Source organism: Ferruginivarius sediminum (assembly GCF_003344765.1).
GTDB classification, from domain to species: Bacteria; Pseudomonadota; Alphaproteobacteria; order Kiloniellales; family Rhodovibrionaceae; genus Ferruginivarius; species Ferruginivarius sediminum.
On sequence record NZ_QPMH01000003.1, the window covers coordinates 284,934 to 340,549 of the forward strand.

The window sequence follows — 55,616 nt, forward strand, 5'->3', positions numbered from 1 at the left end:
CTCCAGCAGCGCCTTCTTCCGCTTCACCCCCCAGCGATAGCCGCCGAAGCCGCCATCCCCGCGCAGCGCGCGGTGGCAGGGCACCAGAAGCGACACCGGATTGCGCGCGCAGGCGCTGCCGACCGCGCGCTGGCCCTTCGGGATACCCAGCGATTCGGCAAGCTGCTTGTAGGTGCGCGTCTCGCCGTAGGGAATGGCGAGCAGACCCTGCCAGACACGGCGCTGAAAGGCCGTCGCGCGCACGTCGAGCGGCAGGTCCATGTGCGGCGTGCGGCCGGTGAGGTAGTCGAGCAACACCTCCAGCGCTGGGCGGATGGCCTCGTCGTCGCGCCGGATCTCGTCGGCCTTGGGAAACTCCTGGCGCAGTTCGTGTTCCAGATATTCGTCCGAGTCACCCAAGGCGACGAAGCACACGCCCTTGTCGGTCGCCGCCACGATCAGCAGGCCCAGCGGCGAATCGATGGTGCCGAAAGCGATGCGCGCCCCGGCCCCGCCCTTGGCATAGCTGGCGGGTGTCATGCCAAGCCGCCGGGCCGCGTCCTCGTAGACCCTGCTGGACGAGCCATAGCCGGCGCCATAGGTGGCCGAGGTGACCGACTCGCCGCTTCGCAGTTCGGCGCGGAACCGGGCATCGCGTCTGGCATCCGCGTAGTCGCGCGGGCTGACGCCTACGATGCGGCGGAACAGCCGCTGCAAGTGCCAGGGGCTGACGTCAAGCCGCGCGGCAAGCTCGGCCAGCGTCAGGCGCTCGCCGTCGGCTTCTTCGAGAATCGCGCACGCGCGGCGGACGAGCGCCAACTGGCGATCCGCCGCGGATGGCTGGGTTGTGATGGTTCTCTCGCTCATGCACCGAAGGATAGGCGTGTCGCAGCAGAGGTGCTATCCGAAGCTTGCGCGCCACCGATACACCGTAAAGACATGCAGGAACGACCCGCGTCTGCACGGCCGGTCGAAAGACGCTACACAGTGATGTCGACGAAGCTGCCGCGAGGGTGGCGGGCGCCCGTTTCGGCAGCGCGGGCGGCGCTTTCGGTCGGGTCAGCGGGGCGGCTGGCCTGCTGCACTTCGCTGCGAGCCTTCAGCGTCGCCTCATCCGTGTCGGTGGCGCGTGCGGTCGAGGTCTGCTGCGCGGTCTGCGCCGGCTGCTGCGGACGCTCCGTCAGCCCCTGAAGGGCGCGGAAAAAGCTGAGACCCGGATTGACCTGACCGCCTGGAATCTGCATTGCAAACGTATTCTCCCCGCCTTGACGTTGCCACGGAACCCATTAAGGATCGGTAAATTCGAGGCCGATGACAACGCCCGCGCGTCAGCGATCCAGAGACCCGGTTTCGTTTCGAACCGCACCGTGGCATAACGCTGCACGCGGCAACAACGACAATCCGCAGGGACGCGAGGGATAGGCCAGTGACGACATCGCAGGGCCGGCCGCGCGCCGGCGAAACGCTGTTGAGCGTGCAGGATCTCGTCAAGAACTTCGGTGGCCTGCGCGCCATCGACCACTGCACGTTCGACGTTCAGCGCGGCACTATCACCGGCCTGATCGGGCCGAACGGTGCGGGCAAGACGACGCTGTTCAACATCATCACCGGCTTCATCAGCCCGGATGCGGGACGCGTGCGCTTCAAGGGCGACGACATCACCAACCTGCCCGCCCATCGCATCTTCGATAAGAAGCTCTGCCGCACCTTCCAGATCCCGCGCGAGCACCCCAGCATGACTGTGATCGAGAACCTGATGCTGGTGGCTTCCGAACAGAGCGGGGAGCGTATCTGGAATGCCTGGCTGCGGCCGGGTCACGTGCGCCGCCAGGAGGACGAGACCCGCAAGCGCGCCATCGAGGTGCTGGATTTCATCGAGCTGGACCACCTGCGCGACGAATACGCCGGCAAGCTCTCCGGCGGCCAGAAGAAGCTGCTGGAACTTGGCCGCACGCTGATGGCGGAGCCGGAAATGGTGCTGCTGGACGAGCCGGGGGCGGGCGTCAACCGCACACTGATGAAGCGTCTCGTCGGCAACATCGAGTATCTCTGCCGGGAACGCGGCATCATCTTCCTGTTGATCGAGCACGACATGGACCTGGTGATGAGGCTGTGCGACCCGGTGATCGTGATGAGCGAAGGCCGCAAGCTGATGCAGGGCACGCCCGACGAGGTGCGCAGCGACAAGCGCGTGCTCGATGCCTACCTGGGAGGCCAGTATGCCGCTGCTGAAGGTTGAGAACATCACCTGCGGCTACGGCGACATGGAGGTGTTGCGCGAGCTCTCCGTGGAGGTGGCCGAGGGCGAGATCGTCTCCATCATTGGGCCGAACGGCGCGGGCAAGTCGACGCTGATGAAGGCGGTCTTCGGCCTGCTGCACCCCTGGCAGGGGGCGATCCACTTCGAGGGCCGGGACATCTCGCGGCTGGAGCCCTATCAGATCGTCGAGACGGGCATGTGCTACGTGCCGCAGGTCGCGAACGTCTTCACCCAGCTTACGGTGGAGGAGAACCTGGAGATGGGCGCCTTCGTCCTGAAGGACGGCGATATCGGGGCGCGAAAGGAAAAGATCTTCGAGCTGTTCCCCCGCCTGAAGGAGCGCCGGCGCCAGGCCGCGGGCAAGATGTCGGGCGGCGAGCGCCAGATGGTGGCGATGGGCAGCGCGCTGATGCTGGACCCGAAGCTGATCCTGCTTGACGAACCTTCGGCCGGTCTCGCGCCCAAGATGGTGGACCACATCTTCGAGCGTATCGTCCGGATCAACGAAACCGGGCTTGCCATCATGATGGTGGAGCAGAACGCCACGCAGTCGCTGCGCATGGCGCATCGTGGCTACGTCCTGGCCAACGGCGAGAACCGCTTCGAGGGGACCGGGCAGGCGCTGCTGAACGATCCCGACGTGGGCCGGCTCTACCTGGGAGGCTGAAGCGCATGAACGCAACGCAAGATCCGACGGCCCAGGCGCCGGAGTTGACGCCTCGCCTGGACGAGCGCATCCGCGCGGCGCTGCAGACGCGCACGGCGATGGCCGTCATCCTGGCGGGCTTGCTGGCGCTGATCGTGGTACTGGCGATCGTGCAGGACGTCTCGGCCGGGCGCATCCTGTCGCTGACGGTCTGGGGCATCATGCTGGGGGGCGTGATCGGCCTGGGCAGCATCGGGCTCACGCTGTGCTACGGCGTGCTGAAGTTCCCCAACTTCTCACATGGCGCGATGGTGACGCTGGGCGCTTATGTCACCTTCGCGGTGATGCAGGCACTCCCGCAGGGAGAAGTGCTGCGCCCGTTCTCGTTCGGGTGGGAGTTCCTGGTGGCGCTGATCGTCTCGATGCCGGTCGTGGGCGTAGTCGCCATCGGTATCGACCGGGTGATGTACCGCCGCCTGCGTCAGCGCAACGCCTCGCTGGTGCTGTTCGCGATGGCCTCGTTGGCGATGGCGTTCTTCCTGCGCTCCATCATCTACCTGGTGTGGGGCTCCGATTTCAGGTTCTACTACGAAGGCCGTGCCAACCCCGCGCTGGACCTGCCGTTCGGCCTCCGCGTGCAGGCGGATCAGTTCTTCATTCTTGGCCTCGCCATCGTGCTGGTGATCGCGGTCTATCTGCTGCTTGAGCGCACGAAGATGGGCAAGGCGATGCGGGCGACCGCCAACAATCCCGAGCTGGCGCAGGTGCGCGGCATCAACACCGAGCGGGTGGTGGCCTGGACATGGCTCATGGGCGGCGCCCTGGCGGCGGCCGGCGGGGCCATGTATGGCCTGGCCTCGCAGCTTCGCCCCGAGATGGGCTTCTGGCTGCTGCTGCCGATGTTCGCGGCGGTGATCATGGGCTCCATCGGCAACCCGCGCGGCGCGCTGGCGGGCGCGCTCATCATCGGCGTGGCCCAGCAGGTCTCGACCGCCTTCCTCAATCCGGCCTACGGCCCCGGCGTCGCTTTCATCCTGATGGTGCTGACGCTGTTGATCCGGCCGCAGGGCCTCTTCGGCGGAACGGAGTAGCGTCATGGATCAGGCTCTCGTCGCCAAGTCGGTCTTCCTGGCCGTGCCCCTGTTGCTGCTGGGGCTGAAGCTGGTGCCGCTGCGCTGGGCGCTGCGTATCCCCGTGGCCCTCGTCGGTGCCTTCGTGCTGGCGCTTATCATTTCGAACCTGCTGCCATCGGGGAAGCTGTCCTATCTGGTCAGTTTCAGCATCATGGCGGGCATCTACGCCATCCTGACACTGGGGCTGAACACGCAGTGGGGTTTCACCGGGCACCTGAATTTCGGCATCGCCGGGTTCTTCGCCGTCGGCGCGTTCACCAGCGCGCTGTTCACGACAGCCGCGCCGACCGGCGTCATGGCGCAGTACACGCAGCAGGCCTTCGGCTTCGAAGCGCCGTTCCTGATCGGCATCCTGGCCGCCGCCATCGTCTCCGGCTTCGTGGCGTTCCTGATCGCGATTCCAGTCCTGCGCCTGCGCATGGACTTCCTGGCCATCGCCACCATCGGCATCGCCGAGATCATCCGCCTGATCTTCCAGAACGAGCGCTGGCTGGCGAACGGCCCGCAGCCCCTGCGCGGCATCCCGCGTCCCCTGCACTGCCTGTTCGACGAGCCAAGCTGCGCGCCCGGTCCGCTGGCCACGCTGCTGCAGCCGCTGGAGCCGCGCGACTACATCTACTTCTACCTGTGCGTCGTCACCGTTCTGCTGGCGCTGACCTACCTGCTGGTCGAGACGGCCACGCGCTCGCCCTGGGGCCGCGTGCTTCGCGCCGTGCGCGACGAGGAGCAGTCGGCGGCGATGAACGGCAAGAACATCACCAGCTTCCGCATTCAGTCGTTCGTCGTCGGCGCGGCGGTGATGGGCCTGGGCGGCGGGCTCTACGCGCACTATGCGGTCACCATCGACTACAGCCACTTCAACCCGCTCTTCGCCACCTTCATCGTCTGGGTGATGCTGATGCTGGGCGGCAGCGGCAATAACAAGGGTGCGATCCTGGGCGCCTTCATCATCTGGGGTGTGTGGAGCGGGACCGCCTTCCTCACCGGCATGATCGAGCCGACGCTGGCCCAGATCAGCCAGGACCTGCCGGCGCGCAGCGCCTACCTGCGCTGGCTTCTGGTGGCGATCCTGCTGGCCGGCATCGTGCTGTACCGCCCGCAGGGCCTGATCGCGGAAGAAAAGGTGGTGAGCCGCTTCCTGGCGAAGACCGGCATCGGCCGGGGACGGCGCAAGCAGGCGCGGGAGGAGGAAGCGGAGACCGCCTCGTAAAGGGACGACGGCTTACTCAGCCTCATCCGCGCCCTTGCCGTCCGGCGGCGCAACTTCGACCTTCAGTTCCATCCGCGGATGGATGCCGCAGGTGACGAAGTACGTGCCCGCGTCCTCGAAGGTCAGGCGCATGTCCTCGCCGGGCTTCTGGCTGCCGCTGTTGAAATCCATGGCGGGATGGAACACGCGGATGTTGTGCGTTCGCGTGTCGTCATTGTGCAGCACCACCGTCTGGCCCGCCGCGATGTCGAGGCTGTCGGGGTGGAACGCCTTGCCCTTCTGGCTGACCTTCGGCGGCCCTGCATCGTCCGAACCGTCGCAGGCGGCCACGGCCAGGACGGCTATCAGCGCAAGGCAGGCCGCCGGGCGGATCATTCCGGCAGCTCCGGCGCCGTCGACGGTCGGGCGGTTGCCGGCGTTTCCAGGGTCTTGAGGAAGGCGATCAGGTCCCGTTCCTCCCGCCCGCTCAATTCTATGGCCTCCAGGTCCGGCGAAAGTGTCGGGCGGCGCGCGAAGGCGCCCTCGTAGTGGGCGATCACGGCCTCCATCGTCGGCAGCGAGCCGTCGTGCATGTAGGGCGCGCGGCGCGTGACGTCGCGAAGCGTCGGTGCCTTGAAGGCGTTGTTCACCTCGGCAACGTCGATGACAGGACCGCGTCCTTTGTCTTCCGTCGCCGGCAGGCCGATGTCGTGGAAGGCACCGTTGGTGAAGTTCCAGCCGCCGTGGCATTCGACGCATCGCGCCTTGCCGTTGAAAAGCCGGAAGCCTCGCCTGGCGCTGTCGCCAATCGCCTCGGCGTCGCCCGCCACCCAGCGGTCGAAAGGCGTCATCGGCTGCACCAGCGTACGCTCGAAAGTGGCGATGGCCTTGCGCAGGTTATCCGCCGAGACCGCTTCCTCCGCCTGCGGGAAGGCTTCGGCAAATGCCTTGCGGTAGCCCGGAACCGCACGAAGCTCCGCGACCAGCCCGGCCAGGGGCTGGTTCATCTCGTTCGGGGCCTCTATGGGCATCGCTGCCTGTTGCTCAAGGCTGCGCGCGCGGCCGTCCCAGAAGAAGGTATGCCCCCAGGCAACGTTCCAGAGCGTGGGCGTATGGCGACCCACGGCCTTGCCGCCGGCGCCGACCGCCGTGGGGCGGCCGTCCTCCCAGCCCTTTTCCGGCAGGTGGCAACCGCTACACGCCAGGTCGTTCGCCCCGGATAGGCGCGGATCGAAGAACAACGTCTTTCCAAGCCGCGCCTTTTCGGGCGTGAATGCGTTGCCGGAGGGGAACGGCGGTGCTTCGGGGCGTGCGAAGCGTGCCTTCATCGTCTCGATGTCCGGGCCCGGTCGCCACAGCGCCCAGCCGGCAACGCCGACCGCGACGGCCGCAACGATGCTCGCCGCGAACAGGCCGATTCGCACGCTTCGCATATATCCCTTCAACACCGCGTCCGCAGAGATGGGTCAGCCGGTTTCGCCGCCCTCTCCACCTTCTCCGCCTTCTCCACCTTCGCCGCCTTGCTCACCGCCATAGCTCTCGGTGACGAAGCCGTTCAGTTCAAGCTCGACAAGCGACACGGCGGCGTTGACTTCCGAGGGCGTCATCACCGGATCGTGCGGCGGCATGGCGTTCGGCCAGGCCTGCATCAGGTCCTCGTACTTCTCGACGACTTCCTCGAAATCATGGGCGTCGCGGTCGTAAAGGCGCGAGGCGACGGAACCCAGGAGATCGCGCCCGGCCCAGACGAAACCGCGGCTGTCCTGGTATTCGGCGACGTTGACGACACGCCCGTCCTTGATCGCCGCGCCGTACTCGGCCGCCGATTGTTTCAATAACGCAACGACCACCGGGACGACGAAGCTGGGGTCGGACTGGACCGAGGGCGCGATGGCGTCCTGCGCCGAATCGACGTGCGAGAGCACCTTGTCGAGATAGGCGTGGACCTTGGAGGCGTCGTTCGCCTCCACATGCTCCGCCAGTTCTTCCAATTCGCCCTTGAAGCCGGCGACGCCGCGGCTTTCGAGCGCGGGGGCGAGGCCTGCGTAGATCTCCTCGACCGGGTGGCGGAAGTGCATCACCGCATCCTCCGGCTTCCCGGCGTCGAAGATCTCCTTGCCGATCCGCAGGTGCCCGTGCATCAGCATGAGCTGCGTCAGGTAGCCCTGGTCGGCCGACAGGCCGGCGCCGGCACCGCCTTCGCCGCCCTCTCCGCCTTCGCCACCTTCGCCACCTTCACCGCCTTCACCGCCTTCACCGCCTTCAGCACCCTCGCCGCCCTCGCCGCCGGCGGAGGCAAGCTGGATCGCGGTCATGGTCCGCGGCGGCGCGTAGGTCGCTGTCTTCGCCGGCGCCTCGGCCAGCGTCTCGGCAGCGGCCGGCTCGGCCGCGTGCTCACCGGCACCGGCGGCGAATACGAAGGCGCCGAGGCCGACCCATAGCTTCACGCGGTTGTTCGTCATGTTTCCCCCTTGATGAAATCTCTGGCGCACCGGCGGCGTCGCTGGATCGCTGGCCTCCGGCAGCGGATGCACCGAAGCTATTGCGAATGACTTGCATTTGCAATAGAAGATCGTCGCGGCGTCATCCGGGAAACAGCCCCGAACCAGCCTGTTCCTTCAGGATACCGCTGCGCCGCAAAGATGCAAATGCTTATCATTTGCACTCAAGCCTAAAGACGATCGACAGCGCGGTGCCGCGGCAACCGCGCGTGCGGCGGACATCGGGCAGCCAAGAGGGGGACAAGAAACCGATACGATTCACGACACCAGGAACCACGTGCCTTGCCGGCGCATGTGCGATGCTTTGCGCGGCAGGTCTCGCCGTCGGCCCGGCGTACGCGCAGGACGAGGCGGCTTATCCGCGCCTGGACGCGGAGATCGGGATCGAGATCCAGGACGACTATGTCGCCGACTCCGACGATTCCGATGATTCTGACGCCGAGCTGAACGACCTCTATACGACGACGGAGCCCTATTTCTCCTTCAAGGCGACGCGCCAGCTTTCGCTTGAAGCGGGCTTCGTCCTTGAGCCGGTGCAGGACCCCGACCCCGGCGACGACCGCGTCTTCGAGGATCACGGCCTTTACGCCGAAGAACTCTACGTGAACTATTCCGGCGACGGCTTCGACGTCTACGGCGGCAAGTTCAACCCGTCCTTCGGCACCGCCTGGGACATCGCGCCCGGCATCTACGGCACCGATCTGGCCGAGGATTACGAGATCACCGAACGGATCGGCGCCGGCGGCGCGCTGGTCTTCGGGGAAGGTGGTCTGGGCGGCGAGGGCTTCGGCACGCACCGCCTTGCCGCCAACACCTTCTTCGCCGATACGACCTTCCTCAGCGAGTCCGTCATCACCGACCGCGGCGAGCTGGACGAGGCCGACGGCGGCGTCAGCAACACGGAAGACTTCTCCTCGTTCTCCGTGACCCTCGACGGCGAAGGCTTTAGCAGCGCACCCATCGGATATCATCTCGGCGTGCAGCATCAGGAGGCGGGCGTCGGCGACAGCGACGACCAGACCGGCTTCGTCGCCGGCCTGAACGGCAGCTTCGCGCTTGGCGAGGATACCGCGGTCGAACCGCTGATCGAAGTCGCGGCCTTCGACGGTTTCGACGGCGGCGATGAGGACCGCAACTACCTGACAACCGGCGCGACCGTGCTGCACGGCCCCTGGAATGCCGCCGTTTCCTACACCGGGCGCTTTACCGACGCCGGCGGCGGAAACGACACCGACGACGGCCAGATCCAGCTTTCCGCAGGCTACGCCTTCGCGAACGGGCTGACGGCCGATATCGGCTACAAGTACGTCGAGGAAGTCGAGGTGGACAGCCACGTCATCGGCGTATTGCTGACCTACAGCCTGGATTTCTCGGTTTCCGGCTGAACCGGGCAAACCAGGGCCACGGCGGCCTCCGACCCGCGGTGCGGCGTCAGGAGGCCGTCTCCGCCCGCAGCACATCCTCCAGCGACAGCGACAGCCGCTCGCCGATGTAGTCCGCCACCTGATAGGCCCAGCCGTCGATCCGGGCCGACAGTCGTTTCGCGTGCGCCGCCGCCTCGGCGCCTGCTTCTGGTGAGGGCTCGGCCCGCAGGCGCAGCCAGTAGTGGCCCTCGTGGCGCGCGATCTCCGTCGTGAAACGCAGGCCGTCGAAGGTCAGGATCTCCGCACGGGCCAGTGAATCCGTGAAGTCCATCTCGCCCTCGGGCCGCACGCCGTCCAGCTTCACCTTGGCGAGGACGGAGCCCAGGCGCCGGATCTTCGCGACATCCGGCTGCCGCCCCGGCGGCACGTCGGCGACACCCATCGCCGGCGCGCCCCTTTCCGGGCGAACCGCCAGCAGACGGGTGCCCTCGCGCGGGCGGATCTCCACCCGGCGGATGTCGCCCGGCGCGATATCCACCACGTCGGTCTCCAGCCAGGGATAGATACCGTCCGACAGGTCCACGAGACCCGAAGCCAGCCACGCGCGCGCCTCGCCGGGGCGGCGGACATAGGTTCCCTTGTCCTCCCACCCGGTACGGTTGTGGCGCTGCTTGCCGACGATCAGCGCCGCCAGCACCTCGCCGTCCGCGCCCAGCAGGCGGACCAGCCGCGAACCGGCCCCCGGCCTGTCCGGGTCCTCGACGTTGAGGCGCGGGTAGAGGTCGGCCCGGCGGGTCTTGGCGGCGATCTTCTCCAGCCCGGCGAGGCCGACCAGCATGCGCCGCACCTGCTGATCCTCCACCGGATAGCCGTACGTGCTGGCCGCAACCCAGCCGTCGCCGCGCCTTTCCAGGGTGTAGCCGCCGCCGCCTGTCACCACCTCCACCGTGCGCACCTTAGAAACCTGCTCACCGAAGCCGGGCAATACCGGCTCGCCGTCGAGACGCACGGTGTCATGCCGGCTTTCGCCCAGATAGCTGGCAAAGGCCGCGAGCGTGACCACGACCGTGACGATAAGCAGCACCAGGAACGATCTCGGCCGCATCCCCGCCCCTTTCTAGCTGCCCGTGACGGAGCGTTGGCGGCGCCGGCGGCGAAGGGCGCCGTGGGCCACGGCAAAGACGATCACCAGCGCGGGCATGCCCCAGATGTTGGCGGCGCGGGCGACCGCCCGCACGCGCTCCACGTCCTCGTGCAGCTTGTGCTGCACCTCGCGCAGCGCCTGCCGCGCTTCCAGCATATCCTCGCGCAGGCGTTCGACTTCCTCGCGCTGCGCGTCGGTCATAACCACACCGGTCTCCACCTCGCGCCGGCGGAGTTCGCGGATGCGGGCCTTGCCTTCGTTGATCCGCTCGATCAGGCGCTGCTCCCGACTGCGATAGCGATCCTCGGCCTCCTGGCGCATGCGCTCCAGCATGGTGAAGGGCCGGTCGTCCAGGCCGCGCCCGCGCAGGCCGATCAGGTCGCTGCCGCCGCTGAGGTTATCCAGCGCGTTGACGACGAAATCGCCGTTGTTGGCGTAGGGGACGCTGACGCTTTCGCCGTTGCGCTGCCGGCTCTGGGTCCAGGCGTCGTCAGCCAGCATGTCGGCATCGGCGACCAGGATAACGTGGGCGCCCTCGCCGCTACCGGTCTTGTGCCCGCTCTCATCGGTGCCGTCCGGCGGGCCGTCGGGGAAAGCAGTCTGGAATGGACCGTCGATGCGCGCGGCCAAGGTATAGCGCCGATCTTCCGCCTTGAAGTCCGAGAGCAGCTTCGCCGGGTTCGGGAAGTTCGCCACGATCTCCACGGAAAGCGGCATGGACTGCGTGCTGGACCTTGCCAGCGGCGTCATCCGGGCCGACGTGCCGTCCCGGGCCTCGATCGCGCCGGCCGATTTCAGGGCAAGCTGTGACAGGTTGGCGGTGACGGCATCGTCCGTGGCCAGGGCGTCGCCCGACAGCGCCAGCCAGCCGACGTAGCCGACAACGGTATCGCGTCCGCCGACACGGCTGCGAACCTCGCGCGCATGGGTCCGGTCGGCAACGACCGTATCGGGCTCAATGCGCACGCCCCAGCCCTCCAGCAGCGCCTGCGTTCCCGCATCCAGGCGGGCCGCCGTACCGTTCCCTCCGGCCTCCTGTCGATAGCCGAACACTTCGGCGAAGGGATCGGCGAAGGCCAGGATCCTGCCGCCGCGCATCAGGAACTGATCGACCGCGTAGCGCGCCGTGTCGCTCAGCCCGTGCGGCTGCGCCAGAAGCAGGATGTCGATCTCCGGGTCGACTTCCCCGTCATCCGGCTTGACCGAACGAACTCGGTAGGATTGGCGCATCAGCTCTACAACGCGCCAGGGCTTCTCTCCGGTCGCCATATTGCCGGTCATCGGCAGCGCGCCCAGGATGCCGACGACCGGCTTGCGCGGGTTCGCCAGGGCGTGGACCAGGCGCGTCACGTCGTATTCCAGGAAGGCCGTGCGCTCGGGGCTGAAAAGGGGAATCGCCTCGTGATCGTCGGTGCTGTTGGTGCCGGACAGGCCGAAATACAGGCTGTCGCGCCCGTTGCCCGCCGGCATCGCGCGCAAGCCGTCCGCGACCGCTTGATCCTCCTCCGGCGAGAAGGGCTCGGGGCGCAGGACCTCAAGCTCGATGGCGCCGCCGGAGAGCCGGACGTAGCGTTCCAGCAGATCGCGCACGCGCCCCGCATGGTCGGCCAGCCGGGGGCTGACCTCGCGCAGGCCCTCCGACATGTAAAGGCGCAGCGTCACCGGCTCCTCGATCCGCGACAAGGTGCGGCGCGTGCCTTCCGACAGGGTGTAGCGCCCGTCTTCCGTCAGATCGACGCGCACCCGCCCCAGCGTCGTGCTGGCCAGCAGGTTCAGCGACAGGAACAGGACGACCGCCAGCGCGATGCCGAGGACGGCCAGGGTGTCGCGGTCGATGCGGGGGTTCGGCCAGCGCATCCCTCAACTCGCCCGCTTCAGTTCGACCAGCATGACGTTAATGAACAGTGCCACCCCGATCAGGGCCAGAAAGAACACGAGGTCGCGCAGTTCGATGACGCCACGCGCGACGGCCTGGAAGTTGGTCAGGAACGACAGCGAGGCGACCGCGGCGACCAGGGCGTCCGGCGCCCAGCCGCGCAGCGCGCCCTGCACGATATCCGTTCCCGCCGTCAGCAGCACAAAGCACGCCGCCGCCGCCAGGATGAAGGCGACGACCTGGTTGCGGGTCAGGGCCGAGGCGCAGGCGCTGACCGCCAGATAGCCGCCCGCCATCAGCCACGAGCCGAGATAGGCCGCCAGGATGGCGCCATGGTCCGGCTCGCCCAGCACGGTGACGGTGATCCACATCGCCCCGGTCAGCGCCAGCGCGATGGCGGCGAAGATCCAGCCCGCGAGGAACTTGCCCAGAACCAGTTGCGGCGTCGAAAGCGGCAGCGCGGCGATCAGTTCGATCGTGCCGGTTTTCCGCTCTTCCGCCCACAGGCGCATCCCGATGGCGGGAATCAGGAACAGGTACAGCCAGGGATGGAACGTGAAGAACGGCTGCAGGTCGGCCTGCCCACGCGCGAAGAAGCCGCCCAGGTGGAATGTCAGCGCGGCCGAGAGCGCGATGAAGATGGTGATGAAGACATAAGCCAGCGACAAGTTGAAATAGGCGGCAAGCTCGCGGCGGCAGACCGTGGCCACGTTCCCCATCCTAGGCCTCCGCCGCCGCGGCTTCGCTCGGACGGGTCAATGCATGGAATACCTCGTCGAGGGGCCCACGCGCCGCGAGTTCCGAGGGCGTGGAGTCGACGACGACCCGGCCGCCGGCGATAACGATGGCGCGGCTGCACACGGCCTCGACCTCCTCCAGGATATGCGTGGAGACGACGATGGCGGTGTTCGCGCTCAACTCCCGCAGCAGGGCGCGGACCTGGCGCTTCTGGTTCGGGTCCAGACCATCGGTCGGCTCGTCCAGGATCAGCACGCCCGGCTCGTGCAGGATCGCCTGCGCCAAGCCGACGCGACGACGGAACCCCTTCGACAGCGTGTCGATCGGCTGGTGCAGCACCCGCTCAAGCTCCAGCCGCTCGACGGCCCGGGAAACGCGGCTCGCCTTCGCCGCGCCGCGAAATCCGCGTGCCCGCGCGACGAAATCCAGCAGCCCGGCCGGCGTCATCTCACCATAAAGCGGCGCGCCTTCCGGCAGATAGCCCAGGGCCCGCCGCGCCGCGATGGGCGCGGTCACGACGTCGTGCCCGCAAACCCTGGCCGTCCCGGATGTCGGGGGCAGGAAGCCGGCGATCATACGCATGGTCGTCGACTTGCCGGCCCCGTTCGGCCCCAGGAAGCCCAGCACCTCGCCGCGGGCGAGCGAGAACGTCACCCGGTCGGCGGCGACCAGACGGTCGAACCGTTTCGTCAGTGCCTCGACCTCGAGCACGGCTTCCACGTGGCGACACCCGGCGTCGTGGGACAGAAACATCAGCGCGCGCAGCAGCTTATGCAGTGCGCGACGCACCATGGCGCTTTTATATGCCGTGGTGAAACGTTACAACCCGTCCCGACGGTCAAACGACCATTGAAAGGAGGCGCTGGTGCCCGAGGGTCCGCGCAAGGTTCTCATTGTCATCGCTATCATCATTGCCGTTGTCGCATTCGTCGATGGAGTCGGAATCTGGGACATCGCCGATTTCGGCATGACCTCGAACCCGGATTAACGCTGACATTCGGCGTCCGGAACGCAATCCCGCAAACACGGACACGACGAGAAGCGGGGCCCCTTCCGAAAAAGGGCCCCGCCCACCATGCCGGCTGGCGGCGATGGCGTTATTCAGAGGGGATATTCTCCGCGCTCTGGATCTGCACCGTCTCGGTACCGTCTTCGGTGTACTTCCACAAGGCAATCGGCGTCTTGACGTCGCCGTTGTCGTCGAAGTCGCAGGCGCCGGCGGCGCCAGAGTAGTCGACGTCCTTGCCTTCCTTGATCGCCTGCATGCCGGCGACCAGGCTTTCCATGTCGCCGCCGACGATTGTCTGACCCGGCGGGTTCGCGACCGGGCGAAGGTTGTCGCGCAGCACGCGGCCGTTGATCTCGCCGCCGTCCTCGGCGATGGCCTTGGCGATGGCAAGTCCGATCACCATGCCGGCGTCATAGGCGGACTCGGTGAACGGCGGCACGCGGTCATGGCCGAATTCCTTCTCCAAGGCCTCGGCGAAGTTCTTGAAGGCGGGGATCGAGGGATCCTGGCCGGGGGCCGTGCCCATCTTCCCGACAAGGTCGCCGGCGCCCACCGCGTCCAGCACCTTGGTCGACTTGTTGCCATCCACGAACTGCCAGTTGGTGAAGCCGAAAACGTCGCGGCATTCCTTCAGGAAGGTCGCCGTGTGACCCGGATAGCTGCACGCCACCAGCAGGTCGGGCTCGTCCTTCAAAGCCACGGCAAGCTGTGACTTGTAGGTCGGCTGCACCTCCTCCGGATGCGGCACTTGGGCATGCACCGTGCCGCCGCGAAGCTGGAACGACCGGGCGAAGGCGTTCGACAGGCCCTGGCCGTACGGATTGTTCACGAAGATCGTGGATGCGGTCTTGAACTTGTAGTCCTCCATGATCTCGCCGTTGGCGAGCTGGGCGGCGACGACGCCCTGCAAGGCGTCGGAGGACGTGGTGCGGAACAGCATGTCCGCCTCGCGGTCCTCCGGCAGGACGGAGATCAGCGGCGAGGTCGAGCCGTTCGAGATCTGCACCACGCCGGAAGGGATCGACACCGATGTCGCCGTGGCCACGGTCACGCCGCTGGACCAGCCGCCGATGATCGCGGCCACGCCGTCGGCCTCGACCAGCTTGCGCGCGGACTCGATGGCGGGGGTGGGCAGGGTGTTGGTGTCCTCCGTAATGTGGGCGGAGATGATCGGGCCGCCGAAGACCTCCCTCGCGGCGGCGTTGATATGATCGATCGCAAGCTGCGCACCGTCGCGGTAGAAGGGACCGAACTCCGCGGCCGAACCAGTCATCGGCGCGATCTGGCCGACCTTCACCTGGGCCGGCTTGGCGAACACGCGCATGGGCAGCGCGCTACTCAGGGCGAATGCGCCGCCGGCAACGCCGGCAGTTTTCATGAAGCCGCGCCGCCCGAAAGTCACGTGACGCGATTGGTTGCTCATGACTGCGCCTCCCTTCCTTCAGATGTGATCGGGTCGATAGACCCTGAAGTGGCGGGTCGAACGTTGAAGCTTAACATGTGCGGTCTCAATATTAAAAACGCGCGTTTTCGACGCAGTCGCCCATGCGGGCGTCATAACCGGAGATGAGCCTTCATCGGATCGCGCCCGGACGCGCGAGTCGCGCCCACGTTGCAACACGAAAATATTACTATCCTATCATATCTTAAATTCAAATATTTTGTGTAACGACATCGACGTTAGGCTGTGCAGTCGGTAATTTCTGAAAGAAATGTAAATACGAATCAGTGTGCTACGCCTTGAACTTTATCTCTTATTGGAATATTAACTTTTAGAGGCAAGCGTTTGTTTCATTGGCGGGGCGATTGCTGCTTGGGCGCTGGGGCAGGATGCCGGGCGAACGCAAGGGGGCGCGATCCCGAGATGGTTCAGAACGGGGACAAGCGGCGGATGGGGGATCCGGAGCACCTCCAGGAGCTGTTGGAGCTGGCGCGCGACACGTCGCTGGACGCGCGGATGAATCTGGTCGACGTCATCGGCGACCTTTTTTCCGAGCGCGAGACGGTCTTGAGCGAGCGCGAACGCGCACTGATGACGGAAATCCTGGAGAAGCTGGTCCGCGATTTCGAGATGACTGTGCGGGTGGAACTCTCGAAGCGGCTTGCCCAGGAAGAGAAGGTGCCGCGCGCGCTGGTGAAGACGCTGGCCAACGACGACATCGACGTCGCCCGCCCGCTTCTGATGCAGAGCACTGTGCTGCAGGACCGCGAGTTGATCGAGATCGTGCGCAACCGCACGCGCCAGCATCAGCTTGCCATCGCCCTGCGCCGCAACGTCAGCGAGCCGGTCAGCGACGCCCTGGTCGAGAACGGCGACGACGACGTCATCCGCACGCTGCTGGAGAACCCCAGCGCGTACATCTCCGAGGCGACGATGGCCTACCTGGTGGACCAGGCGCGCCACGTCGACACCTTCCAGGAACCGCTGGTGAACCGCACCGACCTTGGCCCTTCGCTGGCCAAGCGGATGTACTGGCACGTCTCGGCGGCGCTGCGGAACAAGATTCTGGAAAGCTACGACATCGCCGAGGACGAGCTGGACGACGCGCTGGAGAGCATCGCCGGCACGATGAGCGAGCGCGACGCGACGGAGACAGCGGAGACATCCTCGACCGCGCGAACGCTGGCGCGCCGGATCGCGGCGGAGCGGCAGATCGATTCCACCCTCATCATCAAGGTGCTGCGGCGCGGGGAAATTCCCCTGTTCGAGGCCCTGTTCGGCGAGATGTGCGGCATCGAGCCGCCGCGCCTGCAGCACGTCATCTACGAAACCGGCGGCAAGGGTCTTGCCGTGGTGTGCCGTGCACTGCAGGTCGACAAGGCCAACTTCGCGCCGATCTTCCTGCTGTCCCGCAAGGGGCGCGGCGGCGAGCAGGTCGTCGACCCGCGGGAGGTTTCCGTCGCCATGCGCTTTTTCGACGACATTGACCCAGACGCTGCCCGCAAGGCGCTGAAGCGCTGGCAGCGCGAGCCCGGATACCTGGACGCCATCGAGGCCATCGAGGAGCAACGCCGTGGCAGAACGACGCGTCAAGCCTGTCCGCACCTCGAATAACAACGCCCGAGGCTTCGGCGAACCCGACGGCGCGGGGGATACCTCCGGCGCCCTTGCCGGGCTGCCGCCGGGCCTGCAGGCTGCGGTTCTGGACCGGGTGCCACCGCTGTATCTTGCCGAGCCCGACGGCCGCATCGTCTTTGCCAACGAAGGGTACCGGAAGCTTGGCGGACAGCTCGACGGCGAGCGGGTGGCGCAGCTTCCGGACACGGGCGACCTCGTGAAGGCGCGCGGCGCGGAGGAGCTGCCGACCCGCGAGCATCGCATCATCGCCGGCGACAAGGTCCGCACCTATCAGGCCATCTACGAGCCGATCGCCGAGGAAGACGGGCGGCTGAAGGCGGTGGCCGTCCGCTTCGAGCCGCGCGACGAAGCCGGGGAGCTGAACAATGCGCTCGGCCTGGCCCGCGAGCGGCTGGACGATATCTCGCGCCTGGTTTCCGACTGGATCTGGGAAACCGACCGCGACCTGAAGTTCGTCTTCGTCTCTCCGCGCGTGACGGAAGTGCTCGGCTATCACCCCATGGAGCTGATCGGCCGATCCTGGCGGTCGCTGGTCGCGGAGAACGATCCGTTGGACGTCGAGAACCTGACCCGCCGGCCACCGAAGTTCCGCGACCACGAAGTATCCATCGCCCATCGAAACGGTCAGGTCCGGCTGTTCCGCATGTGCGGCGTGCCCATCTTCGACACGCACAGCGGGCGGCTTTCCGGCTTCCGGGGGACCGCGCAGGATATCACCGACATCAAGGCACGGGAGGACGCGGTCCTGGAGGCAAAGGCGTCCGCCGAGGAGGCCAGTCAGGCGAAAAGCCGGTTCCTCGCCAACATGAGCCACGAGCTTCGAACGCCGCTCAACGCCGTCATCGGCTTTGCCGAAATGATGCAGGGCGAGGCTTTCGGGCCGCTGGGCCACGACGCCTACCGCGACTACGCGAACGACATCGCGCAAAGCGGCCGCCACCTGCTTCGGCTCATCACCGATGTCCTGGACATGGCGAAGGTCGAGGCCGGACGCTTTGAACTGCGCGAGGACGTGGTGGACGCGGTCGATGTCGCGCGCCAGGCCGTGCGGACGGTCGCGCAAAGCGCCGAGCAGGCGGGCCTGCGGCTGGATGTGAACACGCCGGCCGGGCCGCAGCACCTGCGCGCGGACGGCGTGAAGCTGTCGCAGGTGCTGATCAACCTGCTCGGCAACGCGGTCAAATTCACGAACCCCGGCGGCCGCGTCTGCCTGCGCCTGGAACCACCGGCTGGCGGACAGGGTGTGCTGTTCGAGGTCACCGACACCGGCATCGGCATGTCGCCCGACGACGTCAACGTCGCGCTGACTCCCTTCGGTCAAGTCGACAGCGAAACGGCCCGGCGATTCCACGGCACCGGGCTTGGCCTGCCGCTGGCAAAATCGCTGATCGACCTGCACGGCGGAAACCTGGAAATCGAAAGCACCGCCGGCAAGGGCACGACCATCCGCGCCGTGCTGCCGGCCGAGCGCAGCCAGGACCTCAAGAACGAGAGGCGGATGGCCGGTTCTTCACCGTTCTCCTGACTCGGGCGACATCGCCGCGCGGAACAGCTCCGCATATTGCGGCAAGACCCACGCGTTACCGTGCATTTCCAACGGGTAGCAAGCCGGCGGCGTCCGCCCCTCCACCGCGTCGAGTATCTGCGCGGCAAGGCGCGCGGCATCGCGGCTGTCGGCCACGTGATCCGGGCAGGCGGCCTCGAACTCGGGCACGTTCGGCGGAAACAACAGGGGCGCGCCGACCGCCACGGCTTCCAGCGTGCCGCGCGGGACGCTCTCCACCTCGGAGACATTGAGGACCAACGCCGCTTCCGCGTCCAGCGCCAGAACCTCGCGATTGTCCAGGGAGCCGATATAGGCCATCACCCCTTCGGCTTGCGCGCGGGCGAAGCTGTCGTCCCAGTCCCGGCATCGGCCGGCGACGACCAGCTTCAGGTTGGGACGGCGCGCCCGCACCTGTCGCATCGCCGCCAGCGCAACCTCGATGTTCTTCAGCCGCGATACCCCGTTGGCCCAGAAGACATAGCCGCCCGGCTTCAGGCCGTGCCTCGCCAGCGCCGCCTGCCGCTCCGCCTGCGAGGGCTGCTCCGTCTCGATCAGGACGGGGATATGCGACAGCTTCCATGCGATCCGGTCATCCCGCCCCATGATGCGCTCGACCAGGCGGGAGCAGGCGACGACGCGGTCGTACGAAATCAGTTCCTTGAAGCGCCGACGCGGCAGGCGCGGGTCGCGCACGTCGCAGATCATCACCGGACCGCCGCTGCGGAACCGGCGCAGTAGCGCCACGACCCAGCGCAACGTGTTGGGATACAGGTGAAAGCTGCTATGCACCATCAGGACGGAGCCCGGCCGCCAGCGGCGCAGCAGCAGGCCCGGGAACATCAGGTTCTCGATCAAATAGCGCGGATACCGGCTCCAGTGCTTGTCCGGCCGGCCGGTCCGGTAGGGGTAGGCACGCCGCACGACGAGCCGGCCGCCGCGCTCCGCGGACGTTCGCGGACAACCGGGATGCGCTTCGGTCAGCACCTCGACACGGCCGACGTGGCCGCCGTCGACAAGCCCCTGGGCCAGCAGCTTGTAATACATGGCGCCGCCGCCGATGGCCGGATAATAGTTCGGCGCCAGGATGACCAGTTCCTCGCACGCCGGCCCGGCTTCACCCATCGCCCGGCGCCCCCTTGCCGACTATCAAGGCCCGCACGCCTTCGACGAAGCGTCCGACGTCGCCAAGCTCCGCGCTGTCGCGGGCGGCTTCGGCGAACCGGCGCCAGGCGTCGGCGTCCCTGGCAAGCGTGTGCATGACGCGGGCCATGCCCTCCGCCTCGAACGGGTCGAACAGGAAGCCGTTGACACCGGCCCGGATCAGGCCGTCCGCCGCGCCGACACTCGTCGATGCCAGCACCGGCACCCCAAGGGCGAAAGCCTCGTTCACCACAAGCCCCCATTGCTCCTCGACGCTTGGCAGCAGCAGCGCCAGCGCGCGGCCAAGCGTCCCCGCAACCTCAGGCGCCTGCACGAACCCGGTGAAGCGCACGCCATCCAGCGCGCGGCGCATGACCTCGCGTTCAAGCTCGGCGCGTAGCGGACCGTCGCCGCAAAGCAACAGTCCGCGCGGCGGAAGGCCCTCCGTGTTCGCCAGTTCCCGGTACCGTGCGTAGGCCGCAATGGCGGTCGTCAGGTTCTTCTTCGGCACGAAGCGGGCCACGACGACGAAATCGCGCTCGGCGTACGGCACGCCATCCGGCGCCGGCGCGGTTTCGGCCAGCCGGCGAACCCGCGCCACGCCGACGGTGTCATAGCCCTGCGCGATTTGCCGTTCCGGCACGCCCAGCAGCCGGGCATAAGCCGCGCTGCGCCAGCCAGCCACCAATGCACCATGATAGGGCGACATCCAAAGGCGCTTGGCGACCTCGCGCCAGAGGCGGCGCGGTTTGTCGTCGAACTTGGAATCGGACATGTTGTGGACGCGCACGCCGCAAAGCCGCGCCAGCCACGCCGTCAGAAGGACTTCCGGCTGATTGTAGTGGCACAGGAACGCATGCATGGGACGCAGGCGGATCAACGCCGCGCTCAGACGCACGAAGCGCGCCGCCGTTCCAACATCCTCCCGCGCGCGACCCGGCGCCAGGACGATGTGCCGGAATGCGCCATCGCCGCTACTGGGTGTCCAGGCATAGCGCGCGCTGCGTTGCGCGACCTCGATTGCACAAACCTCCGCCTCGTCACCAAGTTCGTCTGCGACCGCTTCGATGCGGTCGATGTGATAGGGCGCAAACTGGTTCCAGAAGAACACGACAACCGGGCGGCGGCTCATTCGGACCCCTCGATCCGGGCAAGCTCCGACTGAACCTCGGCGGCGAATGCCAGATCCAGCGGGAACGGCGCGCCGACCTCCGCGTGACCCATGACATCGGCCAGGAACCGCTGGACGATGGGTTGCGCGTTCGTGGTGAAGTCGACCCGCGCCGTCCGCTCGTCGTGGCGAAACTCCACGTGGCGGCAATCATCCGTTCCATAACCGTAATGAAGTTCGCCAATCCGGCTTCGCGGAAACCAGCGCCGGCGAACGGCCAGCAGATGCGTCGCAAGATTATCGCCCGCCGGAATATCGGGTCGCGCCGCGCGGGCCGTCGTGAAGGTTCCCTGGAACTCGGCGTCCCCCGCATCGAACCTGCTGACCAGCGCCGGCCATTCGTGGAGGTAGCAGTACTGAAAATGAACGGCGGCGATAAGGCCGCGCCGATTGGCTTCACTCGCCAGGTCGGCCGCTTCCGCCGCACCGCCCCACCAGGGCTTCTCGACGACGACGTGCTTGCCGGCGAGCAGCGCTCCGCGCACCAGCGCGGCTTGCGGCGCACCCGGCGGCACCGCGAGCCAGACCAGCGCCGCGCCGGACGCTTCCGCACACAGACGCCGTGCGCAACGTTCGGCGAAGTCCGTATCCTTCTCCTCCCCGGCCTTGCGCAGGCTGAGCATCCGCGCGGCGTGCCCCTCGCTCTCCAGAATGCCGGCCACACGCTGACCCCACCGCCCGCGTCCAACGATGGCGGCCCTCATGGCACGCGGCTCGCGATACGCCCGGCAAGCTGCTCCGCGGCCTTCACAGCCCCGACCACCTTGCCGGAAAAGACGTGGAACACCCGGCCGTCCGGCGACTCGGCGATACGCAGGACCCGCCGGTCGGTACCCGGATCGTGCTCGACCATGCGGCAGGTGAAACGCGAGCCGAGATAGCGCGCCTCTTCGATAGCGGGGACGGCCCGCATGGCATCCTCCCGCATCGCCGTGAAGTTGGTGCACGCCACGGGCCGGAAGCCGCCGCAATTGATGAGATCCGCATACGCCGCCGGAACCGGCTCGCCCGGGTCGAGCGTGGTCCAGCGGTTGCTGAAGCGGGCCGAACCGAACTGCGCCTCGGATCGGCCGGGATAATGGTCGAAGGCCGTGAACGCGCCGTCGACGATGACCAGCGAGATATCGCGCAAGGGGGCGGGAACCTCGATCAGAACCTTCTCCGCCACCTGTCGGCGCATCTGCCCGAAGATACCCGCCTCTCCATGCGCATTGGCGTAGGTGGCATAGATGCAGGCATCATATTTGCCCTCAAGCTCGGGACCGAAGCGTTCCCGCCGGCATTCCACGCCCAGGTCGCGCAACCGCACCCGCAGGAGTTCGCGCAGAATTGACGGGTCGTAGAACGATTCCTCCACGCGGTAGCAGCGCTCGATAAAGTCAAAGTCCATCCATCCTGGCCGCGATTCCTCCAGCGGAAGGTCGAAGCGCGCCATCGCGGCCTCATATTCCGCGCAGGAAACGAGAGACCCTTCGCGTGGAATGGCGTAGTAGTGGGCCTTGCCGCTGACGATGGCCGTTTGGTACTCCGCAATGAAGGCTTGGCGCGATTCCAGGACCTCTGCGATCGTTTCCGGGCTGCGCGGATAGTGATAACCACGGTGCACCCGGAACTGGTTGATGGCCGACGCGGCGTTCAGCAGGCCCAGTGGATCGAACAGCGTCACCGCGTGACCGCGACGGGCCAGCCAGATGGCCGCCGTCGCGCCGTAAATACCGGCGCCTGCAATCGCGATCCGCGCTCGTTGCTTCATCGCTGTCCCCGATGCGCCGCCCCTCTTGGCCGAGGGCGGTTGGTCCTATACCTGCGATTTATCCAAAAGTGTAAGCCCGCCAGCAAGTCTCGATGCTCTTTGCATAACTTCCGCTGGCCGTTGAAAGCTGCGTAAGTCGGGCCCCGGCCGCTTGCGGTGGGAAGGATCGATGTTTGACTTTCGTCGAATCACCCATCCTTATTAAAGAATGCGCCGGGCAATTCCAAAGGCACTTGCGATCACCACATATGTTAGAATTTGTATTTTTAATGAACAACAAGAATGTTTGAAGTGATATCGTTGAAAAATGTTAAAAATTATTGTATCTTTTCTGACCGGACAGGCAAACACCTGCGTCCCATTAAAGAACTGCGGGCGATGGCGGAGAAGAAAGACGAAGCCCCGGAGACCCTCGCGGCGCACCTGCAGCGTTTCAAGGCTGGACCAACCGCGGAAGGCCGCGTTGAATTGGCCGAGGACGTGTCGGCGGTTTTCAACGGCGGACGCCTGAGCAACGCCGAACGTACCATTGCCTGCGAGATTTTCGAGGCTTTCGCACGTGACGTCGATACGAGGGTCCGCCGCGTGCTGGCCGAGCAGCTCTGCAACTCGCCGCTCCTGCCGGCGGAACTGGCCCGGACCCTTGCCGAGGACGTTGACAGCGTTGCCTGTCCCATCCTGCGCTATTCGCAGGTTCTCAGCGACGACGACCTCATTGCGATCATCGCGGCCGCCAGCCAGGACAAGATGCTCGCGATCAGCCGGCGCAGCGGTGTATCCGCGCAGGTCGGCGACGCCTTGCTGGACAAGGGAAGCGAGACGGTGGCCGCATCCCTGATGTCGAACCCGAAGGCACGCCTGCCGACGGAAACCATGAACAAGGCGCTCGACCGGCACGCCGAAAGCCCGGCGGTCCATGCGGCGCTGGTGGAACGTCCCCGCCTGCCGCCGGCCATCGTCGTGCGCCTGGTCGAGCGCGTTTCCGAAGACCTGATCGACCGGCTTTTCGCTCGCCACGGCCTGCCATCCCAATGGCGGCACGACCTCTGCGAACTCGTCGAAGGCGCGGCCGTCACCGATCTGGCCGAGAACGCAGAGCCGGTTTCCAATATCACAGCTCTGGTGGACAGCCTCTACAGGCGCGGCAAGCTGAACGGCCTGACACTTTTGCGCGCCCTGATGATGCGGGAGGACACCTTCGTGTTCCACGCGCTGGCCCGGCTGACATCTCACTCTGACAAGAAAGTGCGGGATTACCTGATGCACGAGGGCATGCTGGAGCGCCGCGAGCTTTATAACGCGACCGGCCTGCCGGCAGAGCTTTTCCCTGCCTTCAACGCCGCCGTCTCGGCCCTGCGCGATGACATCCATGGCGAGCAGGCGCAAACCCAGGCCGGCTATCAAAGGGACATCATCGCACGGATCGTGCGCGGCTATCCGGACCTCGCCCCCACGAACCTCGACAACGTCCTGGCCCAACTCGAGCATCGGCTGGGGCGGCAGCGCATGCACAGCCAGGGGGGCGTGCGTTCCGTGGAATCCTAGCCCGACAGCCATAAAGCAGGGAGGCTGTCCCCCCTGGCTGCCTTCCGGCAGCCTGTCTCCCCGTCGGGGAGACGACTGATTTGTGTTTTTCATCAACTCCTTAGTCGTATCCCCGCCCCGGCGGCGGATGCCGGGGCCTCGGCGGTGCGCCGGGAACACGCTGAAGCTCCTGCCGGTCACGCACGAGCCACTCGATCCCTTTCGAGACGGCAAGCCACATGAACACCGGCAGCAGTATCCACATGGCCAGCTTCGCCGCGCTGACGATATTGCCGTCGCGGAACCACAGCATCGTAGCCGGCATGAAGCAGCAGTAGACCAGCACCGGAAACGCCCTGTGCGGGTAGGATGCAAACCATCCGTGCAGCCGGCCCAGCGACCAGCCCACGGTGCCGAGCGTGATGATCACCCCGATAAAGCCGAAGCTGAGCCATCCGTCACCGACGATCGACCACGTCCGCGTTCCGAACCAGCCGTGGTCGTTCAGATCGACCAGCTTGATCGGCATGCCACGCGGCTTGTCGGGCCAGATCATGCGCGGAATCGGCTCGGTGAACAGCCACAGGTACTGCGTGAAATAAGTATAGGTATGCGACTTGTCCGGCACGGCCCGCACAATGTAGGCGAGGAAATCGAAATTGGCGAAGTCGGGCGCATCCAGGCTTTCCACGAAGCCCTCGTCCTCGAAAGCCTCGACACGATACCGGGTTTCGCCCACGCCGATCGCTTCGCGGAAATAATCGCGGTCCTGGCCCATCGCGTGGAATATCAGGAATACCGGGATCGCCAGCACCAGATAGCGCACGCGCATCCATCTGGCGCGATGCCAATAAAGATGCAGCAGCATCACGATACCCAGCGCCACGACAATGCCCCAGCGGCTGCCCAGGTACATGCGATAGGTGCAGAACGCCAGAAGCGGCACGTAGGCCCACCAGCGGAAGCGGTTCATCGCCAGGAACAGCGCGGTAAGCGGGATAAGCAGGTTATGCGCCTTGACGACGTAGCCGGTGGTGTTCTGGAAGTACGTCTGGGCGGAAGTGGGATCGAGGAACATGCCGGATTCGCCCCGCGCCGCCAGAAAACCGAAGATCTCCGCGTCACGCTTTGCACCATAGAGCGCGATGGGAAGCAGCAGGACCATGACGATATAGAACGCCTGTCTCTGCGTGCGGGTGAAGTAGAACCCGGAGTTGTCGAAGCGGATCGCGGCGTGCCCGGCCGACAGCGAAAAGCCGGCAAAGACCAGGAGCGCCACCGAGGTGACCGCGAGGGTCAGCAGAAAGACCTCCGGCGTCGGCTGAATGCGCATGTATTGCCACTGCGAATCAAAATCCGCGTAATGGACCAGCCATGGGCGGATGACGAAAACCAGTGCGTGGAAGACGAGATAGAAGAACAGCGGATGAAACGCCGAGGCCGAGCGGTGCGCCACGAAGAAGGCCGCCACGGCCAGGCAGAGCATCAGTTGCAGGAACAGCGCGACCTCTATCATACGCCCATCAACGTCCGGATATCACGGCGATAGTTCGCATAAGTCCGGTCCAGGCGGCGCGCCCACGAGGCGACCTGCCAGGCCGCAAGGCGTTCGGGATCGCCACAGATCGTCAGCAAGGTCTCGGTCAATCCATCGACGGAAAGCTCGTTCAGGACGGTGCCGTTCTCGCCTTCCGTCGCGCCCAGCCCCGCCATCCAGGTGTGAACGAGGCCGGTGCCCGCGCTGATCGCCTCGTGCAGGACGCGGGCGCTGCCCTCGAAGAGGCTGGGAAAGACAAAGAGGTCGGCCTCGCGGTAGTAGCGGACGATGTCCTCGTGCCGGACCTGCGGGACATGCGTGACGCGCCCCGCGAACTTCTCGAAGGTCGTGCCCGGGATATCCATGCGCCCGACGAGCGTCAGTTCGGCCGCCGACGGCGCTATTCGCGAGATTGCCGGCAGCAGGTACGCCAGCCCCTTGCGCGCTCCCACCGAGCCGGTAAACAGCAGCTTCACCGGCCGGTCCTCCAGCGGCGCGCGCCGCGGCGGTTCGGCGGGGAAGACCGTTTCGTCATAGCCTTCGTGGACGACCCGCACCTTGCCCGGGTCGCAGCCGTGCTCGATCATTGTCGAGGCGTTGAAGTCCGAGTTGCAGATGACGAGGTCAGCCAGATCCATCTCCTCGTTCTGGCGATCGATCCACGCCTGCGAATGCGGCCGATAGGCCTGCGCGAAAAACCCGGGGTGGCGTTCCTGCTCGGCCAGCATCGTCGCGTTCTCGGCCGCCGGGTGGCCGATCGACTGGTTCAGCACGCAGGTGATGCCGCGTGCCTTGGCCCAGCGGAACACCTCCAGGGAAGAGGTGTCCCAGCCCCAGACGATATCCACCGGCTCGCGCTGCATCAGGGAGATGACCTGCTGGCCGAAGCGGCGGTTGCCCCAGGCATTGACGCGCCGGATCAGCCGGTCCCAACGCAGGCGCCACAGCATCAGCTCGACGAACTCCAGGATTCCCATGCGGCGGACATGGCGGTTGTCCAGCAGCGGGAAGTAGCGCTTCAGCAACAGGCGCCGCAGGCGGGCGCCGGCCTCTCCCGGCAGGATCGCCGCCAGACGGACGGCCCGGCTGTCGGGATGAAAGTAGGCCGAGGTCGCGTACCATGCGAGCGCGCCCGCGTCCTGGAACGCGACGGCGCGTTGCCAAGCGTCCTGCGTGCCGGGATGGAAGACGCCGATACGCGGCTTGGTCACGCGCACCTTCCTCTCTTTGCCATTTCCGCGCCAGCGCAATCCGAATGCACGTGTCCTCCCTTAGGCCGGATTCGCGAAAATGGTCGGGTTGATGGTAAGCCGCCGGATGACGGCGCGCGCCAGCAGCAGGTTCCACATGACCATCGTGCCGCCCGTGGCGATGGCCGCACCCTCAAGCCCGTAAAGCGGGATCAGGACGAAGTTCAACGCCACGTTCGCCACTGTCCCGAAGAACACCGCCCACATCGTGTCCCGCTCGAACCCCGACATGTTCAGCAGCAGTGCGGTCGAGCCGCAAGCGACACGCGCGAGGTTGGCGCCCACCAGGATCGTCAGCGCAAGCCACCCGGCGGCGAAGCCGGCACCGACGATGCCGAGCAGCGCATCGCCCGCAAAGGCGAACACCAGGAAGCCGAGGCCCGCCGGAACCATCAGCAGCCGGGCGGCCCTCACCACAAGCGCCTGCAATCGCGAACGGTCGCGCGACACCCACAGCCGGGCCACGATAGGCGCCAGAACCGCCTCCGCCGCGCCGAGCGGCAGCGCCATCAACTCGGCCATCCGGGTCGCGACGTGATAGATTCCGGCCGCCGACGTATCGGCCATGGCGCCCAGCATGACGATGTCGGTATTGCGCAGGACGACGGTCAGCCCCGCCGTCCACATCATCGGCAGCGCGGCCAGCAGCCAGCGTGGCGTTTCGAACCTCGGCACCGGGTGCGGCAGGGTGCGCTCCTGCCGGAACAGGTAAAGCGCGACGAGGACCGCCGCCGTGCACAGGGCAACGCCGTGCAGCAGCAGGGCAACGAACCCGTCCGCCGGAATTCCCAGAACGATCGCCCCGGCAATGAGGAGAAGAACCCCCAGATAGCGCAGCACCCCGTCCGCCAGTTCGCCGGCCATCGCCTGCTCGCGGCCGATAAGCCAGGCGCCCATCAGGCGCAGCGCCACCACCGGCACGACAAGGCAGGCGGTGGCGAAGAACAACCAGGAGTCGCGCGGCGGCGGCCAGGGAAGAAATCCGCCCAGGGTCGCGATTGCCGCCACGGGAACCAGGACGATGGCCAGCAGCGCAACATACTGCAGTGTCCGCCGGGCCAGCCCGGTACGAAGCCCCCAGGCGTCGCGCTGCTCGTAGACGGCCACGCTGCGGGTCAGAAGCTGTGGCAGGCCAAGCGCCCCGAACATGGCCAGCAGGCTCAGGACGGAGAGCGCAACGGCATATCGGCCGTACTCCGCCGGGCCAAGCCAGCGCGCCGCCAGGAACGCCGCGGCGAAGGTCAGGCCGGTGCGGGCGATCCGAAGGCCGCCGGCGCCCGCCGTTCGCCGCGCCAGGTGGTGCCCCCTCAACGATCTCAGGCTTGCCAGACCGTCGCCCAGCGCTTGCGTCACATTCGCCATGCCCGGGCCCGGTCAGTTTCGCTCATGCGCGCGATCAGTACGCATTCCGATGGCTTAGCTTTAACAGGGTTATCGCGATGATCCGCAGATCCAGCCAGAGCGACCAGTTGTCGATGTAATAGAGATCGTGTTCAACCCGCTTCTCGATCTTCTCGACGATGTCCGTATCGCCGCGCCAGCCGTTGACCTGCGCCCAGCCGGTGATGCCCGGCAGCACGCGGTGGCGATGGGCGTATTCCTTCACCGCCTCGCGATAGGGAATGCCGCCCGCCTTGGCCGAGATCGCGTGCGGGCGCGGCCCGACAATCGACATCTCCCCTTTCAGCACGTTCAGGAGTTGCGGCAATTCGTCGAGGCTGGTGCGGCGCAGGACCACCCCGACCTTCGTGACGCGCGGATCGCCGGGCACCGTCAGCCGTTCCGCCGCCAGATCCTGCTGCGTCTGGTACATCGTGCGGAACTTGTAGACCCGGAAAAGGTTGTTGTTGAAGCCGTGGCGCGGCTGCCGGAAGAACACGGGGCCGCGGCTCTCCAACTTGATGGCAAGGGCGATCAACAGCATCAACGGCGATGCGGACAGAAGGGCGACAGTGCCGATCAGGTAGTCCTCCGCGCGCTTCAGCACGACATCCCAGCCGCTGAGCGGCCGTGTCATCAGGTTGATGGCGGGCACGCCCAGGGTCTGCCGCACAGGCCGGCCCATCAGCCGCTCGTCCAGTGCCGGCGGGGCCAGATCGACGTCGACGTTGACGGCGCGCAAGGGCTCCAGGGTTTCATGCAGCGCGTCCATGTCGCTCCAGGGAAGGACGGCAATCACCCTGTCGACGCCATTCGCTTCCGCCTTGCGAAGCAGGGCACGAGCGTCGCCGGCCACGTTCGGCTCCGTCCCGCCGGCGTCCGTCCCGGCAACGGTGAAGATGCCGGCAAGCTCGACGCCGGGCTGCGCGTTGTCCGCAAGGTGCCCGGCCAGCCGCCGGGCATCCGAAAGCAAGCCGGGGCTGGTCAGCAGGGCCACCCTTTGCGTCAACGCGCCCCGCGCGCCGGCCCGGTTCAGGAGTGCGGCCAGCACGGCGCGAAACGCCAACAGGCCGAAACCGCCAAGCAGGAACCACAGCCCCGCCCAGAGGCGGGAATACTGCTCCGACGTCTTTGTGATATAGCCCAGCAGCACGACGATAAGCATGGTCGCCGTCCAGGCAAGGACGGACTTCCGGGCCTGCGTCGGCGAGTCGCTCAAGGCTTCCGCGCCATAGACGCCGGCGGCCTGGAATACATTGGCGGCCACCGGCCCGATCAGGACGACGGCGATCAACTCGTCATGGCCTAGGGAAACCGACCCGAAGCGGGCCAAGTAGGCGAGAACCCCTGTCGCCACCAGGATGGCCAGATCGACCGCGCGCACCACGCCGACGACGACACCCGGCGACCAGCGCGTCCCAATACGCGTGGAACGCCCGTCGAGAGCGGTCAACGGTTCGCCGATATCCGCCACTTTGCCGTGATCGCTCATCCAAGCCTCTCGGCGGCACCGCGGTGTGGCCATCGGCATCCTGCCGGCCGCTCGACACGCTCGATCGGCAACGGCCGCCACGCGGGGCGGCGCTTGCGAGCGGTCGCCGGATAAGGCTTCCGGTCGGCGGACAGGCTTATCACATCAATCATCGATCGGCGATAGTCTTGTTCTTTCGTGGTAGTCTTCGTCGCATTCGAAACAGGAGGTCCGGCGCGTGGTCGAGATGTTGTTCCTCACCCTCGTCGCCCTGGCGCCGGCCGCTTTCGGCGCCGCGCCCGCGTGGGCCTGGGCGACACTGGCCTGCGGCTTCGCGCTGGCCGTGGCAGGTCATGGCGCAAAGAGTCTGAGGTCCGATTCGTACGCACCCGCGATTCCGTCCCTCGTGCTTTCCGCAATCGTTTGCCTCGGCTTCGTCCTTCTGGCCGCGCTTGCGCAGGGAATCCCCGGACTGCCAGGCGCGCACCCTCTGTGGGAACCGGCTGAAAGCGCGCTTGCAACGCCGGTCCCGACAAGCATCGCCGTCGACCCGCCGGCTGCCCGGGCGGGGCTTGCCGGCATTCTCATGGTCTGCGGCGTCGCGTGGCTCGCGCGCGAAGAGGGCTGCCGGACGGATGCGGCACGGCACCGCCTGCTGAAGGTCGTCGCCGGAAGCGCGGCGGTCTATGCCGGCTATGGCCTGCTGGCACATGCGGGGGGCTGGGACACCGTTCTGTGGGTGGAGAAAGCGGCGTACCGCAACTCCGTCACCGGCCCCTTCGTCAACCGCAACGCCTTCGCCGGCTATCTCGGCCTCGCGCTTCTGGCGTGCAGCAGCCTGCTCGCCGCGCGGGTGCGGGCGGAGGGACCGGCAACGCTGTTCGGACATGCATGGCCGTGGAGCGCGGCGTGGCTGTTGCTGGCCGCCGCGCTTCTGGGCACGCAATCGCGCGGCGGAATTGTCGCCGGCGGCATTGCGCTGATGGCGTGGCTGGCGGCCGCGCCGCGCGGGAGGGGCGGGTGGACGCGGACGATCGCACTCGCCGGCACCGCGCTCGTGGTCGCGGGAGCCATCGGCCTTGCGCTCGACCACCGATTCGTCGATCTGGCGAAGCATGCCGAACAGCGCCTGTCGCTTTACGCGTCCGCCTGGAACCTCATCTCGGAGCGTCCGTGGCTGGGACACGGTCTTGGCAGCTTCGCCGACATGTTTGCAGCCGTCGCTCCGCCAGACACGCACAGGATCTTCGTTCACGTTCATAACACGTACCTGGCGACGGCGTTCGCCCTTGGCATACCCGCCGCCATCGCCGCCGCGGCGGCGGTCGCGCTGCTGGCCGTGAACGGCTGGATCGCGGCACGCCAGGGCGCACCCGCCGGCCGTGTCGGCTTTGCCGCCGCCGTCCTGCTGGGCGCGCACGGCCTGATCGACTTCGCGCCGCAGGTTCCGGCCGTCGCCATCACCGGCGCCGCCCTGCTTGGCTTTGCGGCGGCACGGCCCCCGCGCCCGCCCCGACGGCACGCCGCAGGACGTCCGCGCGCCCGCTGGCTTGCGCGGCAGCCGTCGTGAAGGCCCTGTCGACCTGCCATGCCAACCGCAATTGGCGGTCCAGCGCCGAACGCCCGATCCGTCGCGCCGCCAGGGGCCAGAGGCGGAGGATCAACTCGGCGCGGGCCGGTGCAAGGCCGCGCTCCGTCGGGCCCGTGCGGATCGACAGGTCAAGCGCCTCGACGATAGTGGGCGCCGGGCGCGACAGCCGATAGCGAACCAGCGCCAGCCGTGTCCAGGCCTGCGCATTGGCCGGGGCCAGTGAAAGGCCGCGAACCAGTTCCCGCTCCGCCGCCTGTAGGTGGCGATTTGCACCGGCCACCCCTGCCCTGCCCGCCAACGCCAGGTGGGCGAGGGCGAGACGGAAGCGGCCGTGCCCATCCTCCCGCCACCGCAGGGCCATCCGCTCGGTCGCGATGGAATGCCGTAGCCGCACGGTCGAAGGCGGCGATCCCCGGCGAATCTCCTCGACTGCCGGGCGTGCGGGAAGCCAGGCCAGGGACGCCACCGCAATCGGCAGTGCCAGGGCCAGAAGCGCGGCGCCGATCAGAATAGCGGCCGCACCTCGCAGCCTCCGCCTATCCCTTGTAGTGGGCTCTAAGTGCGCGGCCATGGATCGGCTTGTCGGCGGTGTCGTAGTGCCTGTAACGCTTCGAATCCACGCGGGAGAGCACCGCGCCCGAGAGCATTGCCCCGGCATCGCGGAGAGTCCTGGCCGCCAAGGCGACGCTCTCGCGCGGGGTCTTGCGCCAGCGGGTCACCAGAATCGTCGCGTCGGTCAGCGGCGCCAGGACGCGCGCATCGGCGAATGGCAGCGTGGGCGGCGAATCGACGATCACGGCATCGTAGTGGGCGGCCAGCGCCTCGACCGTCAGCGCCAGACGCCTGCCGGACAGCCTGCGCCCCGGATCCCGTCCCGCCTCGCCCGCGCAGATCACGTGCAGCCCGCTCTCCCTGTCGCGACGGATGACGCCCTGAAGCGGTACGCGTCCGGCCAGATACTCGGCAAGGCCGAAGCCGGGTTTCCAACCGAAGAAACGGTGCGCGCGGGGCCGACGCAGGTCGGCCTCCACCAGGATGACGCGCTTTCGCTCGCGCGCCAGCATCCGGGCAAGCGTCACGGCCAGCGTCGTCTTCCCCTCCTGCGGCAAGGCCGAGGTCACGAGTATCGAACGCGGGGTGCGCTCCGGATCGCCGTTTTGCATGCCCGCATACATGCATCGAACCGACTCCGCGAAATCGGACGTCGGCTCGCTGATGGCATGGCGCGCCAGCCTGCGTTCCCGCCCAGTCGGCACAGGCCCGGACGGTACCGATGCCAGGACCTTGAGCCCGGCGTGCGCTTCCAGCATGTCCGGCGTTGCGACCGTGCGGTCGAAACGTTCCATCAGCATTGCGGCACCTATGCCGCTGAGCAGCGCCGTAAGAAACGCCAGGATCATGACAGGTCCGATCCAAGGTGTACTCGGGTCGCTGGGCGGCGAGGCCGCCGAGATCACGCGGGCGTCGGGCTGCTGCAGACCCTGGCTGAGCGACGTCCGCTCAAGCCGCTCGGACAAGGTGTTCAACAGCGAGCCTTCCGCCTCCATCTTTCGCTGGAGCCGGCGAAGCCGCGTCCTGGCATCCGCCTGACGGTCCGTCTTGCGCCGCATCTCGCCAAGTTCGAGCTCCAGCGTCATCTCGTGCGCCCGCGCGACCTCAAGCTCGCCGCGCAGATCCGAGAGGATGCGGCGTCCTTCCTCGGCCAGCTCCTGGCGCAGCCCTTCCAGCTCCGCGTTCACGTCCACCATCCTCGGGTGCCGGGGTCCGTACTCGGGGGACATCTCCCACTTACGCCGCAGCAACTTGGCAAGCTGCGCCTGTAATTCTTCAGCCAAGGGTGAGCGGAGGCCGGTGGGAACCGCGTTCGGACCGCTTTCCTCTAGGCCGCGCCGCAACGCCGCCAGCCGGGTTTCGATTTTCGCCCGCTCGGCCCGGGAATCCACCAGCTTGGCTTCTAGATCGCCAAGGCGTTTGGCATCGACGCCGGCGCCGCCGTCGCCAGCCAGTCCCGATTCCCGGCGGTGGTTTTCGAGCGCCCGCTCCGCCGCCTCGACACGCTCGCGCTGACGCGCAACGCGCGCTTCGAGTGCATCGGAGGTTCGGGCCCTGGCGCGAGAAACCGCCGCCTGCCGCTGGGCCAGATAATCCTGCACCAGCGCATTGGCGATGCGCGCCGCCTTGTCGGCATCCCGGCTCAACACCGCAACCTCGATAACGCGGGAGCGCCCGAGAATACGCACCGACATCTTTTCGCGCAGCGCGGCGACGGTACGGGCACGCTGCCTCTCGATCCGAAGCTCGCGCGGGGAAGGCGTGGCGACGAAACCCAGCCGCGAGAACAATCCACCGGCGGGACGGACGGCTGGATTGAACTCCGGGTCCAGCAGGAGTTGCCGCTCTCGCACGACCCGGCGGAGCAGTTCGCGGGAACGCAGGACCTCCACCTCGCTGGCGATCGCGGCACCTGTCCCGGACCCGGTTTCGCCGCCATCCGTGTCGGCGGCCTCGCGCGGCATCAGCATCACCTCCGCCGTTGCCGTGTAGCTTTCGGGCACGGCCAGCGTGACAAGCGCGGTCGCCAGCAGGATCAGGGCCGCTACACCCGCCACCGTGGATCGACGCCGCCACAGCACACGCAGCGCATCCGCGCCGTCCGGCGCAGCCGGGCTTTGCGGCTGCCGCGCGGCCATGGGGACTGTCCGGCTCGGCGCGGGCGATAGCTGTGGGAGTGTGCCATGCATGACGCGAATCCGGCCTAGAAGAGATCGCGTTCGGGAACGCGGACGATGTCGCCGGGGCCGACGGCATCCTCTTCGTCAGCGGGCTTTCCCCGCCGCGAAGAACCCCTGGCACGCAGGACGCTTACAGCCGTCCTGTCGGCATGCTCGGTGTAACCACCGGCCAGCGCGATGGCGCCCATCACGGTCAGGCCGCGTTCATAGGGGTACCGGCCGGGTTGTTCCACCTCGCCCAGCACGTAGATCGGCCGATGGCCGAGGACTTGCACCGTGACGCGAGGGCTCCTCAGGTAGTCCGGCCGCAGTGCCCGCACGATTGCCGCCTCCGCCCCGCGCAGGGTTTCGCCGTCGAGGGCGACGCGCCCCGCCAGCGGAAGCGAAACCGAGCCGCTACGATCCAGACGGAACTCCCCGGAAAGGTCTTCATGGCCATACACCGTCACGCCGATCCGGTCGCCAGGGACCAGACGGTAAGGGCGCGCGTCGTCCCGCGCGCGAAGCGGCAGCGCCGAGGCGATCATGGCGATCAGCAAGACGGCGACGAAGACGATCCTCAAGCGCACCATCGCCGCCCCGCATCAGAACCTTAACCGGAGGCCGCTGGTAACGCGGTTCAGCGTAAAGTCGGCATCCGCGCTGGATTCCCGCGTCGTGAACTCGTACTGGGCCCGGAACCGTGCGTAACCGCTCAAGGCGTACTCCAGACCGGCGCCGGCACGGTACACCTCGTCGATGCGGTCGATTCCACGGAAATCGTTGCGGGCGTAACCGGCCGTGAGATTGACGTGCAGTTTCGGAAGCAGCCTGTGCTTGAAGCGCATGTCGGCCGCCGTCTCGAAGAAACCGCTGGCGCCCGGGACCGTCGTCTCGCGTAGCTCACGGCCGACGATCAGTTCCATTCTGCTCGATCTGCCAAGGTCCGTATCAAGGCGGCCTTGCAGCGTCAGGCCGGAAACCGTGCCCAGCCGCGCGTCCTCGAAATCCTGGCGGCGGTAACCGATGGCGATCAGGCCGGAAGTTGCGCGTCCAAGCGCCAGCTCTGCGCCGACAGCACCTTCGAGTGCATCTGAATCCCGGGCGAAGCCGTTGTCGTCGCGCGCCGCCGCGTAATCCGTCGTGTCGTAGGCGGCATGCACGAAGGGCCGCAACCGACCGCCGCCGTCGTACCGCAGACGTGCCGACCCGCTCCACAAGGTGCGGTCGCGGTCATCGTTGTTGATGGTCGCGATGCCGAAGAAGTCGGCATCCTGGAAGTCCAGGTCCTCGTAACTGGCGGCGAAGCTGAGCCCGAGCGATGCGAACTGCTGTTCGGCGTCCACCTGGGCCCTGACGTGATCGACGGGCGTCGGCTCCGACCCGCGCGCGTCGTTCGGCGAAGCCCGATCCTCGTGCTCGCGGGCATAGCTTGCCATACCGCCCACTTTCGTGCCGGGCAGGATGTCGATGAAGCCATCGACGCTTGCGCGGTAATCCACGGTGTCCTCGCTGGAAGTCATCGTATGCGCCTTGCCGAGCGCGACACCGCGAAACGCCAGGCCATGGCTGCGCCAGTCGCTTTCGACTTCCGCCGCCATCCGGGCCTGCGCGACGACGTCGGCGACCAGCGCCTCGTCCGTGGCGAACAGGTTGTCGACGTAAGTGGTGGCGATATCGGCGGCGAGATAGGTCAGGAAGCCGCCAAGACGAATGCCGCCGCCATCGGACTTGGCGCCCGCCCGCCAGTGACGGGAGGGCTTGGTAAGCGCGTCGCCGGCCCAGGCCTCGCCACCAGCTTGCACGAGCGTCGTTATCCCCGCCGCCAGGATGGCGGCGGATACGGCTGCCAGCCTCATTTCCGGAAACCTATGGCAGGACGGGGCTGGCGACCCGGCGCAGCACCGGCGCCACGCTGCCGATCAAGGGCGACAGAAGTGTCGCATCGGCGGTGCGGCCCATTGACGCCTGCTCCCCCTCGAATGAATCCAGCGAGTCGGAGGGCAGCGGTGCCAACTCTCGATATTGCTGTGTCGCGTCGCCCGCCAGCTCCATCCCCGGCCCGAGGCCGCCGACCCGTTGCGAGGCATCGTATGCCGACGGCAGCCGGCCAATCGCGCCGCCCGAAGCTCGCGATACCCGGTCGCCAGCGCGCGCCCTCGCGCCTCCGCCCGGCCTGTCAAGCGACGCAAGCATCAATCCGTTCCCGGAATCCGCTTTGCCGACCAGTCCGACGCCTTCCAGCGCACGCTCGATAGCAGGGGAGCCGCCGGGATGGCGTGCGCCGGCGTAGCGGATCATCGCCTGGGCCATCACGTTGGAAGCATCACCGTGCCTGGCGATCAACTCCCGAAGGCCCCGGCCGACCTGGCGCGCCTCTCCATGCAGGGCAAGCGCCTCAAGCTGCGCGGCCAGCGGCGCCGGAAGCCTGACGGCCACGCCGGCGCCAAGGGAGACCCCGACGTCGCCGTTGGCGAAAACGTACTCCGCCACTGGCGCAGCTCCCGGCGTGTCGCTACTGCCTGTCTGGGCCGAAGCTCTGGGGACGGCAACCGCAAGAAACGCCGTGGCAAGAGCCACGGTTTTCCATCCAGGATACAGCATTTGCCTCTCGCCTGCTAAGTACGCCGGTTGCATCAGCTTGCATTCGCCGTCAAACGCAAAGTTGACAATCAGTGGCATTGTCCCGGATGACGGGCTGGAATGCACCAGATACGCACTCTTTCGTGTTTGATTGCTCGCCGATGGCGTATACGCGCGTCGCGTCGATTGCAACATCAAAGTGGATTTCGTATCTATTTTGCTACTTTAAGTATTATTCCGTTTATAGATTTACGTCTGGAGGTACCATTTATTGCGAACAAATCGTGAATTTTTGGCTGTTAGCTTGGATTCGCAAAAGCGGAATGGAAAACAGGTAGTTGGCACGCATGTTCAATGGGAAGGACGCACGGGGATGAAGTTGAATGAAATGAGGAAGACGCTGCTTCGGCTGGAAGATGGGGCACGCGGACTTGGCCTGGAAACGGCGCCACATCTGCTTGCCGCCGCCCGTTGCGAGGTCGAGGACCGCATCCGCGAAGCGGCCCGGACCCCGCCCGAACCATGGCCTCAGCCACCATCGCTCGACAGCGACACCTGACTGGCCACCGGCATGGCGGTCACCTGGTAGCGATTGGATAGATCCGGCGCCCGGCACGAACACCCCTGGAAAGATTTTACTAAAAATCTTCTACTTATTGGTTTGTTACTCGGCATATCATTTTCACAAAAGACGACATCTTTTCGTGTTCTGCCATATAACCGCACTACTTATGCAACTTATGCGATTTCCGTGGCGAGATCGTGGAGTCAATTGCTTAGAGGTATTCGATAATCTGGTGCATCGAGGCCATGGCCCTTGCCGGCATACATGTGACTTCAAACCTTGTAGTTCGTTCGATCATTAGCTAATACAACTCTGGCGACAATCCCATGGAATGCGCTAACCTACAGGTGCCGCGTAGGGGTGATGGATATCAAACCCCCGCCAAGCGGAGCGTGCATAACGATCAACCGGCATCCGAGATTCGAAGTATGCAGAAGCGCGTCAGGGAACTTGGTCTAGGGGATTGGGACGACGTTCGAGTCTTTCTCGCCGTCACCCGCAGCGGCAGTTTCAGCCGGGCGGCGGAAATGCTTGGCGCCACACAGTCGACCGTGAGCCGCCGCATCCAGAGCCTTGAGGAACGCCTCGGCGCAAAGCTTTTCGACCGTCATGCGCAAGGGATGCGGCCAACCCCCGCCGCCCGCGCCGTGATCCGGCGGGCGGAATTGATGGAAACGCAGGCGCAGTCGATCGAACGCGCCCTCGTCGGCAGCGACATGGAAACCCAGGGGTCGGTGAGAGTCACCGGCACCGAAGGCATTCTCTCATGCTGGCTGGTCCCCCGCCTCCAGCCGTTCCGGGAGGACTTCCCGGAGATCAGGATCGAGTTGATCATCGCCGACAAGCCGCTCAATCTCGGCGCCCGGGAGGCCGACATCGCCCTTCGGTTCGGGGAACCGGCCGATCCCCGCCTGATCAGCCGCGAACTGGGGCAGGTGCATTTCGGCCTGTTCGCCGCGCGCACCTACCTGGAACGCTGCGGGCAGCCGGAATCCTTCACCGATCTGCGCGACCACGCGATTCTCAATCATTCCAACTATTACGACGCGGATACGGATGACGTCTGGCGCCGGCTGATCGATGACCATGCGCAACTTCCACTTCATACGAATTCGTCGATCTCATATCTTCACGCTGTCCGCCACGGCCTCGGGATCGGACTGCTACCGCTTTACATCGACGGTGTAGCGCCGGAACTGGTTTCCCTTGATCTGAACATCGGCTATGTGCGCGACCTGTTCATGGTCACGCACCGGGAAACCGATAAGCGCGCACGGATCCAGGCCCTGACGCAATACGTAAAGACGCTTGCCGAGCAAGGTCTGCATCACTGGTTCCTGTGAACGCCGGGCATGGCGGTCAGTGCCTGGAAGGTACGCCGGTCCGCGGCCGCGCCAGGCCTTTCATGCGCCACCACGTCCGCACGACGGCCACGTCCGGCTCCGCCGACAACAGCCATTCGCGCCGCAGCAGCGTGAATGGCCCCGGCTGCCCGGTCGCACCGTCGAAAAGCCGGGACCATGCCGCGACAAGCCGCTCGAATTCTCCGCCCTTCACGCGGTCCACAGGCGCGTGGAGGTTCCGAGGCAGGCACTCGCGCGGCAGCCCAAGCGCAAGGAATAGCGCGAGAGTGACCCGGAACGCCCGCCACAGCCGCGCCCGGCGAACGCGCCAAAGGATCTCTTCCCAATCCAGTTCGCCACCGTGGTCGCGCAGCAGGACAAGCGCATCCGCAAGCTGTTTCACGGCGAACGGTCCGAACTTGTCCTTCGATGCGTTGCTTATCGCCAGCAGGAGAACATGCTCCAAGGCCGGCAGCGCGTAGGCGTCCTCCTCGATGCGGCATCCCGCGCCCAGCACCGCCTCGGCCGACAAGCCGCGGGAGAGTGGATAGCAATCCGGCTTCAGGTGGATGTCGACGTTTACCGCGCCGTCCGGCGATATGCACGGCGCGAGGCTGGCATCGGAGATGAAACCCCAGCGCGGCAGCGGTGCGGGCATGAAGCGATAGCCGGCCGCGCCAAGGAAATCGACGAGACGCCGCCAATCCTCCGGCCGGACCAGGATGTCCAGGTCGCCGACGACGCGGGCATCCGGGTCGCCATAGAGCAGTGCCGCGTTGGCGAACCCCTTGAGCGCGACCGGGTCGAAGCCAGCAGAGGCGATCCAGCGCAGCGTTTGGCGCTGACGCGCGCGGCGGAATCGTCCTTGCAGCCGACTGAGCCGCACGGCCTCCCCGTCAAGCAGCTTATCCGCAACCGGCCCAAGCAGGTCCGCCGCCATTGCCGGGGAAGTGAGCCCGGCAAGGCGTGCCGCCCAGGTCGCCGCGCCGCCCGGCAACGCCGCCGGCGCCGCGGCCGGGTGCGCTATCAGGTGCCAGAATCCCACCCCGCCCTCGCGTGACGTGCGCATAGGTATTTCGCGTGTCGCGTGTTTTGATAAACTTTTCATCAACTTTTGTGTTCTATCTCATTGGTATGAGCGAGCGCGATCCCTTTTTCCGATACTACTTCGAGCGAGTCGACCCCGAGGTGGCGGCGTCCTTCACGCCCGCCCAGCGCAGGGCGATCAAGCTCATGTTCGGCGCCAGAGCACGGGCCAAGCACGACATCGATGTCCGCAGATCGATCGGGCTTCTTGGCAGGCGGTACTACTTTGTCCTTCTGGGCGGCGTGGAGCGGCGCGACAAGGAACGCCTGCAGCGCGAGGGCATGGTGTCAAGCCTGCTGGATGCGGCGGTCAGCTTGATCGGTCTGGCCGCGATGCTCCTGCCGGTCGTGATCGTGGTGTACTTCCTGAAATCCAGCCTGGGCGTGGATTTGATCTCCGACGGCGGCGTACATGGCCTGATGGATGAGGTGGGCGAGCAGATTCGCACCAGCATGCGCTGACCGTCTTGAGTTTCGCCTTGCCGTCGGGCGAAAGTCCCCTGCCGGCCTCCATTGAGGCGGCGGCTGACGGTTCAGGGACGGGGCTTTAAACGCGTGGCAGCCAAACGACAGTCCAGCGGCGGACAGCCCGGCGCACTATCGGCGCACGTGCTGTTTTTTGCTGTGCTTGCGCTGGCGCCGTTGCCGCTGGCCTCGAACAAGCCCTGGGCATGGAGCGCCCTGGCGCTGGCCGTCGGCCTCGCCTGCACGATCTGGGGCCTGCACGCCTGGCGAAACCGGGCCGCGATCCTGATACCCCACAACCGCTCCCTGCCCTTCGCGCTCGCGTTCGGGGCCTATCTGGCGTGGTGCACCCTGCAGGCCTCGACGCTGCTGCCGGACGCCTGGGCGCCCGAGGTCTGGTCGCGTGCGGCCGTGGCACTGAACCGGGATCTCGCGGGCCGTGTCGCTGTCGATCCCTCGGCCGCCATCGAAACCGCAATGCGCCTCCTGACCTATGCCGGCGTGTTCTGGCTAAGCCTGCATTTCTCCCGGGATTCCGGCATGGCGCGACGGGTTCTTTGGGTCGCGGCCCTGTCCGGCTTCGCCTATGCGGCCTACGGCCTGGCCGTTCACTTGAGCGGAAGCGGGACGATCCTGTGGTTCGACAAGTGGCATTACGTCGAATCGCTGACCAGCACCTTCGTCAACCGGAACAACTACGCGACCTACGCGGGCCTGACCGTGCTGACCTGCCTGACGCTCGCGTTCGACCGTGCCGCGGAGGCGTCCCGCAGTTTCGACGCATCGCCGCGCGGCCTGCTGCTTGCGCTCGACAGGCTGCGACCGGCGGACTGGTTTTTGGCAGCGGCGGTTGTCGTAACCGGAACCGCGCTGCTGCTGTCCCAGTCTCGCGGCGGCTTCGTCGCGTGCCTGGCGGGCGTGCTGGCCTTCGCGCTCAGCCTTCGCAGGACGCGCGGGGCCTCGCGTCTCTGGACGCCCGCCGTCATTGGCTTGCTGCTTGGTGCCGGGGTGCTGCTGGCCATCTCCGGCGGCGATCTTGCCGGGCGCCTGGCGGACCTGATGGCGGGCAGCGCCGTGGAGCGACGGGGCGAGGTCTATGCCCTGACTGCCCGGCAAATCGCCGAGCATCCCTGGCTGGGTATCGGGCCGGGTGGCTTCGACAACGTCTATCAGGCCGCGCGGACCGATGCTTTCGGCATCACCAAGGAGACGTTCCTGCGGGCACACAACAGCTTCCTGGAGGTGGCGCTGGAGGCCGGGCTTCCGGCGTTCCTGCTGCTAATGGCGTTACTTTCGGCCCTGCTGTTGCGCTGCCTGCGCGGCGCCGCGACGCGGCGGCGGAACGCGGTGTTCCCGTGCCTGGGTGTCGGGGCGACGGCGCTGGTCGCGACGCACAGCCTGGTCGACTTCAGCCTGCAGATCCCGGCCGTCAGCATCACCTACGCCGCCCTCATGGGGACGGCCGTCGCGCAGTCCTGGCGGCACGGCCGGCATATCCACGGGTCTTCAGCTGCCCAGGGCGGCGCAGCCGTCGAAGCTTCGTTGCTGCCACGCGGCGGCCAGACGGCAGCGCAGGCCCGGCTGGCCGGCGAGCAGGCTTAGCGCCAGGCGGACGTCCAGCGGGCGCTCAAGCCTGCGGGTCAGATGGCGCGGCACGTTCTCAACCGCCCAGGCAAGGCGCTCCCGCACCTCCTCGCGCAGGCCGGCGTCCAGCGTTTGCCAGCTTCGCAGGCCGAGCCGGACATGAGCGAGGACGAGCCGGCGCGTGCGCGGCGCCGCCGTCATTGCCTCCCGGAACGCCGTGCGAAACGCATCCGTCCCACCCTGACGGCCATAAAGGGCGACGGCGAGCTGGCTCCAGGAGTAGGGCAGCGCGGGGCTTCGTGCCAACGCATCCCGGTGCGCCTCGATCGCGCAATCGAGCAGACGCGCGCCTTCCCGGCTTTGCACCCCCGCCATATGCGCAGCGGAAAGGCAGAGTTCCCCGAGACGGGCGCGGTCGCGGGGGTTGTCGTAGATCGAAAGAGCTGTCCTGTGCGCCTCGATCGCGCGGCGCAGGCGCGGGGGCTCCACTGTCTCTCCACGCGCCAGTCGCGCGGCGATCGAGCTGTGAGGGGCGACGATCAGGCCGCCTGCGAAGCGCGGGCCGGCAAGAGCCAGCAGGATCAGCCCGGCAGCGACCGCGACGACCGCCGCACCGCGCCGGGGTCGGCTGCCCCTCCTTACGCCGCTGCCGGTTTCAGCGTGCGCCATAGTACTTGCGGTAAGCGTCGCCGTAATACTGGCCGGAATCCGTGTAGTCGTACTGGGCATGCTTGCGCAGGTCGACGTGGCTCAGCACAAGCCCGATGTATGGGGCGCCAACGGCCGCGAGATGCTGCAACCCGCGCTGCACCAATTCCCGTTTGGTCTTTCCCCAGTGGACCAGATAAACGACCGCATCCGCCTTCCCGGCCAGCAGCAGGGCATCGGACACCGCCAGCACCGGCGGCGTGTCCAGAATCACCGTCTCGTATTCCTGCGCCAGCGCCCGAACGAGGTTCACCATCACGTCCGAACCTAGCAGCTCGTCCGGGTGATACACCTCGGACCCCGCGGTGATGAAGTGGACGCCGCTTGCCGGATCGACCTCGATGACCTCGTCCAGCCGTGCGTTCCCCGCCAGGAAATCGCTCAGCCCCAGACGATCGGCGAATCCCAAGTAACCGCCGAGATTCGCGACACGCAGATCGCAGTCGACGACAATACAGCGCTGGCCGGTCTGCACCATCTGCGCGGCCAGCGACAGGGTCGTCGACGTCTTGCCTTCGTGCGGGACGGATGAGGTGACCATGACCACGGACGGCCGCTTGCCGCCAGGGGCCAGCATCAGGCTCGTGCGCAGCGTACGAATCGATTCAGCGAATATCGATCCCTGGCGCAGGGCCAGCGTGCTGTGCGGTTGCTGATTGCGGCGAAGCTTCACCGCCGGGACCAGGCCAAGGCTTGGGTGGCCGGTCTGGTTCTCCATCTGCGTCAGGCTTCGGAAACCGGCGTCCAGATATTCAAGTAGGAACGCCAGACAGACCGCCAGCCCGGCCGAGACGATGAACGCCATGGCGACGAAGATCTTCTTGTTCGGATAGAATGGCCCCCCGGGTGGTTGTGCCTGGTTGATGATACGCGCGTCCGGCTGCTGGATCGTGTCTTCCTGGACGCTCGTCTCCTTCAGGCGCTGCAGCAGGGTGCGATAAAGCTCCTCGTTGGCGTCCACCTCGCTTTGCAGCGTCTGGAGCTTGACCTCCGCGTCGTTGAGTTCGTCGATCCGCGATTGCAGGCGCGCGATCTCCGTTTCCAGGTTGCGCACCCGCACCTGTGCCACCTGGTACTCGTTGCCAAGGTTACTGGCGATCTTGCCGACCTCGTTCTCGATCCTGTCCTGCAGGTTCGCAAGCTCGGCCCTGGCGTTGATCATCTTCGGGTGGCTGTCGCGAAACTGCGTTTCCAGCTCGGCCACTCGCCGATTGAGGCGAATCTCCTGGACCCGCAACTGCTCGATCAGGTCGGAATCGAGGACAGCCGCCGCGGTCTCGATCTCGCCAGGGTTCTTCAGCAGTTGCTGCACCTGCTCGTAGCGTGCGCGGACCTCGGCCATGTTGCCGCGGGCGTTGACGAGTTGGCTGTTCAACTGCGCCAGTTGTTGGGCGGGCAGAGAGGGACCCGAACCGTTGCCGAGGCCGCTTTGCTGCCGGAACTCGTGCAGCCGGCTCCTGGATTCCAGAAGCCTCGCCTGCACCTCCTCGACACGGCCGCGCAGCCAGTCGCCAGCCTTGTTCGTGACCTCGGTCTTGGTTTCGGCCTGCGATTCGATATAGAGCGCCGCCGTGGTGTTCGCCGCCACGGCCGCGAAGCGGGGATCCGTCGAAATATAGCGCACCGTGATCACCCGGCTGCGCTCGGAAGCGAAAACCGACAGGCCCGCGAGATACTGACTGGTCAGACGCTCGATCAGCGGGTCCGTATTGCTTTCCGTCGCCGGAACCTGCTCCCAGGGTTCCCTCACAGTTTGGGCAGCCGTTCCATCCCCGGCCCGACGCGGGGGCGGCGGCGCCGCCAGCACCCCGACATCCTGCAACCAGACGCGGAGGTTCGCGGTTCCCTGGCGGAGCAAATCCTTGAACAGCGCAACCATACCCCGAGACTCGGCCTCTCCCGCCTTAGGCTCCGGGTTGAAAAGCTCGCTGTCGGCCAATTGCAGGCGCAGCACGGCTTCCCGTGCCAATTCGTGCGAGGCGATGACCGCCGCCTCGGTTTCAGCGGTCTGCCAGTCCACAGAGAGGTCGCCGACGACCTTCTGCACCGGAACGATGTTCCGCCGATCCGGGTCCAGGACGATCTGTGCGTCGGCCCGGTAAAGCGGGGTCAACTGGCTGACGTAGAGGGCGGCGCAGACGGTGATGAGCGAGACCAGCCCGATGATCAGCACCTTGTGCCGGCGCAGTACGCCGAACAGGAAACGGAGATCGATTCCTGCACTCGCAGGATCCGGCGGCCCGTTGCGATCCGGGCCATGACCGTAATGGCCATGGTATGCGCCGGGCGCGATCCGCCCGGCGCCGTGGTGCGGCGCGGGTATCCCCGTATCGCCGTCACCTGCCTGCTTCAGGCTGCGGACACTCGATTGTATTGTCACACCCGGCCGTTCCCCATTGCCCCCGAACGGACCCCTGTAACATCATAGCACGAAAGGCTTAGCGTTTACCGCAGGCGATGCCCCTTAAGCGCCGTTGTTATCCGAACGTTTGTCGTAGACGTCCATTGTAGCGGATGGTTTACAATTAATTAAACCTGTTTTCGACCCTTCTCCACGAATGCGCCTAGAAGAAGCGGCGATCCACCTCGATGGTGTCGCCGGGCAGTATCTGGGCGTCGATATCCGCGATCGCCTCGACGGTGCCGTCGCTTGTCGGGCGGATCAGCGTAACCTCGGATTTGACGGCCCTGCGCGTGAACCCGCCGGCAAGGGCCACCGCCTGCCGCACGGTCATGCCGGACTGAAAAGGATAACTGCCCGGCTGCTCCACCTGTCCCAGGATGTAGAACGGCCGGTAGTTCAGGACTTCGACGCTGACCCTCGGGTCGACGAGGTAATTCTCGTTCAACTCGGTGGCGATGTATTCCTTCAACTCGTTCACGCTTCGCCCCGAGGAAACCACCTGACCCAACAGGGGAAAGGTGATCGTGCCGTCGCCATCCACCTCGAACTCGCCGGATACGTCGGGGTGCCCGAACACGTTCACGCGCAGCTTGTCTCCGGGGGCCAGGCGATACACCTTGGCGACGTCGGCGTTCCCGGCCGAAAGCACCTCCGCATCCCTGGCAGCGGAGCCGGAGCATGCAGACAGGACCACGCAAGCCACGACGGCAAGTACGGCGGAGTGAATCGTACGCCACGTCGTTGTCCCCTTCATTTCCCCTCCGACATGCCTTCGCTCCAAAATGTGCGCCTCTTATAAACCTTAAAGTTGACCGCGCAATGTCAGCAGCAACGTGTTGGATGTGAAATCGTTGCCCGCCAGGCTCGAACTCCTGCGCGCGTAAAGGTATCGCGCATTCCATGAGAGATACTCGTTCATCAGGTAGGTAAGCCCGGCGCGCGCGAAGATGTTGTCGTCCTGTCTGGAACCGCCCTCGAAATCGTCCCGCCGAAACGTGCCCAGCGTGTCGAACATGAGGTTGTAGTCGATCTCGTACTCGAAGCCGAGCGTCGCGCGGCTGGCCACGATACTGGAAACGCCAAGCTGGGTCGTCTCCTCCACCGAGCGGCCCGCGCCCATGTTGACCGTCAACAGTTCCGTCGGGTTCCATGCCATGTCGACCTGGACGGAAACCCCGTCCGCCGTCTCGAAACGCCGGTCAGCGAAATCCTGCCGGAAATAACCGGCGCTGGCTTCGAGGAAGGTCAGCCCCGAAACGTCGTAAAGAACGCCGGCTCGCACGTCGAACCCCTGTGAATCCCGTTCGAACCCCTCGAAGTCGCGATCCCGGCGATAGCGGCGGATGTTGTAGGCCGGCTCGACGAAGAACAGGAATTCCTCGGCGTACTCCATGCCGGCGCGGAACGACACTTCGTATTCGTGGCGATCCCGATCGTCGTTGTCGATGAAGCCGTTCTTCCGCCAGTCGATCTGCCTGGCACGGCCTTCCAGGCGGAACACCAGGTCGGTCGGCTGATAGGTCAGTTGCAGTCCTTCCTCACCCTTGTAGAACTGGTTCACTCCGGCAACGCCGGGCGGTGCGTCCGGATCGTCGCGGTCCTCGTGAAAGCGGCCGACCGATGCGGTGGCGCGCGCGTAGAGGTCTTCCCGGACGTCCAGCCGGCCCTGGCCGCGAAGCTCGAAATCCTCCCAGTCGTTGTTCGTCAGGTCGGCATAGCGTTCGATATCGCCGCGCAGCTCGACCCCGACCGCATGGTTCTCCCAGTTCGAGCGCAGGGCGATCCGTGGCGAGACGCGGGTGAACGCGTCGCCTTCGGCGTCGTCCTCCGTGCGGAAGACGTTGTCGTCGTAGCCCCCGGTGACTTGCACCCTGGGACATACCCTGAAGCCACCTGCCCCCTCCTCGCCGGTGAGGCCGAGGTCGGTGAGGAAACACAGGGGCTGAAATTCCGGCCGTGGCCGGCGCATCACCGAAAGGTCGCGCGCCGTTTGCGCAAAGGCGGGCGCGGCGGCCGAAACGAGCAGCACGACAACGGCAAGCGCGGTCAGCGCGGGCGTCAACCGGGATGCGCCCGTGCCACGCCCCTCCTTTGCTCCGGCCGCAACCACAAGTCCGGCATGTTGAATAGGGCAGGCACTATCCGTCATTGGGCGCCGCTGGCGGGAATATCCTCATCGCCGACCGCCTCGGGGTCGGTCAGGTCGACGACCGGGTTGAACACACTGTCCCCGCCGTTACCGCTATTGCCGTCCGCGCTGGCAAGGCTTGCGCCGTCGTTCGTGCCGCCACCCGCGATTCCACCGTCGGCGACGGTATCGGCAACGATGCTGTTCAACTGGCTTTCCAGGGCCAGGGCCTCCTCGATGCCGTACTGCGAGGTATCGCTTTCCAGACCCGCGATCACGCCCGTCGTCGTGCCGTTGCCGCCCCCATCGGTTCCGCCCGACGTACCGCCGCGGAGCATGGCGCCCGCGCCTAGCAGCGTGGTCTCGAAGCGTTGCGACAGTCGGGTCACGGCATCCTCGTCCAGGACGACACGCGTGCGGTCGGGAAAGACGACGACCACACTGCCGGATTCGAGCTGTTCGATCCGGGTGTCCTGGGCATCAGCCGGCGCCGTCAGCAACGCCACGATCGTCGACGCCGCGATGGCAGCCAATGCCCGGAACCTACTGCGTCCCCTCATTTCAACGCTCCCCCCTCAATGCTCACCATCCGGCAAGGCCGCCAGGGCCGCGATCCTGGCATCGCGCGTCAGCCCCGGATCGTCCTGGATCGCAGCACGGATCGCCTGCGAATCCACGCCGTCCAGCCGCGACACGACCGTGACGATAAGCTTCGCGGCTTGCGGATGGCTGCGCACAGCCGCCGTAACGATGTCCGAGGCGTGTGCCGGTGCCATGTTTGCCCCCAGTGCCGCAAGGGCCGCCGCCATATCGGGATCGGCATCGTAGCGGCGTGACAGGGTATCCGCGATTTCCTGTCCCATTGCCGCGCGCACTACCTCGCGCCCATGGACGAGGCTGCTGGACTGGCCCGCGGGCTCGACGATGATCGCGGAAAGATCGACGCCACCGCCCGGCCCCGGCTGTTCGAAGCGGACGGTGAGAAAGCCGTGTACGATATCGACCTTGAAGGCGATACCCACCGCCTCTCCGCCGGGCCGCAACCAGGGTGCCTCGTCCAGTTCGCGGGCCAGCCCGGACAGCCCGATTCGGCCCGCCTTGTTCGACGCGGCAAGCGTGGGCCGAAGCAGTCGGGCGCCGCCGATCCAGGTCGCCGGCCGGGCCTCGCCCAGGTAGTACCGCGTGCTGTTCGCCGTCAGGGTCTCGCCGAAGGGCGCCGTCGGCAGGTTGCGCGCTGCCGAACGCCCGGTGAGCAGGATGACGCGGTAGGTCCCGTTCGCCAGGGGCAGGGAAATCCGCCGGATGTTTGCGATGCCGTCGGCCAGCAACGGCCCCAGCGAATCGCTTGCGAAAGGCGTTTCCCGATGTCCCGTGGCGATCTCGCCGGCCGGCGTCAGCTTCTCGAAACCGATGGCGGCGGGATCGTCCTCTCCCCCCAGATCGTAGGCGCGGGCATTGGCCGGCGGGATGTAGTCGCCGTCGACCGATATCTCGATCACGCGGGGCGAGCTGACCGATCGCGCGACCATGTCGGAAACAAGGCTGGCCAGTTCCAGCGTGCGCCCGCGTGTCTGAACCCGCGGGTCGGTGCGGACCTGATTGATCAGCGCGATGGCGCGCGCGGCCATCAGTTTCGGCGCGGCGTTCCCGCGCGCGAGGAATCTGGCGACGGCGCGCCGCGCGGACGCCCGGTCCTGGCGCACCAGCGTGTTCAGAAGCGTCCCGGGGACGCGTCCGATTTGTCGGGACAGGCGCCGCAATTCCTCGACGTCGGTGTTATCCGACTCGATGGTGAGGCGATCGTCCTCGATGACCGAGGCCTCGCCCGCGCTTTGCCCCAGCGCCGGAGGCGCCGTCCAGGACAGATACATCCCGAACGCGCCCAGCAATACCGCTATGACCCGCCAGCCCGACATCAATGCCGCCCTTGTTCCGCTTGTCGCGGTGCTATCCGATCGGGGTATAATACGGAAGTCTTACGGTTAACACCAGTTATCTGCTACATAAGATAGTTGAGGTGGCCGCGTTCCAGCGGAGTATAGGAAGTATCGCCGTGCCTTCCGAACTTCCGGCAGGAAAAAGAAAATGCGCCTGGGGACATTTAATTTTTTGGGAATATGGCTTGCGGCCGCCGCGTGGGGGACGGTCCTTCAGATCGGCCCCGTGCCCGCGATGGAGCCGACGCCAGAGGCGTGCCGGAGCGGAAACGCCACTGAAGATTGCGCGGCCATCTACGAGCGCGGGTACCGCATCACCTGCTTCGAGAACGGCAAGCCGACGTTCGAGGGCGAGGCCTGGCTGCTGCGCGACCGCCCCGATGACCCCTTGCCTTATGTGCAGCTTGACGGCCAGCCGGTGGAGCCCCTGTGGCAGCGATACGGCGCCTGTAAACTGCGGCGGGAAGAGTGATGCGACACGGACGCCGCCTTCGACGCTCATGGCGACCATCAGGAGAACGGGGTGTGCGCGATGCGCGTATCTGCTGTGTGCTTTTACGACATTTTAAGTTAAAGGTGTCACGTTGTGCGCGTTCACAACGTGATGGTGGGAGGCATGTCGGTATACCGTCCTCAAGAACGACGTCTGGTCCTCAGGCTCATGGCTTACTGGGACGATCTGCGCGGCGATCGCGAATATCCGCCGCCGGGCGAGGTCGACCCGAACGTGATCGGCGACGACTGGCCGAACTGCGCCATGCTTGAGATTGCCGACCCCCTGGCGGACTCCCGCTTTCACCACGTCGGCGCCGAGCTGCTGCACGGCAAGCAGGTGCCCGACGAGTTCCGGCTTCGCGATTGTCCGCAGGACACGCTTTTGCACTATCTGACCGACTATCTCTCCCGCACGCTGGACAAGGGCGTGCCGATGAGCCTTGGCGGCGAGGGCAAGGTCGTGTCGGGCGACCTGCTTTATCGAAGCATCCTGTTGCCCTTGTCCAGCGATGGGACGCAGATTGACTATGTGCTGGGCGCGGCCAACGGGCGGCTGGTGACCGGCGACGACTCGTGAAGCACGACAACCGCGGGGCCGTGTGGATGGGACCATGACCTACGAAATTCAGACCTACACACAGGGCCAGTGGAAGATCCAGGCATTCTTCGACGACAAGGAATTGGCGTTGCTGGAAGCGCGGCGCATGAGTGAGTCGCGCCGTTATCCGGCTATCCGTGTCGTCGAGGAAATCTGGGACGAGACCCAGCAGTCGTTCCAGTCCCGCATCGTTTTCCGCGAAAGCGAGGCGCTGCGGCACACGGAAAACGTGACCAAGCAACGCGCCGAGGTGCGCCGCGAGGTCGAGAGTGAACGCAAGAAGCGTCACGACGAGAAGCTGCGGCGCCAATATCAGCAAAAGCAGAAGAAAGAGGCGTGGCGCAATAGCTATACGATGATCGCCCTAAAGGGTTTCGGCATCGTCGCGCTTGGCGTTGCCGCTCTTTACGGCCTGCATCTGCTCGGCGGCTAGGACCGGCTGCCAGCCTGCCCCAAATCGTAGCAAGCGGCAGTCGCGCCGCCGCGCGTCAGTCCCGCGTGCTATCGGCGACCAGTTCGCACATCTGCCCGACCAGGCATTCGCCGCCTGCCCCCTGACATCGCTGGCAATGTTCGGTAATGGCGCCGCGAAAATCCGGATCGATCTGTTGCAACCCCCAACACTCCGAGGTGCCGCACGTCGGCGTTTCCCCCGCAAGCTCTTCGCCCGTCCGCCAGTTTACCATAAGGATTACTCTGCCCGTCCGTTAAATGAGCCCCTGCTTAGACCTGCGCTTTTTATATAACACATTTAACATGTTCAGTGTGGAAGAATTTTCATTAATACTTAATGTTTGTTATACAATCAGGCGGTGTGCCAAGCGCGCTGCGGTTATTCGCGGCGTTCAATTCCTTGTGAAGCCAACAAGCCTGGAAGACAGGCGGACTGGGGGCGCCGGTCGTTCCGGCGGATATCGGAATGCAATTCGGACAAGTCGACGTGGAGGCGCTGCTGCCGACAGTGCCTTCGACACGAAGCGATCTGCTGCTCTGGCTGGATATGGCCGCGCAGCTCGAACACGACCTGATGTGCCAGTATCTCTTCGCCGCCTATTCCCTGAAAACCGGGCTGGACGAGGGACTGAACGAAATCCAGCTTGAGCGGGCACGGCAATGGGGTTCGGACATCACCCTGATCGCCCGCCAGGAGATGGAGCACCTGGGCATCGTCCTCAACCTCCGCTCTGCCATCGGCGGCGCGCCCTATCTCAGCCGCGCGAACTTCCGGCAGCCGATGGGCCACTACGGCCTGTCGCATATCAAGGCGGAATTGACCCGCTTCGATGCCGACACCATCGCCCGCTTCCGCGAGTTCGAGAAGCCGCATCCCGAGCCCGACGATCCCACGGCATGGTGCGCTTGCAATGGCGACCCGGTCCCGCAATCCGGCGCGGCGGACCGGAAGCCGCCCAGCGGCATCGCCGGCCGGGCGCCCCTGTGGCCGCCCTATCTGCGCTTCAAGAACGTTCAGGACCTCTACACCCGCATGGCGCTGGGCTTCGCCGTCGTCACCGAGCGCCTGGGGGAGGAGGCGCTGTTCGCCGGCCCGCCGGGTGCCCAGCTCTACGGCGGCACGAACAGCCCCTATGCCGGAACGATGGACGACCTGAACCAGTACGGCATCGACATCGTGGCGGTGCGCGACCTGGATAGCGCGATCAACGCCATCTCCGAGATCGTCGAGCAGGGCGAGGGCATCCAGGCGCCGCCGACTTACCGCGAGAACACCCACTATTGCCTGTTCAACGGCATCCTGACGGACCTGCCGGCGGCGGGTTTTGATCCGGCGCGGCCCGTGGTGGCCAACCCGATGGTGTTCGATCACCCGAATACCGCGATGGATCAGGTGAACCTGATCACCTGCCCGGAGACCCGCGAAGTCGGCATGGCGTTCAACCTCGGCTACGAGTTGATGCTGTCGATGATGATGGAGCTTTACGGCAACTGGAACAAAACGCCGGAGCAGCGGGTAGCCCTCGTCGACGCGGTTTTCTTCCCGCTGATGACGATGTTCATCCGGCCGCTGAGCGAAATCCTGACCGTGCTGCCGGCCTTCGATGAGGCTCGCGACCCCGAGCGGCGGCACACCGCCGGCGCCAGCTTCGAGCTGCCCTCGGCCATGTCCACGCTCCCGGACGCGACAATCGCGCACCGCATCTACCAGGAGCAGCTCGACGACCTCGTCCGCCGGCTGAAGGGGCTGAAGATCCTGGGCATGCGGAGCGACTACCCCGATGCCGTCGCACGCATCGAATACGTCACCGAAAGCATGGAGCGCCTGGCGATGGACTGGCGCAGCCACTGGTCCATCGTGGGGAGGACGGACACATGATCACGCTGTCGTTCGAAGGCTGGTTCCAGTACCGCATGGCCACCGACCCGGACCCCACCGACAGCCGGCGCGGGTTGAGCGGCTACACCTTCGCCCTGCCCGGCGAACCCGATTTCGACGGCGTCCTGCACCTGCAAGCCGACGAGCCGGGGGTGTGTCAGCGTGATTTCGGCCCCTGCAGCCCCACCAACCCCAAGGTAGGCGTCCAGGTCCGCGCCGCCACGAGGAACGGCGACCCGCTGCCCGAGCTGGTCGGCGCGGATGTCATGCTGCCCGGTGCACGGCTGGAGGAACGCAACGGTATCGTGGTGCGGGACGACATGTTCCCGATAGACCCGCTGCAAATCCAGGTCCGCAAGAACGGGACGATGCTACTGGACCGCACGGACCTGCTGGACCCGGAGGATCCCGGCCTGACGATCCTCATGGCGAACGGCAAGCAGATCGAGCGCCGCCAGTGCGCGGGGATGACGCGCAACTCCTTCGAGGTCGCGGAAGCCACCGGCCTGCCGAACGCGACGAACGCCGCGTTGGTCGAAAACCGTGACGGGCGCCGGGAAAGCCTGGAACTGCTGCTTGCCGAAACCGAGGACCCGGTGCGGCGCGCGGCCCTGGAAACCCGCATCGCGCAGCTTCGCATCGTCCGGCAATGGTGGAACCTGTCGGCAAAGGAAGACACCGGCGTCAAGCCGATCGACCGGCGCGCCTACACGCTCGCGCTGCAGGCCTTCGGCTGGAACATCCCGATCAACGGACCCGTCGCCGCGAACACGCTGGGCGGCGACGCAGAGCAGCACTGGCCGTTGTCGTTCTGGCTGGGCGGCTGGGACGGCGACGCGCTTTGCGGCTACATCCGGGGCCAGTTGGCGATCCCGCTGGCGTGAAGCGGGCCGGCGAGCGGTTCGAGCGTCAGTTGCGCGGCGCGTACTTGTTCAGGATACGCTGCAGCGTGCGCCGGTGCATGCGCAGGCGTCGCGCGGTTTCCGACACGTTGCGATCGCACTGCTCGTAGACCCGCTGGATGTGCTCCCAGCGCACCCGGTCGGCGCTCATCGGGTTCTCCGGCGGCTCCGGCAACTCGCCTTCCTCGGCAAGCAGGGCGGCGGCCACCTGCTCCGCGTCCGCCGGCTTCGACAGGTAGTCGACGGCGCCGGCCTTCACCGCCGCCACGGCGGTGGCGATGTTGCCATAGCCGGTGAGGACGACAATGCGGCAGTCCGGGGCGGCCTGGCGGATCTCCTGCACGACCTCCAGGCCGTTGCCGTCTTCCAGGCGCAGGTCCACGACGGCGAAGTGCGGCGTGCCGCGATGCGCCGCCGCCTTGCCGTCAGCCACGGAGGTCGCGGTCTCCACCTCGAAATCGCGCCGTTCCATCGCCCGCGCCAGACGGTTCAGGAAGCGTTCGTCGTCATCGACAATCAGCAGGCGGCCGTGCACCTCCTGCTCCCGGGACTGCGGCGTGTCCGCCGCCGGCGCCCGACCCTCGCCCTCGTCGTTCATCTCGCTCTCTCCTCTTCGCTGCGGCCCGTGGCGTGCTCCCCCTCTTCGAGATGCGCGCGCGGCCATGTAATAACAACCTCCGCCCCATTGCCCGGCCGATTGGCGAAGCTCACCTCCGCGCCCGTGCGGGCCAGCAGGGTGCGGGCGATGAAGACACCAAGCCCCATATGCTCACCGCCGCTTTCGTGGCCGTGCGAGGACAGGTATGGCTCGCCCAGGAAAGGCAGGATGTCCTCGGCAAAGCCCGGCCCGTCGTCGCGGATGGCGATGTGCGCCTCACGCGCGTCCCAGGCAACCTCCAGATCGACGCGGGAACGCGCGAACCGCATGGCGTTCTCTACCAGTGTCCCGACGCCGTGCAGGATTTCCGGCTTTCGCGTGACCTCCGGCTGCGGGCTGTCGTCTTGCGGAGCCTGAGCGATGGCCACGGTGATCGTGTCATGTTCGAACGGCGCGGCGGCGGCTTCCGCCAGGGCCGACAGCGGCAGGCGGTTGAAGGGCTGGCCGCCGTCGTCCTCCGGCTTGTGGGCCAGGCTGGCCAGGATGTCCCGGCAGCGCGCGCTCTCGTGCAGAAGTAGGTCGGCGTCTTCCTTGTAGGGGCTGTCGTCCGGCAGTTCCGAGGCCAGTTCCCGCGCCACCACGGCAATCGTCGAAAGCGGGCTGCCAAGCTCGTGCGCCGCCGCCGCCGCCAGCCCGCCCAGCGCCGACAGCCGCTGCTCGCGCGCCAGCGCCATCTGGGTTGCCGACAAAGCATCCGACATCCGCTGCGCCTCCGCCGCCAATGAGAATACATAGCCGGCAATGAAGGTGACGGCCAGGACCAGGGCGGCCCATATTCCGCCGATATAGAGCGCGGGCAGGTGCAGGCCGCCCGGCCATGGCAACGGCAGATGCCACACCGCCAGCATCGAGGCCACGAGAACCGCCAGCCCGGCCAGCAGCAGCGTGCTGTGCCGCGAGAGCACGCTGGCCGACACCGTGACCGGCGCCAGCAGCAGAATCGCGAAGGGGTTGGCCAGGCCGCCGGTGAGTGCCAGCAGCAGCGAAAGCTGCACGAGGTCATAGGCCAGGTAGACCGCCGCCGGACGATCGGCCAGCCACGCGCTTCCGGGGCGCGTCAGGCTGGCATGGACGTTCACCGCCACCGATGCCGCCACCAGCGCGATGGCCGGCGTCATCGGCAGCTCGTAACCCAGGCTGACGTTGACGATCACCAGCGCGGCGGTCTGCCCGATGACGGCCACCCAACGGATCAGCATGAGCGTGCGCAGCCGTACGCGCCCGCCATCGGGTGCCGGGCCGGCGGCGGGGACCAGGAAACTGCGCGCACGTCTGAGCGCGGTACGATTGTGCAACATGACGAGTGTCAAAATTGGCACCCCCGTGCACCGGCGCAAGGCTTGAGCCCGCACTGGCCTTGCAGCCGGACGCGTGCCATATGTAGTCGCGTGTCGGAAGCAGTCGTCCAGGTCGCGGATCTCACGAAGCAGTTCGACGGTGTGCAGGCCGTCGACGGCATCTCGTTCGATGTGTCGGCGGGGGAAACCGTGGCGCTGCTCGGCGCGAACGGTGCCGGCAAGACGTCGACCCTGGCGATGCTTCTGGGCCTGCTGCTGCCAACGGCCGGCACCATCCGGGTGCTGGGCATCGATGTCGTGCGCGAGCGTGAGCGCGCGCTGGCCCGCGTGAACTTCTCCTCTCCCTATGTCGAGCTGCCGCGCCGCCTGACGGTGATGCAGAACCTGCACGTCTTCGCCAAACTCTACGGCGTGGCGCGCCCGCGCGAGCGTGCCCGCGCAATCGCCGCCGACCTGGACCTGGAAGCGTTGCTGCGCCGCCGCGTCGGCAGCCTGTCCTCCGGCCAGAAGACGCGGGTCGCACTGGCCAAGGCCCTGA

General features: G+C 66.4%; 52 protein-coding genes (2 of these 52 cut by a window edge). 20 read left to right on the forward strand and 32 right to left on the reverse strand.

From position 1 onward, the window contains the following. Together DRB17_RS05080 and DRB17_RS05085 are read right to left on the reverse strand one after the other, a co-directional pair. Window positions 1-846 carry the 5' portion of a bifunctional transcriptional activator/DNA repair enzyme AdaA gene (locus DRB17_RS05080; RefSeq protein WP_114581094.1) on the reverse strand. It extends 48 nt beyond the left edge of the window, so 846 of the gene's 894 nt are visible here — the first part of the coding sequence; it begins with the start codon at window positions 844-846; its stop codon lies beyond the left edge, outside the window. Window positions 847-959: 113 nt separating this feature from the next. Next, complete coding sequence (locus DRB17_RS05085) at window positions 960-1,223, reverse strand: hypothetical protein (protein WP_114581095.1); 264 nt, start codon at window positions 1,221-1,223, stop codon at window positions 960-962. A gap of 182 nt (window positions 1,224-1,405) precedes the next feature. On the opposite strand from DRB17_RS05085, the gene DRB17_RS05090 reads away from it, so the two are divergent. The 4 genes from DRB17_RS05090 to DRB17_RS05105 are packed head-to-tail and all read left to right on the forward strand — an operon-like array spanning window position 1,406 to window position 5,228. Beyond that, a complete protein-coding gene (locus DRB17_RS05090) occupies window positions 1,406-2,218 on the forward strand; it encodes an ABC transporter ATP-binding protein (RefSeq protein WP_241503746.1) in 813 nt (270 codons plus the stop codon). Further along, complete coding sequence (locus DRB17_RS05095; RefSeq protein WP_114581173.1) at window positions 2,199-2,906, forward strand: ABC transporter ATP-binding protein; 708 nt, start codon at window positions 2,199-2,201, stop codon at window positions 2,904-2,906. Before DRB17_RS05090 ends, DRB17_RS05095 begins: the two co-directional genes overlap by 20 nt. 5 nt (window positions 2,907-2,911) lie before the next feature. Then, window positions 2,912-3,976, forward strand: a complete 1,065-nt coding sequence (locus DRB17_RS05100; RefSeq protein WP_114581096.1) for a branched-chain amino acid ABC transporter permease — start codon at window positions 2,912-2,914, stop codon at window positions 3,974-3,976. Between the two features lie 4 nt (window positions 3,977-3,980). Then, the gene (locus DRB17_RS05105) at window positions 3,981-5,228 is read left to right on the forward strand and encodes a branched-chain amino acid ABC transporter permease (protein ID WP_114581097.1); all 1,248 of its coding nucleotides are present in this window, start codon (window positions 3,981-3,983) and stop codon (window positions 5,226-5,228) included. A gap of 12 nt (window positions 5,229-5,240) precedes the next feature. Here the strand turns inward: DRB17_RS05105 and DRB17_RS05110 are convergent, their stop codons facing one another. Genes DRB17_RS05110 through DRB17_RS20415 form a run of 3 tightly spaced genes read right to left on the reverse strand, consistent with a single transcriptional unit; the run spans window position 5,241 to window position 7,669 of the window. Further along, window positions 5,241-5,603: a cupredoxin domain-containing protein gene (locus DRB17_RS05110; RefSeq protein ID WP_114581098.1), complete on the reverse strand. Its 363-nt coding sequence runs from the start codon at window positions 5,601-5,603 to the stop codon at window positions 5,241-5,243. Next, entirely contained in the window at window positions 5,600-6,640 is a 1,041-nt protein-coding gene (locus DRB17_RS05115) for a cytochrome-c peroxidase (RefSeq protein WP_206607786.1), read from the reverse strand. The genes DRB17_RS05110 and DRB17_RS05115 overlap by 4 nt, the downstream gene beginning before the upstream one ends. A gap of 33 nt (window positions 6,641-6,673) precedes the next feature. Beyond that, entirely contained in the window at window positions 6,674-7,669 is a 996-nt protein-coding gene (locus DRB17_RS20415) for a hypothetical protein (protein WP_114581099.1), read from the reverse strand. A gap of 338 nt (window positions 7,670-8,007) precedes the next feature. Here DRB17_RS20415 and DRB17_RS05125 point away from each other — a divergent pair, with 338 nt between their 5' ends. After that, window positions 8,008-9,093 (forward strand): hypothetical protein, encoded by a 1,086-nt coding sequence (locus tag DRB17_RS05125; RefSeq protein ID WP_114581100.1) that lies wholly within the window; start codon window positions 8,008-8,010, stop codon window positions 9,091-9,093. A gap of 46 nt (window positions 9,094-9,139) precedes the next feature. Here the strand turns inward: DRB17_RS05125 and DRB17_RS05130 are convergent, their stop codons facing one another. The 4 genes from DRB17_RS05130 to DRB17_RS05145 are packed head-to-tail and all read right to left on the reverse strand — an operon-like array spanning window position 9,140 to window position 13,622. Then, complete coding sequence (locus tag DRB17_RS05130; protein WP_114581101.1) at window positions 9,140-10,177, reverse strand: DUF4340 domain-containing protein; 1,038 nt, start codon at window positions 10,175-10,177, stop codon at window positions 9,140-9,142. A gap of 12 nt (window positions 10,178-10,189) precedes the next feature. Then, window positions 10,190-12,073, reverse strand: coding sequence for a Gldg family protein (locus tag DRB17_RS05135; RefSeq protein WP_114581102.1), 1,884 nt, complete (start codon window positions 12,071-12,073; stop codon window positions 10,190-10,192). A gap of 3 nt (window positions 12,074-12,076) precedes the next feature. Beyond that, window positions 12,077-12,811 carry an ABC transporter permease subunit gene (locus DRB17_RS05140; protein ID WP_114581103.1) on the reverse strand — a complete coding sequence of 245 codons (735 nt, stop codon included), beginning with the start codon at window positions 12,809-12,811 and terminating at the stop codon, window positions 12,077-12,079. Window position 12,812: 1 nt separating this feature from the next. Beyond that, window positions 12,813-13,622 carry an ABC transporter ATP-binding protein gene (locus tag DRB17_RS05145; protein WP_241503747.1) on the reverse strand — a complete coding sequence of 270 codons (810 nt, stop codon included), beginning with the start codon at window positions 13,620-13,622 and terminating at the stop codon, window positions 12,813-12,815. 73 nt (window positions 13,623-13,695) lie between these two features. Here DRB17_RS05145 and DRB17_RS20815 point away from each other — a divergent pair, with 73 nt between their 5' ends. Then, window positions 13,696-13,818 (forward strand): hypothetical protein, encoded by a 123-nt coding sequence (locus DRB17_RS20815; RefSeq protein ID WP_277738563.1) that lies wholly within the window; start codon window positions 13,696-13,698, stop codon window positions 13,816-13,818. Window positions 13,819-13,927: 109 nt separating this feature from the next. Here the strand turns inward: DRB17_RS20815 and DRB17_RS05150 are convergent, their stop codons facing one another. Then, a complete protein-coding gene (locus DRB17_RS05150; RefSeq protein WP_114581104.1) occupies window positions 13,928-15,262 on the reverse strand; it encodes an ABC transporter substrate-binding protein in 1,335 nt (444 codons plus the stop codon). A 441-nt stretch (window positions 15,263-15,703) separates the two neighbouring features. On the opposite strand from DRB17_RS05150, the gene DRB17_RS05155 reads away from it, so the two are divergent. Both DRB17_RS05155 and DRB17_RS05160 read left to right on the forward strand, forming a co-directional pair. Further along, entirely contained in the window at window positions 15,704-16,894 is a 1,191-nt protein-coding gene (locus DRB17_RS05155) for a DUF2336 domain-containing protein (RefSeq protein ID WP_114581105.1), read from the forward strand. After that, the gene (locus DRB17_RS05160) at window positions 16,854-18,443 is read left to right on the forward strand and encodes a PAS domain-containing sensor histidine kinase (protein WP_114581106.1); all 1,590 of its coding nucleotides are present in this window, start codon (window positions 16,854-16,856) and stop codon (window positions 18,441-18,443) included. Before DRB17_RS05155 ends, DRB17_RS05160 begins: the two co-directional genes overlap by 41 nt. Here the strand turns inward: DRB17_RS05160 and DRB17_RS05165 are convergent. Genes DRB17_RS05165 through DRB17_RS05180 form a run of 4 tightly spaced genes read right to left on the reverse strand, consistent with a single transcriptional unit; the run spans window position 18,429 to window position 22,528 of the window. After that, window positions 18,429-19,586, reverse strand: a complete 1,158-nt coding sequence (locus DRB17_RS05165; RefSeq protein ID WP_114581107.1) for a glycosyltransferase family 4 protein — start codon at window positions 19,584-19,586, stop codon at window positions 18,429-18,431. The two genes, DRB17_RS05160 and DRB17_RS05165, sit on opposite strands and share 15 nt — an antisense overlap. Further along, window positions 19,579-20,736, reverse strand: a complete 1,158-nt coding sequence (locus tag DRB17_RS05170) for a glycosyltransferase family 4 protein (protein ID WP_114581108.1) — start codon at window positions 20,734-20,736, stop codon at window positions 19,579-19,581. Before DRB17_RS05170 ends, DRB17_RS05165 begins: the two co-directional genes overlap by 8 nt. Then, on the reverse strand, window positions 20,733-21,479 hold the full coding sequence (locus DRB17_RS05175) for a Gfo/Idh/MocA family oxidoreductase (RefSeq protein WP_114581109.1): 747 nt from the start codon (window positions 21,477-21,479) through the stop codon (window positions 20,733-20,735). Before DRB17_RS05175 ends, DRB17_RS05170 begins: the two co-directional genes overlap by 4 nt. Next, a complete protein-coding gene (locus tag DRB17_RS05180) occupies window positions 21,476-22,528 on the reverse strand; it encodes an FAD-dependent oxidoreductase (RefSeq protein ID WP_114581110.1) in 1,053 nt (350 codons plus the stop codon). The genes DRB17_RS05175 and DRB17_RS05180 overlap by 4 nt, the downstream gene beginning before the upstream one ends. A gap of 378 nt (window positions 22,529-22,906) precedes the next feature. Here DRB17_RS05180 and DRB17_RS05185 point away from each other — a divergent pair, with 378 nt between their 5' ends. Next, window positions 22,907-24,073, forward strand: a complete 1,167-nt coding sequence (locus DRB17_RS05185) for a DUF2336 domain-containing protein (protein ID WP_161958705.1) — start codon at window positions 22,907-22,909, stop codon at window positions 24,071-24,073. Between the two features lie 100 nt (window positions 24,074-24,173). Here the strand turns inward: DRB17_RS05185 and DRB17_RS05190 are convergent, their stop codons facing one another. The 4 genes from DRB17_RS05190 to DRB17_RS05205 are packed head-to-tail and all read right to left on the reverse strand — an operon-like array spanning window position 24,174 to window position 29,711. Next, entirely contained in the window at window positions 24,174-25,568 is a 1,395-nt protein-coding gene (locus tag DRB17_RS05190; protein WP_114581112.1) for an O-antigen polymerase, read from the reverse strand. Continuing rightward, window positions 25,565-26,800: a glycosyltransferase family 4 protein gene (locus DRB17_RS05195; protein WP_147274810.1), complete on the reverse strand. Its 1,236-nt coding sequence runs from the start codon at window positions 26,798-26,800 to the stop codon at window positions 25,565-25,567. Before DRB17_RS05195 ends, DRB17_RS05190 begins: the two co-directional genes overlap by 4 nt. Before the next feature lie 60 nt (window positions 26,801-26,860). Then, complete coding sequence (locus DRB17_RS05200; protein ID WP_114581114.1) at window positions 26,861-28,201, reverse strand: oligosaccharide flippase family protein; 1,341 nt, start codon at window positions 28,199-28,201, stop codon at window positions 26,861-26,863. Window positions 28,202-28,235: 34 nt separating this feature from the next. After that, on the reverse strand, window positions 28,236-29,711 hold the full coding sequence (locus tag DRB17_RS05205) for an undecaprenyl-phosphate glucose phosphotransferase (protein ID WP_161958706.1): 1,476 nt from the start codon (window positions 29,709-29,711) through the stop codon (window positions 28,236-28,238). 226 nt (window positions 29,712-29,937) lie between these two features. On the opposite strand from DRB17_RS05205, the gene DRB17_RS05210 reads away from it, so the two are divergent. After that, window positions 29,938-31,260 carry an O-antigen ligase family protein gene (locus tag DRB17_RS05210; protein WP_241503750.1) on the forward strand — a complete coding sequence of 441 codons (1,323 nt, stop codon included), beginning with the start codon at window positions 29,938-29,940 and terminating at the stop codon, window positions 31,258-31,260. Here DRB17_RS05210 and DRB17_RS19850 read toward each other — a convergent pair. The 5 genes from DRB17_RS19850 to DRB17_RS05230 form a co-directional block, all read right to left on the reverse strand. Beyond that, the gene (locus DRB17_RS19850; RefSeq protein WP_147274811.1) at window positions 31,151-31,852 is read right to left on the reverse strand and encodes a hypothetical protein; all 702 of its coding nucleotides are present in this window, start codon (window positions 31,850-31,852) and stop codon (window positions 31,151-31,153) included. The two genes, DRB17_RS05210 and DRB17_RS19850, sit on opposite strands and share 110 nt — an antisense overlap. Continuing rightward, window positions 31,818-33,971: a GumC family protein gene (locus DRB17_RS05215; protein WP_161958707.1), complete on the reverse strand. Its 2,154-nt coding sequence runs from the start codon at window positions 33,969-33,971 to the stop codon at window positions 31,818-31,820. The genes DRB17_RS19850 and DRB17_RS05215 overlap by 35 nt, the downstream gene beginning before the upstream one ends. Before the next feature lie 65 nt (window positions 33,972-34,036). Beyond that, a complete protein-coding gene (locus DRB17_RS05220; protein ID WP_114581118.1) occupies window positions 34,037-34,585 on the reverse strand; it encodes a polysaccharide biosynthesis/export family protein in 549 nt (182 codons plus the stop codon). 12 nt (window positions 34,586-34,597) lie between these two features. Next, complete coding sequence (locus DRB17_RS05225) at window positions 34,598-35,851, reverse strand: outer membrane beta-barrel protein (protein ID WP_114581119.1); 1,254 nt, start codon at window positions 35,849-35,851, stop codon at window positions 34,598-34,600. A gap of 10 nt (window positions 35,852-35,861) precedes the next feature. After that, entirely contained in the window at window positions 35,862-36,485 is a 624-nt protein-coding gene (locus tag DRB17_RS05230) for a hypothetical protein (protein WP_114581120.1), read from the reverse strand. Between the two features lie 478 nt (window positions 36,486-36,963). Between DRB17_RS05230 and DRB17_RS20150 the strand changes: the two genes are divergently transcribed. Together DRB17_RS20150 and DRB17_RS05240 are read left to right on the forward strand one after the other, a co-directional pair. Continuing rightward, on the forward strand, window positions 36,964-37,134 hold the full coding sequence (locus DRB17_RS20150; RefSeq protein ID WP_153242358.1) for a hypothetical protein: 171 nt from the start codon (window positions 36,964-36,966) through the stop codon (window positions 37,132-37,134). 434 nt (window positions 37,135-37,568) lie between these two features. After that, the gene (locus DRB17_RS05240) at window positions 37,569-38,483 is read left to right on the forward strand and encodes a LysR family transcriptional regulator (RefSeq protein WP_161958708.1); all 915 of its coding nucleotides are present in this window, start codon (window positions 37,569-37,571) and stop codon (window positions 38,481-38,483) included. Between the two features lie 16 nt (window positions 38,484-38,499). Here DRB17_RS05240 and DRB17_RS05245 read toward each other — a convergent pair whose 3' ends face one another. Next, window positions 38,500-39,552 (reverse strand): nucleotidyltransferase family protein, encoded by a 1,053-nt coding sequence (locus DRB17_RS05245; RefSeq protein ID WP_161958709.1) that lies wholly within the window; start codon window positions 39,550-39,552, stop codon window positions 38,500-38,502. A gap of 65 nt (window positions 39,553-39,617) precedes the next feature. Here DRB17_RS05245 and DRB17_RS05250 point away from each other — a divergent pair, with 65 nt between their 5' ends. Both DRB17_RS05250 and DRB17_RS05255 read left to right on the forward strand, forming a co-directional pair. Continuing rightward, window positions 39,618-40,031, forward strand: a complete 414-nt coding sequence (locus DRB17_RS05250) for a hypothetical protein (RefSeq protein WP_147274812.1) — start codon at window positions 39,618-39,620, stop codon at window positions 40,029-40,031. Between the two features lie 93 nt (window positions 40,032-40,124). After that, window positions 40,125-41,636: an O-antigen ligase family protein gene (locus tag DRB17_RS05255; RefSeq protein ID WP_147274813.1), complete on the forward strand. Its 1,512-nt coding sequence runs from the start codon at window positions 40,125-40,127 to the stop codon at window positions 41,634-41,636. On the opposite strand, the gene DRB17_RS05260 is transcribed toward DRB17_RS05255, so the two are convergent. The 6 genes from DRB17_RS05260 to DRB17_RS05285 form a co-directional block, all read right to left on the reverse strand. Next, window positions 41,541-42,287: a hypothetical protein gene (locus DRB17_RS05260; RefSeq protein ID WP_114581126.1), complete on the reverse strand. Its 747-nt coding sequence runs from the start codon at window positions 42,285-42,287 to the stop codon at window positions 41,541-41,543. The genes DRB17_RS05255 and DRB17_RS05260 overlap by 96 nt on opposite strands. Then, complete coding sequence (locus DRB17_RS05265; protein ID WP_114581127.1) at window positions 42,274-44,706, reverse strand: GumC family protein; 2,433 nt, start codon at window positions 44,704-44,706, stop codon at window positions 42,274-42,276. The genes DRB17_RS05260 and DRB17_RS05265 overlap by 14 nt, the downstream gene beginning before the upstream one ends. A 184-nt stretch (window positions 44,707-44,890) precedes the next feature. Continuing rightward, complete coding sequence (locus DRB17_RS05270) at window positions 44,891-45,484, reverse strand: polysaccharide biosynthesis/export family protein (protein WP_114581128.1); 594 nt, start codon at window positions 45,482-45,484, stop codon at window positions 44,891-44,893. Between the two features lie 48 nt (window positions 45,485-45,532). Continuing rightward, window positions 45,533-46,792, reverse strand: coding sequence for an outer membrane beta-barrel protein (locus DRB17_RS05275; RefSeq protein ID WP_161958710.1), 1,260 nt, complete (start codon window positions 46,790-46,792; stop codon window positions 45,533-45,535). Window positions 46,793-46,875: 83 nt separating this feature from the next. Further along, window positions 46,876-47,418: a hypothetical protein gene (locus DRB17_RS05280; RefSeq protein WP_147274814.1), complete on the reverse strand. Its 543-nt coding sequence runs from the start codon at window positions 47,416-47,418 to the stop codon at window positions 46,876-46,878. A 15-nt stretch (window positions 47,419-47,433) separates the two neighbouring features. Beyond that, window positions 47,434-48,774 carry a hypothetical protein gene (locus DRB17_RS05285; RefSeq protein ID WP_114581131.1) on the reverse strand — a complete coding sequence of 447 codons (1,341 nt, stop codon included), beginning with the start codon at window positions 48,772-48,774 and terminating at the stop codon, window positions 47,434-47,436. 193 nt (window positions 48,775-48,967) lie between these two features. Here DRB17_RS05285 and DRB17_RS05290 point away from each other — a divergent pair, with 193 nt between their 5' ends. From DRB17_RS05290 to DRB17_RS05310, 5 genes are all read left to right on the forward strand, one after another. Further along, entirely contained in the window at window positions 48,968-49,267 is a 300-nt protein-coding gene (locus DRB17_RS05290; protein WP_147274815.1) for a hypothetical protein, read from the forward strand. A gap of 144 nt (window positions 49,268-49,411) precedes the next feature. After that, complete coding sequence (locus tag DRB17_RS05295) at window positions 49,412-49,867, forward strand: PAS domain-containing protein (RefSeq protein WP_147274816.1); 456 nt, start codon at window positions 49,412-49,414, stop codon at window positions 49,865-49,867. Window positions 49,868-49,901: 34 nt separating this feature from the next. Further along, window positions 49,902-50,321, forward strand: coding sequence for a hypothetical protein (locus DRB17_RS05300; protein ID WP_114581134.1), 420 nt, complete (start codon window positions 49,902-49,904; stop codon window positions 50,319-50,321). 486 nt (window positions 50,322-50,807) lie between these two features. Next, window positions 50,808-52,220, forward strand: coding sequence for a ferritin-like domain-containing protein (locus tag DRB17_RS05305; protein WP_114581135.1), 1,413 nt, complete (start codon window positions 50,808-50,810; stop codon window positions 52,218-52,220). After that, window positions 52,217-53,104, forward strand: coding sequence for a hypothetical protein (locus DRB17_RS05310; RefSeq protein ID WP_114581136.1), 888 nt, complete (start codon window positions 52,217-52,219; stop codon window positions 53,102-53,104). The genes DRB17_RS05305 and DRB17_RS05310 overlap by 4 nt, the downstream gene beginning before the upstream one ends. 25 nt (window positions 53,105-53,129) lie before the next feature. Here the strand turns inward: DRB17_RS05310 and DRB17_RS05315 are convergent, their stop codons facing one another. Together DRB17_RS05315 and DRB17_RS05320 are read right to left on the reverse strand one after the other, a co-directional pair. Continuing rightward, the gene (locus DRB17_RS05315) at window positions 53,130-53,720 is read right to left on the reverse strand and encodes an ActR/PrrA/RegA family redox response regulator transcription factor (protein WP_114581137.1); all 591 of its coding nucleotides are present in this window, start codon (window positions 53,718-53,720) and stop codon (window positions 53,130-53,132) included. Then, a complete protein-coding gene (locus DRB17_RS05320) occupies window positions 53,717-55,078 on the reverse strand; it encodes an ActS/PrrB/RegB family redox-sensitive histidine kinase (protein WP_114581138.1) in 1,362 nt (453 codons plus the stop codon). Before DRB17_RS05320 ends, DRB17_RS05315 begins: the two co-directional genes overlap by 4 nt. Before the next feature lie 90 nt (window positions 55,079-55,168). Here DRB17_RS05320 and DRB17_RS05325 point away from each other — a divergent pair, with 90 nt between their 5' ends. Further along, on the forward strand, window positions 55,169-55,616 hold the 5' portion of the coding sequence (locus tag DRB17_RS05325) for an ABC transporter ATP-binding protein (RefSeq protein ID WP_114581139.1). Its footprint extends 311 nt past the window's final position; 448 of the gene's 759 nt are visible here — the first part of the coding sequence; its start codon is at window positions 55,169-55,171; the stop codon falls past the right edge of the window.

Excerpts from the sequence above, each read along its gene's own strand:
- DRB17_RS05260 (WP_114581126.1), bottom strand. The coding sequence starts at position 42,287 with ATGGCGCACGCTGAAACCGGCAGCGGCGTAAGGAGGGGCAGCCGACCC.
- DRB17_RS05285 (WP_114581131.1), bottom strand. The coding sequence starts at position 48,774 with ATGTCGGGCTGGCGGGTCATAGCGGTATTGCTGGGCGCGTTCGGGATG.
- DRB17_RS05155 (WP_114581105.1), top strand. The coding sequence starts at position 15,704 with ATGGTTCAGAACGGGGACAAGCGGCGGATGGGGGATCCGGAGCACCTC.
- DRB17_RS05115 (WP_206607786.1), bottom strand. The coding sequence starts at position 6,640 with ATGCGAAGCGTGCGAATCGGCCTGTTCGCGGCGAGCATCGTTGCGGCC.
- DRB17_RS05135 (WP_114581102.1), bottom strand. The coding sequence starts at position 12,073 with ATGCGCTGGCCGAACCCCCGCATCGACCGCGACACCCTGGCCGTCCTC.
- DRB17_RS05300 (WP_114581134.1), top strand. The coding sequence starts at position 49,902 with ATGACCTACGAAATTCAGACCTACACACAGGGCCAGTGGAAGATCCAG.
- DRB17_RS20150 (WP_153242358.1), top strand. The coding sequence starts at position 36,964 with ATGAGGAAGACGCTGCTTCGGCTGGAAGATGGGGCACGCGGACTTGGC.
- DRB17_RS05175 (WP_114581109.1), bottom strand. The coding sequence starts at position 21,479 with ATGAGGGCCGCCATCGTTGGACGCGGGCGGTGGGGTCAGCGTGTGGCC.
- DRB17_RS05165 (WP_114581107.1), bottom strand. The coding sequence starts at position 19,586 with ATGGGTGAAGCCGGGCCGGCGTGCGAGGAACTGGTCATCCTGGCGCCG.
- DRB17_RS05215 (WP_161958707.1), bottom strand. The coding sequence starts at position 33,971 with ATGGCCGCGCGGCAGCCGCAAAGCCCGGCTGCGCCGGACGGCGCGGAT.
- DRB17_RS05320 (WP_114581138.1), bottom strand. The coding sequence starts at position 55,078 with ATGTTGCACAATCGTACCGCGCTCAGACGTGCGCGCAGTTTCCTGGTC.
- DRB17_RS05315 (WP_114581137.1), bottom strand. The coding sequence starts at position 53,720 with ATGAACGACGAGGGCGAGGGTCGGGCGCCGGCGGCGGACACGCCGCAG.
- DRB17_RS05100 (WP_114581096.1), top strand. The coding sequence starts at position 2,912 with ATGAACGCAACGCAAGATCCGACGGCCCAGGCGCCGGAGTTGACGCCT.
- DRB17_RS05225 (WP_114581119.1), bottom strand. The coding sequence starts at position 35,851 with ATGAGGCTGGCAGCCGTATCCGCCGCCATCCTGGCGGCGGGGATAACG.
- DRB17_RS05270 (WP_114581128.1), bottom strand. The coding sequence starts at position 45,484 with ATGAAGGGGACAACGACGTGGCGTACGATTCACTCCGCCGTACTTGCC.
- DRB17_RS20415 (WP_114581099.1), bottom strand. The coding sequence starts at position 7,669 with ATGACGAACAACCGCGTGAAGCTATGGGTCGGCCTCGGCGCCTTCGTA.
- DRB17_RS05205 (WP_161958706.1), bottom strand. The coding sequence starts at position 29,711 with ATGAGCGATCACGGCAAAGTGGCGGATATCGGCGAACCGTTGACCGCT.
- DRB17_RS05310 (WP_114581136.1), top strand. The coding sequence starts at position 52,217 with ATGATCACGCTGTCGTTCGAAGGCTGGTTCCAGTACCGCATGGCCACC.
- DRB17_RS05250 (WP_147274812.1), top strand. The coding sequence starts at position 39,618 with ATGAGCGAGCGCGATCCCTTTTTCCGATACTACTTCGAGCGAGTCGAC.
- DRB17_RS05220 (WP_114581118.1), bottom strand. The coding sequence starts at position 34,585 with ATGGTGCGCTTGAGGATCGTCTTCGTCGCCGTCTTGCTGATCGCCATG.
- DRB17_RS05170 (WP_114581108.1), bottom strand. The coding sequence starts at position 20,736 with ATGAGCCGCCGCCCGGTTGTCGTGTTCTTCTGGAACCAGTTTGCGCCC.
- DRB17_RS05190 (WP_114581112.1), bottom strand. The coding sequence starts at position 25,568 with ATGATAGAGGTCGCGCTGTTCCTGCAACTGATGCTCTGCCTGGCCGTG.
- DRB17_RS05295 (WP_147274816.1), top strand. The coding sequence starts at position 49,412 with ATGTCGGTATACCGTCCTCAAGAACGACGTCTGGTCCTCAGGCTCATG.
- DRB17_RS05240 (WP_161958708.1), top strand. The coding sequence starts at position 37,569 with ATGCAGAAGCGCGTCAGGGAACTTGGTCTAGGGGATTGGGACGACGTT.
- DRB17_RS05105 (WP_114581097.1), top strand. The coding sequence starts at position 3,981 with ATGGATCAGGCTCTCGTCGCCAAGTCGGTCTTCCTGGCCGTGCCCCTG.
- DRB17_RS05095 (WP_114581173.1), top strand. The coding sequence starts at position 2,199 with ATGCCGCTGCTGAAGGTTGAGAACATCACCTGCGGCTACGGCGACATG.
- DRB17_RS05200 (WP_114581114.1), bottom strand. The coding sequence starts at position 28,201 with ATGGCGAATGTGACGCAAGCGCTGGGCGACGGTCTGGCAAGCCTGAGA.
- DRB17_RS05245 (WP_161958709.1), bottom strand. The coding sequence starts at position 39,552 with ATGCGCACGTCACGCGAGGGCGGGGTGGGATTCTGGCACCTGATAGCG.
- DRB17_RS05085 (WP_114581095.1), bottom strand. The coding sequence starts at position 1,223 with ATGCAGATTCCAGGCGGTCAGGTCAATCCGGGTCTCAGCTTTTTCCGC.
- DRB17_RS05305 (WP_114581135.1), top strand. The coding sequence starts at position 50,808 with ATGCAATTCGGACAAGTCGACGTGGAGGCGCTGCTGCCGACAGTGCCT.
- DRB17_RS05110 (WP_114581098.1), bottom strand. The coding sequence starts at position 5,603 with ATGATCCGCCCGGCGGCCTGCCTTGCGCTGATAGCCGTCCTGGCCGTG.
- DRB17_RS05125 (WP_114581100.1), top strand. The coding sequence starts at position 8,008 with ATGCTTTGCGCGGCAGGTCTCGCCGTCGGCCCGGCGTACGCGCAGGAC.
- DRB17_RS05145 (WP_241503747.1), bottom strand. The coding sequence starts at position 13,622 with ATGGTGCGTCGCGCACTGCATAAGCTGCTGCGCGCGCTGATGTTTCTG.
- DRB17_RS05140 (WP_114581103.1), bottom strand. The coding sequence starts at position 12,811 with ATGGGGAACGTGGCCACGGTCTGCCGCCGCGAGCTTGCCGCCTATTTC.
- DRB17_RS05280 (WP_147274814.1), bottom strand. The coding sequence starts at position 47,418 with ATGAGGGGACGCAGTAGGTTCCGGGCATTGGCTGCCATCGCGGCGTCG.
- DRB17_RS19850 (WP_147274811.1), bottom strand. The coding sequence starts at position 31,852 with ATGGCCGCGCACTTAGAGCCCACTACAAGGGATAGGCGGAGGCTGCGA.
- DRB17_RS05180 (WP_114581110.1), bottom strand. The coding sequence starts at position 22,528 with ATGAAGCAACGAGCGCGGATCGCGATTGCAGGCGCCGGTATTTACGGC.
- DRB17_RS05210 (WP_241503750.1), top strand. The coding sequence starts at position 29,938 with ATGTTGTTCCTCACCCTCGTCGCCCTGGCGCCGGCCGCTTTCGGCGCC.
- DRB17_RS05150 (WP_114581104.1), bottom strand. The coding sequence starts at position 15,262 with ATGAGCAACCAATCGCGTCACGTGACTTTCGGGCGGCGCGGCTTCATG.
- DRB17_RS05185 (WP_161958705.1), top strand. The coding sequence starts at position 22,907 with ATGGCGGAGAAGAAAGACGAAGCCCCGGAGACCCTCGCGGCGCACCTG.
- DRB17_RS05130 (WP_114581101.1), bottom strand. The coding sequence starts at position 10,177 with ATGCGGCCGAGATCGTTCCTGGTGCTGCTTATCGTCACGGTCGTGGTC.